The following is a 57,671-nucleotide window of genomic DNA, read 5'->3' on the forward strand; positions in this document are numbered from 1 at the left end:
GCGCTGGCCCGCGCGCAGCTCGACGACGCGCTCGCCGCGCTCGCCCCGTACCGTCCGGCCGTGGTCCGCGCCCGGGTCGACCGGCGGGCGGCACTGCCGGGCTGGCGCAGCCTGACGGTCCGCGCCGGCGACGACCGGACACGGGCCGATCACCGAACACGAACGGAGAGCTGAATGAGGACGATCGCCGTGACCGGAGCCAGTGGCTTCTGCGGCTCCCATGTCGCCGCCCTCGCCGCGGCGCGCGGCGCGAAGGTCCTGTGCGTGGGGCGCCGCCCGGGGCCGGTGGGCCGGCACATTCCGTGGGACGCCGGGACCTCCGTACCGGAGCTCGCGGGCGCCGACCTCGTCGTGCACTGTGCGGCCGCCGTCGGTGACCCGGTCCCCGGCTCACCGGCCGAGGCCACGATGCGTGCCGTGAACGTCGACGGCACCGCCCGGTTGCTGGAGGCGGCCGCGGGCCGACCGGTGGTCTGGGTGAGCAGCGCGAGTGTGTACGCCCCCGGCCCTGGCCGGGCCAGGATCACCGAGGACCATCCGGTGCGCGGGCAGTTGAACGCCTACGGCCGTACGAAGGCGGCGGGCGAGGCGCTCGCGCTCGCCGCCGGGGCGGTGGTGCTGCGCCCCCGGGCGGTCTACGGGCCGGGCGATCCGCATCTGGTGCCCCGGCTCCTGGGGCGTGTCCGCGGCGGCCTGTTGCTGCTGCCGGGCCGCGACGTGCGGCTGAGCCTGACCGCCGTGGAGAACCTCGCGGACGCCTGCTTGGCCGCAGCCGACTGGCCGCCGGGTGCGTACAACATCGCCGACCCGGTTGCCTACCGCCGTGACGAGGCGGTACGGACGGTGCTGCGGGCGCACGGCGTACGGGCCCGGCTCGGCCACCTCCCTCTGCCGCTGGCGCGCTCCGCCGCCGCGACGGCGGAGGCGCTGTCCCGTCTGCGGCCCCGTGCCGAGCCACCGCTGACCCGGTACGCCGTCGACCAGCTGGCCCACACCGTCGTCCTGGACGTGTCCAAGGCCGAGGCCCAGGGCTGGACGGCCCACCGCACCCTCGCCGACTACGCGGCGGCCGGTGACGCGCTGCGGCCGCTCCGGCGCGCATAGTCCCGGGCCGCACGGGCAGGCGCGAGGCAGCGGCCCGCCGGAAGGAGCGCGCCATGCCGACGGAGGCGACCAGCGCTGCGATCAGTGGTGCGTCGTACTGGATGCAGGGCACCCCCTCCCGCGACCACGCCCCCCTCGACGGCGATCTCACGACCGACGTCATCGTCATCGGCGGCGGCATCGCGGGGCTGTGCGCCGCGCACGCACTCGTCCGGGCCGGCCGTGAGGTCGTCCTGCTCGAAGCCGACCGCATCGCCCGCGGGGTGAGCGGGCACACCACGGGGAAGCTCGCCTCGCTGCACGGCCTCCTCTACGCCGGGCTCCGCGACGCACACGGACCCGACGCGGCCGCGCGGTACGCCCGCGCCCAGCAGGAGGCGCTGGAGCAGGTGGTCGCGCTGTGCGCCGAGACCGGTGTCGACGCCGAGCTGGAGCGGGCTGCGGCCTTCACCTATGTCGTGGACGAGCGCCGGGTGGAGGAGGTGCGCGCTGAATGCGCGGCCGCGCGCGAGGCGGGACTCGACGCCGCCCTGGTGACCGGGACGGACCTGCCCTTCCCGGTGGCCGCTGCTGTACGCGTGGACGGCCAACTGCTGTTCCATCCCCGGAAGTTCCTCCTCGGTCTCGCCGATGACCTCGTCGCACGCGGGGGCACGATCCACGAACACACCCGCGTCGCCACGCTGCGCGAGCACGCGGACTGCCGGCTGACGACCGAGAGCGGCTCGACGGTGCGGGCCCGGGACGTCGTCATCGCCACGAACTTCCCGCTCACCACCCACACGTCGCTCCTCACCAGGCTGACGGTGCGCCGCGAACTGGTGGTCGCCGCCCCGGTGGACACCGCCGCGGTGCCCCGGGGCATGTACCTCACCCCGGAGGACCGCACCCGATCGGTACGGACCGCCCCCTACGACGACGGCCACCGGCTGCTGATCGTCACCGGCGAGGCCTTCGAGCCGGGAGCGGGCCACGCACGGGAACGGCTCGAACGGCTCACCGCGTGGGCCGCCAGGTGGTTCCCGGGGTTCGGCGACGCGCGGACCGTCTTCCGGTGGGCGGCGCAGGACGTGATGTCCGCCGACCGTATTCCGTACGTCGGCCATGAGCATCCGGACACCCAGCACGTCTACATCGCCACCGGGTTCGGCGGCTGGGGCATGAGCAACGGGGTGATGGCGGGCCGCCTGCTCGCCGCGCATGTGACCGGCGCGCCGCGTCCCGACTGGACCGAACTCTTCGACCCGCGCCGCCATCTGCCGCTGCGTGACATTCCCGACGTGGTGAGGTCCCAGGCGTCGGTGGCGCGCCACTATCTCGCCCGGCGTCCGCCGCGGTGCACGCACATGGGCTGCGAACTCGGCTTCAACGACGCCGAGAACACCTGGGAGTGTCCCTGTCACGGCTCGCGCTTCGCGGTCGACGGCAGGGTCCTGCAGGGACCGGCCACGCGCCCCCTGGAGGAGCCGGAGCGAGCAGGGGCCGACGGCGGACGTTCGGCCCACGACGCAGAACGGAGGCAACCCGAATGAACGATGTGCCCACGCAGCTGGCATCCGAGGGACCGGAGCCCGAGGGTCCGGGCCCCGTCCCGACGGAGCCCGATCCCGTACCCCGAGACCCGCGGCCCGCCGACACCCCCGAGCCCGCCGACACTCCCGAGCCGGGCACCGCTCCCGAGTCCGAGCCGGAGCCGAACGCCGACAGCCCGCCGGGCAGCACACCGGGCAGCCCGCCCGGGGAGGAGCCGGTGGCCGAACCACCGGACTAGGGCGGGTCGCGCCCGCCCCCACCACCCCCGGCTACACGCCGTGACGATTCGAGATGCGAAGACGTGGCCGCGCTGCTTCTCTGGAGGAGGTCTCACCCCTCCCCCAGTGACAAGGAGTGACCATGAGCATGTCCGATGAAACCCGTGGCCGGGCCCAGCAGATGCGCGACAAGGCGCAGCAGCTGCAGGAAGCGGCCGAGCGCGCGTCGGATCCGCAGGAGCGTCAGCGCCTGCAGGAGAAGGCACGCAAGCTGCGGGAGCAGAGCGAGCAGCAGAGCGGTATGGCCGGCGGAGGCATGTACCCGCCCGAGTGACGTGACGCCTCGCTCATGTACGGCCGGCCTCCCCGCTCACGGGGGAGGCCGGCGTTGCGTTGCGCGGGCCCGTCCGGTCAGCGGCGCAGCGGCCCCTCGCAGGTGAACGTGGACGTTCCGGCGCGGGCTTTGGACCACATCTGGACGGGGCCGAAGGAGCAGTTCATGTCGTTGAAGTTGTTCCCGCCGGTCAGGCTGCGGTCGAGGACGAAGTAGTCGACGGTCTCGGACATGTCCTTGAACACCCGGTCGGGGTCGGTCGAGTCGGTGAGGTTGGCGGTGATCCGGCCGGTGCAGACGAAGCGCGGCAGCAGCGGGTCGCCGTTGCCGGTGCAGGTGGGGGTGTTGCTCGTGGCGGCGGCGAAGGCGCCGCGGATCTGAGCCGGTGTGGCGTGCCGCAGGGTGGCGGTGGGCTGGTGGGTGGTGTTGGGCACGAAGAGGTCGTCCACCTGGGCGATCTGCCGGTCGAGGAAGGCGTCGTAGCCGCGCTGGGTGCCCGGGTCCTTGCCGATCAGATCGCGCCAGGTGTCGTAGCCCCGGACGTCCCCGGCCCGGAGGTAGCCGTACATGGCCCGCAGATGGGCCGGGCGCTCGGTCCACAGGTACTCGAAGAAGGTTCCCGCGTAGCTGTAGAAGCGGAAGCCGTCCCCGTCGTAGGTGGCGTGCAGGATCTGGTCGACGGTCATGCGCGGGCCGCCGGAGGCGGTGTCCCGGATGACGCTCTGCACCAGGGACTTGCGCACGGCGATCCCGTCGTCGCGGGTGGCGCCGTCGAAGAACTCCGCGGTGCCCTCGTCCATGGCGGTGGTGCGGTCGTTCTCGTACCAGGGGCCCTCGCCGAAGAAGCCGGGGACGGCGTACCGGCCGTTGAGGTAGTGGACGTACTCGTGACGGAAGAGCTCTTCGAGGGTGAGGCTGGAGTCCTGGGGGACGCGCCGCTGGTACGTGTAGAAGGTCGCGCCGCGCTCGATGTAGATTCCGCCGTTCTCGGTGCCCATGCCGGTGAGCAGGGGGTGGTACGTCTCGTAGTCCTGGCGTGAGGCGTAGAGCACGATGGTGAGGACGGTGTTGGGGTCTCCGGCGAGCGGCTGCTCGGTGCCGAGGACGCGGTGGAACTGCGCCTTGACCTGCTTGCTCGCGTAGTAGAGCTGGTCGACGGTGGCCCGGTCGAGCCCTGTGCGGACCTTGATCGCCCCGTTGTCGTAGGTGTACGTGTGGGGGAAGATCCGCGCCTCGATGTCGGCCTTGCAGACCCCGTAGGGGGCGCAGGCGTCGTAGTGGTTGAGCCAGTTGACGAGGGAGGCCCACGGGGCGCTACCGGTGCCGAAGTCGCGTTCGACCGGGCTGAGCAGGGCGCCGAGGTCGGTGACGACGGCTGGGCGCAGGCCCTCGATCTGGCCGAACCGGCCGTACTCGGAGAGGGCGTCGCGCACGGCCCAGGCGTTGGCGGTGCTCTTGAGGTGCTTGTGGCCGGAGAAGGCCTTGAAGGCGGCCCGGTAGGCGGGGTCCTGGGCGACCGCGGTGTGGAAGGCGGTGTCCTGGTTGCCGGGGTAGACGCCGAGGTAGTTCACGGAGAGGGCGGCGAGGGCGGCGCCACCCCAGCCGGGGTCGCCTGCGGTCTGCGGGTGGTCGGCGTCCATCCGGGCGAGAACCTGGGTGATCAGGCGGAGTTGGTGGTGTCGCAGGCCAGGGGCGCTGCCCGTGTAGAGGGCTTCGCGGAGGGTCTGGGCGTTCTGCGGGGTGACGTCGAAGGTGCGCGGGGCCGCGGCGTAGGCGCTGGTCGCCTTGCGTATCGCCTCGACAGTGGGGGCGTCGGTGATGTCTATCTCCGGGCGGCCGAAGTCGTGGTAGGCGACCGCGTGGAGGTAGGTGAACATCTCCAGGAGGTGGGTGGAGTTGACGCCGTCGTGGCCTGCGGCGAGCCCCGCGATCCGGGTGGCGACGGCTTGGACGTGGGCGTCCGACATCACGGGGGCGAGGCGGGCGTCCCAGGTCCAGATGAGTCCGCGCAGGCATCCGTCGGCCTGGACGGCGGGGTCGGCGAGGAAGTCGGCGAGCTGGGTGGGGGTGAGCTTGGTGATGCCGTCGAGGGTGCAGGGGACACCGGCGAGGGTGGTGGTGGCCGCCGTGGAGCGGGCTCGGTCGCCGGTGATCGGGGTGCTCTGCGGGCCGGGGACACGTCCGGCGGTGACACCGCGGGGTGCGGCGGCGGGGCCGCTCTTGGCGGCCGGGGCCTCGGCGAGGCGCTCGACCTCGTCGCGTGGGTTCGCGGCGTACGGGAGGGGAGCGGGCGCGCCGGTGCGCTGCGGAGCGAAGGTGGCCGGTACCGCGCCGGGGGCCACGGCCTGGGCGGAGGGCGCCAGGGGCGCGGCGAGGGTGGCAGCGAGCGCTGCGGCGAGAAGGGTCGTGCGCACGGCTCTGTGCTGGGACACGAAGTCTCCTGGTATGGGGGGTGGATGAGGGGCCGGGTCGTTCCGATCGACCTCGCCCCAGGGTCGAACTGCCCGTGCGAGGAGGCTTGTTGAGCCGACCCCGTCGAGGGATGCTGCGTAACATAGCAATGTGAAATTGCACTGAGAAGCCTTCTGCGCCATCGGTTTCCGCGCCTTGCCACCCCTCTCCCCCTTCGGAGTCCTCATGACCGAGGTGTTCGCACACCCGCACACCAGCAGCCACGACCTGCCCGTTTCCCCGGAGCTCGCCGCGTTCATGGCGAGTGGCTGGGCGCCCTCGCCACTGCCGGACGGCGTCCGCGTCCCCGGCTCCGGCCTCACCCCCGCACGGCGCGCCCGGCTGTCCGCCCGCTTCCCCGGGGAGCGGCTGATCGTCCCGGCCGGCGAGTTGCGCGTGCGCTCCAACGACTGCGACCACCGCTTCCGCCCGCACAGCGCGTACGCATGGCTCACCGGCCTGACCGGTGAGGACCAGGCCGGTCACGTCCTGGTCCTCGAGCCGGACGGGACGCGGGGACACGAGGCCGTGCTCTTCCTGCGACCGCGCTCGGCGCGTGACGGGGGCGAGGAGTTCTACCGCGACCGCCGCTACGGCGAGTTCTGGGTGGGGCGCCGCCCCGACCTCGCCGAGGCCGAGCGTCTGACCGGGATCCGCTGCGTCCACCTCGACGACTTCCGGCGGCTCCCGCCCGGGCGGAACGCGGCGACCGACTCCGGACTCGCCTCGGTCCTCAGTGAGTTGCGGCTGGTCAAGGACGCCTGGGAGGTCTCGCAGCTGCAGTCGGCGGTGGATCACACCGTGGCGGGTTTCGAGGACGTGGTGCGGGCGCTTCCCCGCGCGCTGGCCCACCCGCGAGGAGAGCGGTGGATCGAGGGCGTCTTCGACCTGCGGGCCCGCGCCGAGGGCAACGGGACCGGGTACGAGACGATCGCGGCGTCCGGGGCGCACGCCTGTGTCCTGCACTGGACGCGTAACGACGGCCGGCTCGACCGGGACGACCTGCTGCTCCTGGACGCCGGCGTGGAGACGGACACCCTCTACACCGCCGACATCACCCGCACCCTGCCGCTCTCCGGCCGCTTCTCCCCCGTCGGGCGCCAGGTGTACGAGCTGGTCCTGGCCGCCCAGGAAGCGGGCATCGCGGCCCTGCGGCCCGGCGCCTCCTTCCGGGACTTCCACCGGGCGTGCATGGGCGTCATCGCCGAGGGGCTCGCGGAGTGGGGCGTCCTGAAGAGCCGCCGGGGCGATCTGCACCGGCGCTACACGCTCTGCGGCAGCGGGCACATGCTCGGGCTGGACGTGCACGACTGCGCGCAGGCCAGGGCCGACACCTATGTCGACGGGGTTCTGGCGGAGGGCCACGTCCTGACGGTCGAGCCGGGGCTGTACTTCCAGCCGGACGACGAGACCCTGCCTCCCGAACTGCGCGGGATCGGGGTGCGGATCGAGGACGACTTCGTGATCACCGGGGAGGGGGCCCGGCTGATGTCCGGGGCGCTTCCGCGTACTCCGGAGGCGATCGAGTCCTGGATGGGCGCCCTGCTGGACGGGTGACCTGCGGGACGGGTGGCCTGCAGGGGTCGGTCAGGGCTCCCTGGAGTCCGCCAGGGTGTGGGACGGCATCGGCGACCGTCCGCGGCGGCACGACCCTGGGGAGGGGAAGTCGTCTTCCGACGTGGGCTGTTGGGACCCTTGGCAAGCACAGTGGCATGTGAAATATTACCGACGTGCCCACGAGACACCCCTCAGCGGCGTCCGACGTCATCGTCGTCGGCGCCGGAATGATCGGCGCGGCCTGCGCCTACTACGCCGCACGCGCGGGCCTCTCCGTCACCGTCCTCGACCGCGGTCCCGTCGCGGGCGGGACGACCGGGGCCGGCGAGGGCAACCTCCTGGTCTCCGACAAGGAGGCGGGGCCGGAACTCGACCTCGCTCTCCTGTCGAACCGCTTGTGGCTCGAACTCCCCCTGCCCCTACGGACGGAGGCCGAGTTCGAGCCCAAGGGCGGACTGGTGGTCGCCTCGGACGAGACGCGCCTCGACGCCCTGCGCCGGTTCGCGAAGGGCCAGCAGGCCTCGGGCGTCGACACCCGCGAGATCCCCGGCGACCGGCTCCACGATCTGGAGCCGCACCTCGCCGAGGGTCTCGCCGGCGCCTTCCACTACCCGCAGGACGCACAGGTGCAGCCGGCCCTCGCGGCCTCGCATCTGCTGCGCGCCTCGGGTGCCGAACTCCGCCTCGGCGAGGAGGTCACCGCGCTGCTCACCGGGGCCGACGGGGAAGTGCGCGGCGTGCGCACGGCCACCGGCCTCCGCCTGCACGCGCCCAGAGTCGTGAACGCCGCCGGAAGCTGGGGCGGCGCGCTCGCCCGGCTCGCGGGCACGGAGCTTCCGGTCCTCCCCCGCCGCGGCTTCGTCCTGGTCACCGAGCCCCTGCCCCACCTGGTACGCCACAAGGTGTACGCGGCGGACTACGTCGCCGACGTCGCCAGCGACTCGGCCGCGCTCCAGACCTCCGCCGTGGTCGAAGGCACCCCGGCGGGGCCCGTACTGATCGGTGCCAGCCGGGAGCGGGTCGGCTTCGACCGTACGCCCTCGACCGAGGCCCTGCGCCGCCTCGCGGTCGGAGCCGCGCGACTGTTCCCCGTCCTCGCCGACGTGCGGGTGATGCGGACCTACGCCGGCTTTCGCCCGTACCTGCCGGACCACCTCCCCGCGATCGGCCCCGATCCGCGCGCTCCAGGGCTCCTCCACGCCTGCGGACACGAAGGCGCCGGCATCGGGCTGGCTCCGGCCACCGGCCTGCTGATCTCCCGGTTCCTGACCGGGGCCGCGCCCGGCCTGGACACCCGGCCCTTCCGGCCGGAGCGGTTCTCACCGGAGTTCCTCGGGGAGACGGCGTGATCAGGAACGCCCCGTACACCGTTCGCCTCCGGCTGGGAGAGAGCATGCCGCACCGCTTCAGGAAGTCCACGGACCGCCGCCCGCCTCGTACACCGCGCTCGCTCGTCGACGCGCGGCCCGGCCGGGCCGTCGCGTTCACCTTCGACGGGCGGCCCCTCACCGCCCTGCCGGGGCAGTCGCTCGCCGCCGCGCTGTGGGCGGCGGGCATCACCGCCTGGCGCACCACCCGCGACGGCGGCCGGCCGCGTGGGGCGTTCTGCGGGATCGGCCAGTGCTTCGACTGCCTGATCACCGTCAACGGCCGCCCCAACAGACGCGCCTGTCTCGTCCCGGCCGCTCCCGGAGACATCGTCACCACGCAGGAGGGACACGGCCGTGCCGACCTCGACGCCCGCTAGCGGCTCCCGCGCCCCTGGCACATCGGGCTCGTACGACCTCGTGGTCGTCGGCGCCGGTCCGGCCGGGCTCGCGGGCGCGGTGGCCGCCGCCGAGCACGGTCTCTCGGTGGCACTGCTCGACGGCGATGCCCAGCTCGGCGGCCAGTTCTACCGGCATCCCGCTCCCGGCCTGGGAGCCGAACGACCCGAGGCGCTGCATCACGACTGGACGGCGTTCGACGCCCTGCGCCGTCGCTGGAAGGCATGCGGCGGCACCCATCTGCCGCGGCACCACGTGTGGACCGTGGCGAGCGAGCGGGCCGCCACGCCGGGGGCGGGCACGGACGGCGCCTCCTGGGTGGTGCACGCGGTGACCGGCTCGGACGGGGGCGGTGAGCGGCCCGTCGAGGTCCGTGGGCGGGCCGTCCTCCTGGCGACCGGCGCGGCCGAGCGCCACCTCCCCTTCCCCGGCTGGACGCTGCCCGGGGTGATCGGGGCGGGCGGCGCCCAGGCGATGCTGAAGTCGGGGCTCGTGCTGCCCGGCGGGCGGGTCGTCGTCGCGGGCAGCGGGCCCCTGCTGCTCGCCGTGGCCTCCTCACTCGTCGCGGCCGGGTCCCGGGTGCCCGCCCTGGTCGAGGCGGCGGGGTATCTCGGCTACGCGCGGCGCCCGGACGTCCTGGCCGCCGGACCGGGCAAGATGGCGGAGGCGGCCGGGCACGTGACGCGCTTGCTGCGCCACGGGACGCGGCCGTTTCCACGGCACGCGGTGGTTCGCGCCCACGGCACGGAGCGGGTGGAGGCGGTGACCGTGGCCCGCCTGGACGGCGAGTGGCGGCCGGTGCCCGGCACCGAGCGCCGGATCCCCTGCGACGCGGTGGCCGTCGGCCACGGTCTCGTGCCCCGGATCGACCTGGCCACGGCGCTCGGCTGCGCCACCCGCCGCACGGTGGACGGCGCGGTGGCCCTCGCCCTCGACGCGCGCCAGCGGACCTCCGTTCCCGGTCTGTGGTCGGCGGGCGAGACGGCCGGTGTCGGCGGCGCCCTGCTCGCCCTGACCGAGGGCGAGTTGGCGGGCACGGCGGTGGCGATGCGGCTGCGTGGCGCCTCGGTCGCGGGTCCCTCCGCCCGGATCCCGTCGCTGCTGCGCACCCGGACGCGGCTACGGGCCTTCGCCTCGTTGATGGCCACCGCGCACAGGCCGGGCGACGGCTGGCGCGCGTGGCTCGACGACGACACGGAGGTCTGCCGTTGCGAGGAGGTCACCGCCGGGCGGATCAGGGAGGCCGTGGAGAGCCTGGGGGCCGGCGACGCCCGCACCGTGAAGCTGCTGACCCGGGCGGGCATGGGCTGGTGCCAGGGTCGGGTCTGCGGGCCGGCGGTCGCCTGTCTGGCCGGTGGCGCGTCCGGCGCGCGGCGGCAGGCACCGCTGCCCTCCTCGCCCGAACGCCGCCCGCTGGCCGTTCCCGTGCCCCTGAGCGCCCTGGCCGCCCTCGCACCGCCCGGCGAACAGACCGTCGCGCCGCCGGGCGAACAGACCGTCGCCCCGGTCGCCGAGCCGGGCGGGGGCGGGGACTGACCGCGTACCGCTGCCCCGCAGAGGAACACCCGGCGCACCCGTTTCTGACACTTCCTCAGTAACATGTCACACCTCACTCATGAAGGGCCTCACATGACCGCCACCGCTCCCCCCTCCCACCGGACCGCCGGCCGTCCCTGGCGCGGCATCATGGTCGCCACCGCACTCCCCTTCCGGGACCACGACCTCTCCGTCGACTACGACGCCTATGCCGAGCACGTCCGATGGCTGCTCGACAACGGCTGCGACGGTGTGGTTCCCAACGGCTCGCTCGGCGAGTACCAGACGCTGACCGCCGAGGAACGCGCGCGCGTCGTCCTTACGGCGGTCGAGGCGGCGGGCGACGGAGCGCGGGTGATGCCCGGGGTCGCTGCCTACGGAAGCGCCGAGTCGCGCCGCTGGGCCGAGCAGGCCGCCGAGGCGGGCTGCGGTTCGGTCCTCCTGCTACCGCCGAACGCCTACCGCGCCGACGCGTCCGCCGTCCGCGCCCACTACGCCGAGGTCGCCGCCGCCGGCGTACCGGTCGTCGCGTACAACAATCCGTACGACACCAAGGTGGATCTCACCCCCGCGCTCCTCGCCGAGCTGCACGGCGACGGCCACATCGTGGCGGTGAAGGAGTTCAGCGGGGACGTGCGCAGGGCGTACGAGATCGCCGAACTCGCCCCGGAACTGGACCTGCTGATCGGCGCGGACGACGTCCTGCTCGAACTGGCCGTGGCGGGCGCGGTGGGCTGGGTCGCCGGCTATCCGAACGCCTTCCCCGCCTCCTGCGCGGACCTGTACCGGGCCGCGGTCTCCGGCGATCTCGACCGGGCCCTGCCCCTCTACCGCGGGCTGCACCCCCTCCTGCGCTGGGACTCCAAGACGGAGTTCGTCCAGTCCATCAAGCTGTCCATGGACATCGCCGGCCGCCGCGGCGGCCCCTGCCGCCCGCCGCGTTCGCCGCTCGGCGGGGCCGTCGAGGCCGAGGTCCGGGCCGCCACCGAGAAGGCCGTCGCCGACGGCCGGCACTGAGAGGAGCCCCCGCCGTGCGCACCCGTCATGTGTTCCACGCCGTCGATTCGCACACCGAGGGCATGCCCACCCGCGTCGTCACCGGCGGTGTGGGGGTGATCCCCGGGGCCACCATGGCCGAACGCCGTCTGCACGTCATCGAGCACATGGACCACGTCCGCACCCTGCTGATGTACGAGCCCCGCGGCCACGCCTCCATGAGCGGGGCGATCCTCCAGCCGCCGACCCGGCCGGACGCGGACTTCGGCGTCCTGTTCATCGAGGTGTCCGGTCTGCTGCCGATGTGCGGGCACGGCACGATCGGAGTGGCGACCGTCCTGGTGGAGACCGGGATGGTCCCGGTGACCGAACCGGTCACCACGGTCCGGCTCGACACCCCCGCCGGGCTCGTACGGGTCGAGGTGCGGGTCGAGGACGGTGCCGCCAAGGCGGTGACCCTCACCAACGTCCCCTCGTTCTGCGCCGCCCTCGACCGGGAGGTGAAGGTACCGGGGTACGGCACGGTCCCCTACGACCTCGCCTTCGGCGGCAACTTCTACGCCTTCGTCGAACTGGACGCCCTCGGGCTGCCGTTCGACCGGGACCGCAAGGACGACCTGCTCAAGGCCGGCCTCGCGATCATGGAGGCGATCAACGCCGACGACCGTCCGGCCCACCCGGTCCGGCCGGAGATCGGCGGCGTCAAGCACGTCCATCTCACCGCGCCCGGCTCGGACGCGCGCCACTCACGGCACGCCATGGCCATCCACCCCGGCTGGTTCGACCGGTCCCCGTGCGGCACCGGAACATCGGCGCGGATGGCTCAACTCCACGCGCGGGGACGGCTTCCACTGCACCAGGACTTCGTCAACGAGTCCTTCATCGGCACCCGCTTCACCGGCCGGCTGGTCGGCGAGACCGAGGTGGGCGGAGTCCCGGCCGTGGTGCCGACCATCACCGGGCGGGCATGGATCACCGGTACGGCGCAGTACTTCCTCGACCCGGACGACCCGTTCCCCGGCGGCTTCCTGCTGTGACGGCGTCCCTTGTCCGTCACCTGTCCCCGTCCCCTGTCCGTCCCCGGCCCTGTCTCCCGTCGTGAAAACGTGAAATTGTACGCTGGTGCGGCCGCGCCTTCCCGCGACAGCCGGGCGGCGTGACGAGCGGAAGTCGGAGAACGGCACATGGGCCACCTGAAGCAGAGTCATCTCATCACCACCCGCGAGCGGCTGCGCGACCAGGTGGCCCACGCCCTGCGGGCCGCTCTGATCTCCGGCGAGCTGAAGCCCGGCGAGGTGTACTCTGCGCCGGGCCTCGCCGAGGACTTCGGGATCTCCGCGACCCCGGTACGGGAGGCCATGCTCGACCTCGCCCGCGAGGGCCTGGTCGAGCCGGTGCGCAACAAGGGCTTCCGGGTCACCGAGGTCGACGAGCGCGATCTGGACCAGTACACGGACATCCGTCTGCTCATCGAGGTGCCGACGGTGGGCCGGGTCACGCTCACGGCGGACCGCGAGGACCTGCGGGCGCTGCGCCCGATCGCCGAGGAGATCGTGGAGGCGGCCCGCGCCCACGACCTCATCGGCTATCTGGAGTCCGACCGGCGCTTCCACCTCACCCTGCTCGGCCTCTCCGGCAACCAGCGCCTGGTCGAGACCGTCGGCGATCTCCGTAAGCGCTCCCGGCTCTACGGCCTGACCGCGCTGGACGAGCGGGGAGAGCTGCTGCCGTCCGCCGAGGAGCACCTGGAACTCCTCGACTTCATGCTGGCCGGCGACGCGATGGGCGCCGAGGCCTGCATGGTCCGCCATCTGAGCCATGTCCGTTCCCTGTGGGCTCGGGACGACTCCGGAACGGGACCTGACGGCGCGGGTGCCAGGACCGGAATGGGTTCCAGGAGCGGCATGGGCGCGAGGAGCGGCGCGGTGGGCAGGCCGCGTAGCGCGAGCTGATCGGCGGGCGCAGCGACTCCGGATCGCGGGGGCGACGACCGTCGTACGACATCGGACCACGGGGGCGACGACGGTCGTACGACATCGGACCGCGGGGGCGTCTTCGGGCGGGTCAGTCGTCGAGCGAGGTCTCGGCCCACACCGTCTTGCCCTGGTCGGCCCAGCGCACGCCCCATCGTTCGGACAGCTCCCCCGAGAGGAAGAGACCGCGGCCGCCCTCGTCTCCGGCGCGGGCGTGGCGCAGGTGCGGGGCTGTGGAGCCGGCGTCGAAGATCTCGCAGGTCAGGGTCTGATCGGACCGGTTGCGGATCAGTCGGAGGCGGATCGGTGGTGTGCCGTACCGGATCGCGTTCGTCACCAGCTCACTGACGATGAGCTCGGCGGTGAAGGCCGACTCCCCCATGCCCCACTGCGCGAGGCGGTGGGTGGTGTGGCGGCGCGCCCTCGAGACGGAGCTCAGTTCGGGCGTGATGTCCCACGACGCCACATCGCTCGGATCGAGCGCCCGGGTGCGGGCGACGAGCACGGCGGCCTGGTCCAGGGGCAGTTCGTCGAGCCGTACTTCGTTCAGTCGCACTTCCCGGAGCCTGGGTTGCTCGTCGCCGGGGAGGCCCGCGGCGGAAGGGCCGGGGGCACGGCTCAGCTGGTCGCGCAGCCGCACCCACGCCGTGGCGTCCTCGGCCAGGTGGCCCGACAGCAGGACCACCGTGCTGTCGGGCGGCAGCGGGAACTCGTCCGCCGTGAACGGCGGTCCCTCCTCGCCCAGCGCGGTGGACTCCTCCAGGGGGGATGTCCGCCAGGACCCGTCGGGGAGACCGACGAGGAGGCTCTGGTGGCCGGCGCGGGCCATCGCGCAGGTCTCCGTGACCGGGTCGTGGACGGCGTACACGCACTGGGCCGTCAGGCGCCCCTCCTCACCGAAGGTGGTGCGTTCCTCGTTGAGGCGGTGGGTCGTGTCGTCCAGTCGGGCGAGGAGTTCGTGCGGGTCGAGGTCGAGCGCCGACAAGGCGTGGACGGCCGCCCGGAGTTGCACCATGGCCGCGGTCGTGTCCGGGCCCCGGCCGTCCACCTGGCCGACGGTGAGGGCGACCCGGGCGCCCGCCAACGGGATGACGTCGAACCAGGCGCCCCTGCCGCGGCCGGTGGGCAGGTATCGATGCGTAGTGTCCAGGGCGGCGGGCCGTCCGTCGCTCCGGTCGCCGCGTGCGCGCCGGAGCAGGTTGCCCTGCAGGGCGAGCGCCACCGCGTGCGCGTGTTCGTAGCGTCGGGCGTTGTCGACGCACACGGCGGTGTGGGCGGCGAGGCCCTTCGCCAGCTGCATGTCGTCGTCCTCGAAGGGGTCCGTCCGACGGGGCCGGGCGAAGCAGGCGACGCCCAGGAGGACTCCCCGGACGGCGAGGGGCACGACGAGGGCGGGGCCCGTCGTGCCGGAGGGTACGACCTGAGGGGCGAGCCGGCCCGCCGGGCCGCCGAACGCGTCCGGGTCGAGAACGGCGCCCACCGCCGGGACGTCCCTTGAGTTCTCCGGCCACACGGCGGCGCACCGCACCTTCGGGTCGCGCTCGGGGTGCACCTCCGAGTCCGGCCCGCGGAGCACCGCGTCGGTGAGGGCGACCGCCGTGACGTCGGCGAGCGTGGGCACGGCGGCCCGGGCGAGTTCCTGGGCGCATGTCAGGGGGTCGAGGCTGCGTCCGACGCGCTCGTGGGCGCGGTGCAGCACGGCGAGGCGCTGGTGGGCGCGCTCGCGGGCGGTGACGTCGACGGTGGCGGCGACCAGGCCGAGCGGGCGGCCGGTTTCGTCCTCCAGCCGGAACATGGAGGCGGAGAAGACGTGCTCGCGTCGCGGATCGGCGAGCGGGTAGCCCTGGAGCTGCTTGTTGAGGACGGGAACGCCCGTCGTCAGAACGCCCTGGGCCATGCGCTCGATCGTCGCGGGGCCGTAGCGGGCGTAGACCTCGGTGAGCGGGCGGCCGACGATCCGCTCCTCCGGGATGCCCCGCATGCCGACGGCGACCGAGTTGACGCGCAGGACGCGCAGCTCCGGGTCGAGCACGTGCAGTCCCACCGGGGACTGGGTGAACACGGCCTCCAGGACGCCGGAGCGCATTCCTCCGGGCAACGGTCCCGCCGCCCACAGGCCCCAGCGGCCGGGGCCGTCCTCGTCCCGTACCGGTCCGACGGTCACTCCCTCCCTCAACCCCTGGGCGTCGACCCAGGCGAGGAGGTCCGTCACCGGGCGGCCGATGATGCGGGCGCGTTCCACGCCCAGCAGCCGCTCGGCCGTGCGGCTCCAGCGCAGGACCGTGCCCCGCTCGTCGAGGACGGCGAGGGGTCCGCGGCCGCCTGACGCTGCGCGCGCGGCGGGTCCGCCGGGTCCCGCGTGCTCTCCACGCTGTGTCATCGGGCCTCGCAGTCGGCGTCGGCGGACACCTGCTTCGACGCAGCCTAGCCTCGCCCCTGCGCCCGGGCATCCCGGCCGGCCGAGGACCGGCCGTACGGCGGACGGCCTGCGGCAGCGCGGCCGTCCGGGCTCAATGGGGCCCGGCGCCGGTGCCGATGCCGATGCCGATGCCGGTGCCGTTTGCCTGCACGGGTGCCGGCACCGGTTCGATGAGGGGCGCCCGTTCGATGACCGGCGCCGGTACGGGCGCGGTCGAGGGCGTGTCGGCCGGGAGGCCGTGGTGGCGGGCGGCCTTGGGAGTGGTGGACCACCATCTGCGGCAGCAGCGGTTGAGGGCCGACTGTTCGGAGAGGGCGAGGAGCGCCGCGATCTGACCGAAGGGGAGATCGGTGGCGGTGAGGTAGCGACGGGCGGCGCGGCGGCGCTCCTCGTCGAGGAGGGTGGCGAAGTTCGTGCCTTCTTCCCTGAGCCTGCGCTGGACCGTGCGGGGGTGGAGGTTCAGCAGGTCGGCGATGTTCGTGAGCTCCGGTGTCGAGGTGCCCAGTGACTGGCGCACGGCCGCGCGGACCCGGGTCGTGAGGTCGGGGCGGCCGCTCGGGGTGTGCTCGGCGAGATAGGCGAGGGCCAGGTCGCGCAGATGGGTGTCGCTGCCGGAGAGTGAGCGGTCGGCGAAGGTGTGCGGCACGCGGAGCAGGGCCGCCGGCCGGCCGGTCCGTACGGAAACGCCGTAGAAACGCTCGTACGTGGCCAGGGGCGCCACCGGGACGTGCGGCAGCTCCACGGTCCGCAGCCCGTAGGGGCCCGCAAGAAACGTGACCGAGCGGTGGATGAAACCGAGGCTCAGGTCCATCGCCTGCGGCGGGAACTCCCGCCCGGGCGCGGCGCCGAGGCCGAGGGCGACGATCCCCGGTGTTCGGTACGGATCGGGTTCCAGGCCGAGCCGCATCGATTCGGTGTGCACGAAGAGGTAGCGGACGGTGCAGTCGAGCGCGTCACCGAGGGTGGCCGAGTTCTGGATGGCGAGCGCCAGGGCGCCGAGCATGCCGAGGTCCTGACGGGCGGCCATGCGCAGCCCGAGGTCGGGGCAGTCGAGTTCCGCGGCGGCGAGTTCCAGCACCGTGGCCATGGCCTCGTCGTCGACCAGCAGGTCGTCGGCGTCGAGGGCATCGACGGGCAGATCCACCCGTCGTACGAACGCCTCGGCGTCGCCGCCGAGCTCCGCGACGGTGGCGCGGAAGCCCCGCAGCCCGGCCGATCTGATCACTGCCATGTCGCCCAGGGTCAAGAATCTGTCGTGCCGAGTCAATTCTTGTCCCGTGTTGCTTCCGACACTGGAACCATGACGACGAGCACCAGTACGCCGCCTCTGCCCGAGCACATCGACGTCGTGGTCGTCGGCGCCGGCCTGTCCGGAGTGGGCGCGGGCCACCGACTTCGCACCGAGCGTCCCGACCGCGACTTCGTGATTCTGGAGGCGCGGCAGAGCATGGGTGGGACATGGGATCTGTTCCGCTACCCGGGCGTGCGGTCCGACTCGGACATGTTCACCCTGGGCTACCCCTTCAAACCGTGGCGGGACTCGAAGGTGCTCGCCGACGGGGCGTCCATCCTCGGCTACATCAAGGAGACCGCCGCCGAGTTCGGCATCGACCGGCACATCCACTACGGCACTCGGGTGGTGGCTGCCGACTGGTCCTCCGCGACCGCCCGGTGGACGCTCACCCTGGACCGCACCGACGGGGGCGGCGCCGTCACGCGTCAGACCCTGACCTGCGACTTCCTGTACGCGTGCGCCGGTTACTACGACTACGAGCGCGGCCACGCCCCCGACTTCCCGGGGCTCGACTCGTTCGCGGGGAGGGTGGTCCACCCCCAGTTCTGGCCGGCCGACCTCGACCACACGGGCCGTCGTGTCGTCGTCATCGGCAGCGGCGCGACAGCGGTCACGCTCGTCCCGGCGATGGCCGGCCGGGCGGCGCACGTCACGATGGTGCAGCGCACGCCCACCTGGATCAGCTCGCTGCCCTCACGTGACGTGGTGGCCGACGCGGTGCGCGCGCTGCTGCCCGCGAAGGCGGCCCACCGGGCGGTGCGTACGAAGAACATTCTCTTCGCCATCGGCGTGTACCAGTTCTGCCGCCGCGCCCCGAAGCTCGCCCGGCGTCTGCTCAGCGGGCGCAATCAGCGCGTCCTGCGGGACAAGGAGCTGATCCGCGAGCATCTGACGCCGTCGTACGACCCCTGGGACCAGCGGCTGTGCGCCGTGCCTGACGCCGACCTCTTCCGCTCCCTGAAGAAGGGCGAGGCGGAGATCGTCACCGATCACATCGACCGCTTCGTTCCGGAGGGCATCCGGCTGGCGTCGGGCCGCGTCCTGGAGGCCGATGTCGTGGTCACGGCCACCGGTCTGCGGCTCCTCGCGTTCGGCGGCATCGAGCCGAGGGTCGACGGCAGGCCGGTGGAGCTGTCGGACCAGTTCGTCTGGCAGGGCACGATGCTCACCGAAGTCCCCAACTTCGCCTTCTGTATCGGCTACACCAATGCATCCTGGACCCTGCGCGCCGACCTGACGTCACGGCTCGTCTGCAAGGTGCTCAACCACATGGCGGTCAAGGGCTATGCGGCCGTCGTCCCGAAGCCGAACGGCCCGCTGCGCGAGCGTCCGCTGCTCGACCTGGCCTCGGGGTACGTCCGCCGCTCCATCGACGCCTTTCCGCGCCAGGGCGACCGGAGGCCCTGGAAGGTCCGCCAGAACTACGTCCTGGACGCCGCGACGACGATGCGGACGAACCTGGACCGCACTCTGGCGCCGACCCCGCTGACGGCGGTGGTCGGCGCACGCGAGGCGCGCTCACTCGCCCGGTGAGGGACGCAACCGTCCGACGGGGGCCGGAACGGATACACGCATTGGTTCGGTGTCACACCAATCGTGAACCCCGCATCGCTGGCAATCCGTTGTTCTTCGTCTGTTGACCCAAGAATTACTGCACGCATGTATACCTTTGGGCTCGCCTCCCCCATCCTGTCCTCGGTGTGCCGCTGGGGCACGCAGTGACGCGAGAGGCGGGGCATGACTCCCATCAGCCGCAGGGGATTCGTAGGAATCGGAGCAGGACTCGTGGCCGGGGCCGCCCTGCCGGCCGGCACGGCGTCGGCCGCCGCCGCGGCGGCCACGGGCACCATCACCGACGTCGAGCACGTCGTGATCCTCATGCAGGAGAACCGCAGCTTCGACCACTACTTCGGCAGGCTGCGCGGCGTCCGCGGCTTCGGCGACCGGGCGGCGGGCAACATCCCGGGCGGCTGGGGGACGTTCAACCAGCCCAACTGGGGCGGCCGTCAGTACCCGTGGAAGCTGAGCGCCACGCCACCCGCCGGCGGGGTCGACGGCGAGACGCTCGCCCAGTGCAATGGCGACCTTCCGCACAGCTGGACCTCGCAGCACGCGGCCTGGAACAAGGGCCGCATGGACAACTGGGTCACGGGCGTCGGCAACACCCGTACCCTCGGCTATCTCGACCGGAGCGACATCCCCTTCCACTACGCGCTCGCCGACCACTACACCGTCTGCGACGCCTACTTCTGCTCGACGCTGAGCGCGACAGGACCCAACCGCACCTTTCTGTGGAGCGGGCGGATCGACGCCTCCAGCAAGGACGGCGGCGACGAGTCCGGGCTCACCTGGGAGACGTACGCGGAGGCGCTCCAGCGCGCCGGCGTGAGCTGGAAGGTCTACCAGAACGCCCAGGACAACTACGGCGACAACGGCCTCGCGTACTTCAAGCGGTTCACCGACGCGCGCCCCGGAGACCCGTTGTACGACCGCGGGATGAGCTCGGTCCCCAAGGTCACCGGCTCGACCCCCGACGACATCGCCGCCGCGATCCGTGCCGACGTCGTCGCCGGGACGCTGCCGCAGGTCTCCTGGGTCGTGGCCAGCGAGGCCTTCTCCGAGCACCCGTACGCCCCGCCCGGCGACGGCGCGCACTTCGTGGACCTCGTCTACCGCGCCCTGGCCGCGAATCCGGAGGTCTTCGACACGACGGTCCTGTTCCTCAACTACGACGAGAACGACGGGTTCTTCGACCACGTCCCGCCCCCCGTCGCGCCGCCGGGGACCCCGGGCGAATACATCGACGGAGTGCCGATCGGCCTCGGCTTCCGCGTTCCGATGATTGTCATGTCCCCGTGGACCCGGGGTGGCTGGGTGAGTTCGGAGGTCTTCGACCACACCTCCGTACTGCGCTTCATGGAGACCTGGACGGCGGCCCTCGGCACCCCCGCCACCTGCCCGAACATCAGCGCCTGGCGGCGCAGGGTGACCGGCGACCTGACCGGCGTCTTCGATTTCGCGCGCCCCGTCCACGGCGTCCCCTCGGGGCTGCCGTCCACGGCCAAGGTCATCGGCCAGTCCACCTGCGGCCCGCTGCCCAACCCCGTCCCGCAGGACAATGCACTGCCCGCACAGGAGTCCGGAACCCGACCGGCTCGCGCCGTGCCGTACCAGGTCAACGGCAACCTCGACCGGTTCGAGTTCGGCGCGAGCGGCAAGATCCTCGCCTGGTTCTCGATGACGAACCAGGGCGCCCAGGCCAAGCGCGCGGCGCATTTCACGATCCACCCGCACCAGTACCGCGACACGGCGGCCTGGCAGTACACCGTCGACCCGGGCAGCACGTCCACGGACTACTTCAACATCGGCACGGGCTCGGGTTCCGGCAAGTACGACATCTCGATGATGGGCCCCAACCGCTTCCTGCGCCGCTTCATCGGCGACGCGTCCAAGGCGGGGAAGGCCGTGGAGGTCGCGGCCCGCTACGCCACCGAGCCGGGTACAGGAAAGACCGCGGTCTACTTCCGGATGACCAACTCCTCCGCCTCTCCGGTGACCTTCACCATCCGTTCGAACGCCTACCGCACCGACGGGCCGTGGACGTACACGGTCGCCGGGAACTCCTCCCGCGAGGACTTCTTCAACGCGGTGGCCTACCAGGACGGCTGGTACGACTTCACGATCCTCGCCGACATCGACGGCAGCTGGTCACGCCGCTACACCGGCCACATCGAGACGGGCGCCCCGAGCGTCACCGGCTGACCACGGCACGCGGCGCGGACAGAACCGCTGTCACGCTGCCGAGCGGTGCGGGGTGCCATGGCCGGGTCCGGCGACAGGCACCCCGCACCCCTCGCCCCGCGCCCGTGCCCCCACAACAAATCGGACCATCACTGAGCGAATCGGACAGAAGTACCGCTTCTATTCTTTCTCTCCCAATAGCCCCCTCAGGGGAATTTCCCGTCATGCCCGATATTCCTCGCCGGTGACATGAATCACCACAGGGAAATCCGCGGCCCTCCTGCCCGCGCATGCCCTTGCATCACAAGGAAGTTCGGGACGGCAGAAAGCGGACCGGAAATCACACGCACGCGCCGCACCTTGTTTCCGTCGCCATTTCTCGCCTACGGTCACCTCCACTCGGACGGATCGCCGAATCCTGCCACCGTCCGAACACCCGACCATTTCACCCGTCGGCAGGAGCGGGGGACCCAGGTATTTCGCCGGTCCGGAATTCCGGAGCGGCTCGGGGTGAAGCCGCACGTGTGCGGCCGGGCATCTCCAGCCCGAACCCGACAGCTCACCCCGCAGGCGCCGGAGAGGAATCCCACATGCCTGCACACGGTAAGCACCGGCGCCCCAAGACTCGCTCGATCAGCCGCGGTCTCGCCCTCGCGAGCACGGGCGGCGCCGCGCTCGCCCTGCCTCTGGTCGCCACGGCCGCCGCCCACGCCACGCCCGCGTCGGCCCCCGCGACCGTCACCGAGAAGGCCGTCGTCAATACGGCGGAAAAGATCAAGAAGGCAATTCCCGCCGCACAGGGTTCGGCGCGCACGACCTACACGGTCGTTTCCGGCGACTCACTTTCCGCGATCGCTCAGGAACAGCGTGTGCAAGGCGGCTGGAAGGCTCTGTACCGGGCCAATCGAAGCGTCGTCGGTGACAACCCGTCACTTATCCACCCGGGTCTCGAACTGACGATTCGCCCGCAGTCCGCCACGCCTCCGAAGTCGAAGGCGAAGACGAAGTCGTCGACGAACACGGGCACCACCGACCGGGCCAGCCGCTCACAGCAGCGAAGCTCCGCCCCGGCCCAGGCCGCCCCCACCCAGGCCCGTCCGGCCGCTGCTCCCGCTTCCGCCCCGGCGGCGCCCGCGGCCGCGAAGAGCTACACCAACGACCTCGACGGCTGGATCCGGGAGTCGCTGGACGTCATGGCGCAGTACGGCATCCCGGGCTCGTACGACGGGATCCACCGCAACATCATGCGCGAGTCGTCCGGCAACCCGCAGGCCATCAACCTCTGGGACTCCAACGCCGTCAAGGGCACCCCCTCGAAGGGTCTCCTCCAGGTCATCGAGCCGACGTTCCTCGCCTATCACGTGCCCGGCACGTCGATGGACCTCTTCGACCCGGTCGCCAACATCACCGCCGCGTGCAACTACGCCGCGGACCGGTACGGCTCCATCGACAACGTCAACGGGCCCTACTGACGCAGACGGCGCCACAACCCCCCGTTGCCACGGCCTCCTGCCGTGTGCGCGGTCGCCGCGGCCCTCATGCCTTTGTGCGCGTTCGTCGTCTCCTGCGAGGAGCCGTGGTGCTCAGGACCGCGGCCCCTCGCCGGGAGGCCGCGCCACCTCGCCGTACGCCGCGTGGTTGCGGTCCAGGCAGGCGATGACCTCCTCGTCCGCGGTCTGCGAGAAGTCCGCGTAGAACTGGCCGATCGCGTAGAAGAACTCCGGCTCGCGCACCGCGACCGCCTCGTCCACCTCCCCGCCGAGCCGGGCCAGCCAGTTGTGGGGCGCGACAGGCACGGCGAGCACGATCCGCCCGGCGCCTCGCGCCCGGACCACCCGGCAGGCGGCGAGCGCCGTCGCCCCCGTCGCCAGGCCGTCGTCCACGACCACGGCCGTTCGGCCGTCGAGCGGTGCCGGTTGCCGCGCCCCGCGGTAGCGCCGGGCGCGCTCCCGCAGCAACGCCCGCTCCCTTTCCTCGACGGCCGCGACATCGCGGTCGGAGACTCCGGTCTCGTTCAGGACCCGGTCGTTGAGCACCCGCACGCCGTCCTCGCCGATGGCGCCCATGGCCAACTCGGGCTGGAAGGGCACCCCGAGCTTGCGTACGAGACAGATGTCCAAGGGAGCCTCGAGCGCGTCGGCGACCTGTTCGGCCACCGGTACGCCTCCGCGCGGAAGGCCGAGGACCACGACGTCCCGGTCCTTGAGGTGCTCCAGGCGGGCGGCGAGCTGCCGCCCGGCGTCCGTGCGATCGGTGAAGTACATACCCGCTCGTCTCCCTCCTCCGCGGAGGGCACGCCGCCGGGCCCGGGCCGCCCTTCCCGCTAGGCGGGCGAGGCGACGAGGGTTCCGTCCTCGCCCAGGTCCACGTGCGCGCCGTAGGGCCGGCTGGTCCGGCCGAGAACGTCGTGCAGCCACCGCGCGTCCCGGCGGGAGGCGTGCTCCAGCCTCATGCGCCGGGCACGCAGGGGAATCATGCGCACCTCCTGGAGTGTGCCGTCCTCGGGCGTCACCGTGGGGAGGTGGAGCAGGCGCAGGTCGTCGCGGTACTGCTCGTACCCCGTGATGCCCTCGTAGTCGTTGATCAGGTCGCCGCAGCCGTACAGCACGAGTCTGCCCCGGTACACCTCCAGGGGCCGCGGGTGGTGCGAGGAGTGTCCGTGCACGAGGTCGGCGCCGCTGTCGATCAGGGCATGGGCGAAGTCGACGTCGGCGCGGGAGAGGGCGTAGCCCCAGTTCGAACCCCAGTGGATCGACACCACGACGATGTCGCCCGGCTTCTTGTCCCGTACCCGGGCGATGAGGCGGGCGGCCGTGGTGTCGGTCGGCGAGGCGGCGAAGTGGACTCCGCCGCGCCGCGCTGTGGCCGCCCACTCGTGCGGGATGCCGCTGGAAGCCATCCCGAGGGCGTGCACGACGACCCGCGCGCCGCCGGAAAGGTCCACGACCGCGGGCCGCTCCGCCTCCACCGCGGTCCGGCCCGCTCCCGCCGTACGCATGCGTGTGGCCCCGCCCGTGTCCAAGCCCTCCAACGAGGCGAGGGTGTCGTCGAGGCCCCGGCGGCCGTGGTCCAGGACGTGGTTGTTGGCGAGGACACAGACGTCGGGACGCGCGGCCGTGAGGCTCGGCAGGTTGTCCGGGTGCATCCGGTAGTGGACGGCCTTGCCGGGCGCGAACTCGTCGTTCGTGGTCACGGCCGTCTCCAGATTGGCGATCCGGACATCGGGCGCGGCGGCGTCGAGAGCGCCGAGCGCGACGCCCCAGGGGTAGGCGAAGTCCACGCGTCGGGGAATGGGGCCGCTGGCCGCCTCCGCGAGGGCCACATAGGACCGTGCATCGTGCACATAACGCTCGCGCAGGGCCGGATCGCCGGGGTGGGGAAGGATCTGGTCCACCCCGCGGCCGAGCATCACGTCTCCGCAGAGGAACAGTCGAACCACGTCACCGCCCATACACCCAGGGTAATGCGGCCCGCAAAGGCCGTAATCCGGACACCTGATGCCTCCGGGCTCGGGGGGACCGGTCCCGGCCGTTCCAGGCGTGGACGAGCTCCTCGGCGGGGCGTCTCAGCTCGCCGGGGGTGTCGCCCTTGTGGTGGTTGAGCCGGAACCACCCGCCGTGGCGGTCCGTGGCCCGGACCGTCAATGTCAGACCCTCCGGATACGTTGCCGGCATGACGGAATACGTACTCGCGGCAGGCACGTGGCTCGGATCGTGGGCGTGGGACGAGGTGGTGCCACCGTTGCGGGCGGCCGGGCACGGCGTCCACCCGGTGACGCTCTCCGGGCTCGCCGACAAGCAGGGCCTCGCGGCAGGGCAGCAGACGCATGTGCAGGACATCGTGGAGGTGGTCGAGCGCCTCGATCTGCGCGATGTCGTGCTGGTGGGGCACAGTTACGCGGGGATTCCGGTCGGTCAGGCCGCCGAACGGATCGGCGACCAGCTGAGCCGCGTCGTCTTCGTGGACTCCAATGTTCCGGCCGACGGTGAGTCGTTCGTGTCCGCCTGGCCCGACGGCCGGGCGATGGTGGAGGCCTCGATCGCCGCGAACGGCGGCTTCTGGGCTCCTCTCGCCGCGGCCGACTTCCAGGGCCAGGGTCTCGACGACGAGCAGATCGCCCGGATCGTGGACGGCGCGACCCCGCATCCGGGCGCCACGCTGACGGAGCCGGCCCAGCTGGCCAAGCCTCTCGGTGAGCTGCCGGTGACGTACATCAAGTGTCTTCTCGACGGCGACGAGCCCAACGCCGACGTGGCCGCGCTGCTGAAGAGCGAGCGCTGGCGGCTGGTCACGATGGAGACCGGACACTGGCCCATGTTCTCCCAGCCCCACGAGCTGGCCCGCATCCTCCTGGACGCGGCCGCCTCCGGTGCCTGACGCTTCCCCGGCGGGCCGCAGTGGAGCCTGGAGGGGGCTTCGAGGCGTCCCGTAGGCTCGGGCCATGGGTGACCTCCTGCCACTGTTGACGGTTGTCGGCGTCCTGGGCGCGGTCATGGGCTTCTTCGGTTGGGTGGCGTCCCATGTCCGCCGTCGTGGTCTCGCCGGCACCGCAGTCAGCGCCGCCCTGGCCTCCTACGACGAGGCGTTCCGGGTGACCGCTCACGTGTCCCACTACGAGCTGCGGGCGCAGGCGGAACGCCAGGTGCCGATCCCGTCGCCGGACGGACCATGGAAGCGCGGCCCTGGTGCGGGCGTTCCGCCGGTCACGCCGACCGGCCGGGCCCCGCGGACGCGTGTCCGCCGCCGGTGGTGGGCGCTTCGCCGGTGACCGGCGAAGCGCCTCGCCGCCGAGGGGCACAGAGGCACGGTGGCGCCCCGGGGCTCCCCCGTTCGTGTCCTCGCGGTACCGGCAGGGTCCGCGGTCCTGCGGGCGTCCGCCCGCGATGTCGGCGGGCGGACGACAGGCCTCTTCGGGCGCTAGAAGTTCCCGTAGTTGACCTGCCATGTCGGCAGGCCCATGCGGCGCCAGACGGCGACCACCCGGTCGCGGTCGTCGAGCGAGACACGGACCGCGTAGCGGTGGCGGACGTGGGCGTCGAAGAGTTCGGCCTTCACGATGTCGTCGCTGCGGCCGTCGTCCGATGACCGCATCCACAGCTCGTCGTACGGCACTTCGTGCCGGGCGAGCCACTCCTCCGTGATCCGCCGGTGGTCCTCACTGCGCCCCGACAGCAGCACGATCGTGTCGTTCTCGGCCGCGCGGAAGGCGCGCAGGGCCTGCCACACGGAGACGTTGAGCAGGTCGAGGTCGCAGCGGGTGAAGTCGTACGGTCCACGGTCGCCGCGCAGGGCGAGGGTGCCGTCGATGTCGCACATGACCGCCGAGGGCAGAGCCGGGTCGGCCACGTAGGGATCGGTCGCCGTCTGCGCGCCCAGCCACTCGGCGGTCAGCCGCCAGCCGCCCCGGGTGGCCTTGGCGTGCTTGTCGGCGAGTATGCGGATGATCTCCTCGCCGACGGACCGCTCACGCGCGGCGTCGCGCCGTACGCACTCCTCGACCGGAACCCCGGTGAAGTCGTGCACGACGAAGCTCGCGTCGAGGCCGGTGACGGCGGCCTTGAGGCGCTTGGGGATGTGCGGGGTCAGGTGCGTGTTGTCGACGACGACGTCGAAGCCTCCCTCGACGGCCGACCGGACGGCCGCGTCCTGGATGTCGAGGACGGTCCGCTCGTGGGCGTGCGAGCGGCCCCGCTCGGGCGCCGGGACGTCGAGCATGGTGCGCAGGTCGTCGAGGTTGACACGGCGCACGCGCCCCTCGCAGTCCGCCTGCAGCTGCCGGGCGGCGGTGGTCTTCCCCGAGGCGGGAAGTCCCGTCATGACGTGTACTACGGGCACGGGGTCAGTTCTCCACATCGGTCGTGAACGGGTCGGACGCCTCGGGGCGGACGGCGCGCCAGACGACGAGGTCGGTGGGACGCCCGTCGAGGCGCAGGAACATGGCCGCGCGGACGGTCTCGTCGGCAGGCAGCGCCTTGGCGGCCCGGGCGAAGGCGCCCCGGTCGTGGGCGAGATGAGCGATGCGCCGGTACGCCTCGTCGATGGCACGCTCGCGCGCCGCCGCCTCGCCCTCCAGGCGCGCGATCACTTCCCGCACCCATGCGTCGAACTCGTCCGGCACCTGCTCCAGGAGCGCGTCCAGCGGGCGTCCGCCGGCCGCCCGGATCCCGCCGAGCTCGGCGAGCGAGCAACCGAGGCCCTGCGCCAGCCGCTTCGCGGACATCCCGGCGAAGCGCTGAATGCCGTGGCTGCGCCAGATGTCCCGCTCGGTGACACCGGTCAGCACCTTGTGCAGACGTACGTACTCGGCCAGCTTCGCCTTCGCCCGGACGCCGGAGGCGTACCGCAGTACGAAGCCCTCGGCGTCGGTGCCGGTGGCGGTGTGGCCGCCGGGCAGCGTGTTCGACTCGGTCAGCGCGAGGAGTTCCGCCATCGGCATGGCGGGCCAGGTGCGTACGACCGAGCCGATCTCCGCCCAGTGCGCGGCGGCCTCGGCGAGCGGCAGCTCCGTACCGTCCTGTTCGAAGGCGGCGAGGAGCACCAGGTCCCGGCGGTCTCCGTAGTCGACGACGATACGATTCTGCGGGTAGAGGATCTCCGCGAGGTAGGTGACCCCGGGGATCAGCGAGCCGGTGTTCCTGGTGTCGAGCCGGCGCTGTGCCCAGGTCGCCTGGGCGCTGATGAAGGATCCCTTGGACGCGACCTGCCACCGGTCCGCGTAGTGGAAGACGACGGCGAGGCTGCCGTCGACCTTGTCGTAGACCTCGAAGGGCTCGTCCGGAAGAGCGGGCGCGTACGGCTGACCGGCCTCGTGCTCGCCGACGTTGAAGAACTTCGGCAGCGGCAGCGCGACGATCCTCCCGGTCGTGTCGTCCGCGACGAGCCCACGGCAGCGGGTCGTGACCTGATTCCAGATCCGCTCGTACTGGCACGCCCGCGTGTAGGTGTAGATCGACAGCGGCAGCTCGGGGTGTGCCTTGCGGGTGACGTGTCCGGCGTCGAGCGCCGCCGCGAGTTCCTGCGGCGGCAGCAGCTCCTGGAGAGTCAGGTACGCCTGGCTCATGGGTTCCTCCTGGTCCTTGGTGACTCATTGTCACCTGCGGGAGGTCGGGGAGGACAACGCTTTTCCCGCCGCCCGGTCGATGCGGGGTGGGGGCCGGGGCGGGGACCTTAGGGGCGCGCGCCGCGCCGACTGCGGCCGTACCGCCGTCAGCTGGAGGCGGGAACGCTCAACGAGCGCACCAGAGCGGCCAGTTCCTGTGCGAAAAGCTTGTCGGGGCGGAGGGTCTGGGACCGGAGGTGGCCGTATACCTCCAGTGAGACCAGTCCGTGCAGATGGCCCCAGATCCGCAGGGCCAGCGCGACACCGGCAGGCGGGAGGTCGGGGAAGGCGGGCCGGACCTTGTCGAGCAGGCCGCTGTCGAAGTCGGACCAGTCGAACGCGCTGTCCGCGTAGAGCTCCTGGGCGTACGGCCAGGCCGCGTCGGCGAGGCCGGCCAGACCGGTGCAGACGCGGCGGGCGGCCTCGGGGGCGGCTCCGCCCTCGGGCGCGCGGTAGCCGGGCACGGGATCTCCGTAGACGAGCCGGAAGCCCTCGGGGTGGTCGAGCGCCCAGCCGCGGAACGCCTCGGCCCAGGCGTGGATCCGGGCCGCCGGGCCCGCGGTGGCGGCGGTGCGCCAGGCGGTGTCGACGGCGTCGGCCAGGGCCGTGTAGACGTCGTCGATCAGCGCGGTGACCAGGTCGTCGCGGGTGGCGAAGTACCCGTAGAGGGCGTTGGCGGTCATGCCCATCTCGCGGGCGATGGCCCGCAGAGTGATCGCGTCGGGCCCGCCCGAGGCCATCAACTCCAGCGCGACACGCTTGATCTCGGCCGTCGTCTCGATCCGCAGCCGCTCGCGGCGCCCGCCGGGAATTCCTCGTGTGCTCACCACGGCGGCCACTGTACAGCGTCACGCTACTGCTCCCCGTGTAGTAACTTCACGGCGTATAGTTTCTGGACGCCATAAATCGACTGTCGGGATAGGGGAGAACCATGCACATCGGAGTCATCGGGGCCACCGGGACCATAGGGAGCCGCGTCGTCACCGAGGCCCTCGACCGGGGCCATCGGGTCACCGCGCTCAGCCGCGACGCCGCTCCCCGGGCCGCCGCCGAGACGCGGGCGGGCATCGTCTGGCGCAGCGTCGACGTCCTCGACGCCGCGAGCATCGCCTCGGTCCTTCCCGGCCTCGACGTGGTCATCAGCGGCTTCCAGCCGGGCAACGCGGCGACCGACCTCGCCGACACCGTGCGCCGTTCCATCGCCGATCCGACCCTGTACGCGACCGCCGCCCGGGCCCTGCTCAAGGCGCTGGAGACGCGCCCCCGTACCCGTCTGATCGTGATCGGCGGCGCGGGAAGCCTGGAGGTCGCACCCGGAGTCGTACGAGCCGACTCCGAGGAGCTCCTCCACGAGACCCTCGATCTGGTCGGCCTGCCCCGGGAGTACGCGGGGGCCGTGCGCGGTCATCGCGACGCGCTGAACGTCCTGCGCACGTCCAACCGGCTCTGGACATACTTCAGTCCGGCGGAGGACATCGCCCCCGGCGAGCGCACGGGGCGCTTCCGCGTCGGCGGCGACCAGCCGGTCCTCGACGCCGACGGCCTCAGCCGCATCTCCGCCGAGGACGCGGCGGTGGCCCTGCTCGACGAGGCGGAGCTGCCGCGGTTCGTCCAGCGGCGCTTCACGGTGGGCTACTGACTTCGCGGGCACGCGGCCCACTTGAGAGCTCGTCACGGGCGGGTCGGCGCACCGTGGCACGCGGAGGGGCCTGCCGCGGATGCGCGACAGGCCCGTCCTTCTCGTGGCCGAGGCGGGATTCGACGGGGGACGCCTGGGAGCCGTACCGGCTCATCGACCCTGAAGGGCAGCGCATCGAACCGGTCGCGATCTACTTCAAGGACCTGCTCACCGCAGACAGCCCTGCCACCACGCTGTACTCGTACGGCAACGGCCTTCTCCGGTGGTGGCGATTCCTTCTCTGCACTTGGCAAGTCGGGCTCCTCTGTGTTGCGGATGGCGCAGGTGTGCGACGATCGCGCAATGCTGCGCAGCCTCGAGATCGTTGCGGTTCTGTCGGGACTGGAGGAGGTTCATCGTGATCGCTTGTTCTGGGAGCGCACGATCGAGCTGAATTTGGATTGCTTTGTCTGCGAGCGCGTGGGCCGGACGACAGTGCTGACGTGGGGGGCCGAGCGCGCTGTCTGCATGAGCGGCGGAGACGAACACCACTTCACGGCAGCACGGATCGCGGCGTTCGATGTGACGAGCCAGGAGGACCGGCTCGTATTGAAGTCCGTGGTGGACTTCTGGTGGGCGCCGTTCCAGGATGCCAAGCGAGGTGGGCGAGCGACGCCGTCGAGTTCCTGGGTTCGCCTGCACTACGGCTACTACTGCCCGCATAAGGAAGCATCGGCCAAGGGTTCGATCCAGACGAACGTGCGGCGTCCCGGCTCCGTGTATTGCGGCGAGTGCGAGACGGTGATCGCAGCCGATGCAGAAGTTCCGTCGATTCGGCTGCTGGTGTGAGCCCTTGGTAGGGCTTCTCTGCACCGAGTCAAGTGGTGTGCTCGTCAGTCCTTGACCGGTTCGTGGGCGAGAGCCAGTCGTCTGTGTCGCGGTGGCGGCCGAGTCCGACTGCGGCGAACTCGTCGACGTGATTGCCCTTGGCAGCGCCGAGTCGCCGAAGCACCTGAGAGATCGGCGTGCCGGTCGTCGGCGACGGCTCCCCTTCGCCCGAGCGATGAAGACCGCGCGGTCACTTCCGAGGAATGGAAGGAGTTCCTGGACCACTTCGAGCGGCGCAAGCTGGCACTGGGATCTTGCGGACGAGCCTTCGGAACCGACTGCATCCCCGAGCACGCTTGTGTTCGCTGCCCGGTCCTCATCGTGGATCCCAACGAAAGAGGGCGACTGGTCGAAATCCGTGACAACCTGAATGACTGGATCACCGAGGCCGAAAGGGAAGCATGGCTCGGCGAGGTCGACGGTCTCTCAGTGAGCCGGGACGCCGCAGAATAGAAGATCACGCAGCTTGACGCGAGACAGAAGAAGAAGGATTCACCGGTGTCCATGGGGATTCCGAGCATCAGCCAGATGGCCGTCCGGGTCAGCTCCGCTGCCGTTTCTCCCGAGTGACCTATCGCGACCCCCGGGCGACTCCTCGATGACGAGCAGCTTGAGGTTGAAGTCGCGGAACTGGCTCATGGGACATGAGTACCACGGAGGTACGACACGGGTCCTCCGCCCGGCCCCCCGGCCGGGCGGAGGAAGGCGGCGGACCGGGCCGTCCCGCCAGCCGGGCGCGGCCCCGTTCAGGCCGCCGTGGCGGTCAGCCTGAAGTGCATGCCGTGGCAGACGTGGAGGCGGCCCAGCTCGAAGGCAGCCACCAGGGTGGCCGGCGTTTTGATCTGCGGGTCAGGCAATAGTTTCCTCGTCAGTGTCGATGGTCGGTGCCGACGATCACAGAGCGCCGTGACCGGTGCGTCGCTCGGGCATGTGGGGACGGGCGCCCGCAGGGGGCGCCGACCGGTTCTCCGTCCACTGTCGGGACGGGGCTCCGGCCGGCCGGAGCCCCGTCGGGGGGGGTCAGCTGGTGGGGAAATTGTCGGTGCTGCTGATCCGGCTCTTGATCAGTGACCCCGACTCCGTGAGCACGCCGCTGCTGCTGTAGTCGGTGCCGTTGCAGGTGCCGGGGCGCAGTGCCGCGCTGGACTCGGGTGCGTCGGAGTAGGTCCAGTTCGCGTAGCCGATCTTCAGCTGATCGAGCAGGTCCAGCCAGGCCGTGGTGCTCGCCCGGTCCATCGTTCCACCGCCCGTGGCACTCACCGTGCCGAACTCCGTGACAAAGAGCGGCAGTTGCGAAGCCGCCCGGCTCACCGTGGCGCGATAGTTGTCCTTGTGGCTCGCGGCGTAGAAGTGGAACGCGTACATGATGTTGGTGGCCTTGACGGGGTTGTTGACGATCTCGCTCTCGTTGGAGCCGTCCGAGACGCCCAGCGAGGACCAGCCGCGGGTGCCGACGATGATGACGGCGTCCGGGTCGGCGGCCCGGATCACCGGGATGACCTGCTCGGCGTAGTTCTTGATCGCCGTCCAGCTCACGCCGTTGGGCTCATTGGCGATCTCGTAGATCACGTTCTTCTTGTCGGCGTTACGGGCCGCGACGGACGCGAAGAACGTCTTCGCGCGGTCGAGGTTGTAGTTCGGGTCGCCCGGCGTCAGGGTGTGGAAGTCGATCACCGCGTACATGCCCCTGGCCTCGGCCATGTCGACGAGGCTGTTCACGCGGCTGGTGAAGCCGGCCGGGTCGGTCTCGTAACCGCTCTCCTGCACGTACATGGCGATGCGCAGCAGGTCCGACTTCCAGTCCTTCGCCAGCGCGTCCACGGACGCGGCGTTGTAGCACTTGCTGAACCACTGGATGCCGTGCGTGCTCATGCCCCGCAGCTGGATGGGGCGGTTGTACTGGTTGCAGAGGTTGACGCCGCAGACGTGGAGCTTTCCGTTGACGTCCACGGGGGTGCCGGTGCCCGGGCCGGGTGTGGGCTCCCCGCCTCCCGGCGGGGGCTCTTCGACGGTGCCCGTGCAGGCGACGCCGTTGAGCGTGAACGCCGTCGGCTTCGGGTTGGCGCCCGTGAAGGAGCCCACGAATCCCAGGTCGGTCGAGGCGCCGGTGCCCAGCGCGCGGTTCCAGTCGACGTTGGTGGCGGTGACCGTCGAAGCGGACTGCGACCAGGTGGCGTTCCAGCCCTGGACGACCTTCTGCCCGGCGTCGGGCATGGTGATCTTGAGTGTCCACCCGTTGACGGGTTCTCCCAGGTTGGTGATCTTCACCCCGCCCTGGAAGCCGCCCTGCCACTGGCTGGTGACGGTGTAGTCGACCTTGCAGCCGGCGGCGGCCGCCGCCGGGGGGCTCGACAGGGCCATGAGTCCGAGGGCTGTCGCGCTGGTCGCGATCAAGGCCAAGAGGCGTTTCACAGTGTTCCTCCTCGTGCGGGTCGGAAGGAGTCGTGGGCGGCGTTCCCGTGGGCCGCCGGTGCGCCCTGGTCGGCCACGAAGGAGGCCATCCAGGTCAGGGCGGAGTTCCAGTTGATCGTCAGCTCGTTGGTCGACCAGGACTGGATGTCGTCGATGTAGCAGAACTGCCCGGTGCAGCCCTGCAGTCTGCTCTGTGCGAGCGGGTCCTGAATGCTCGAGTTCGGGCCGCCGGCCAGCGAGCCGGAGGGCGGCGGAGGCAGCTTCGGGTCGAGCTGGCGGGCGTACCAGCGGCTGTGCTGGTTCTGCGCGCTGACCTCGCCGTAACCCGTGACGTACGAGATGTTCAGGGCGTTGCGGCCCAGGATGAAGTCCATGCTCTGGACGGCCCCGTCGCGGTACTTGGCACCGCCGGTGATGTCGTAGGCGGTGGCCAGGACGACCGCGTTGTTGAGGATCTGGTGGGTGGATCCCCAGTCGTAGGTGTGGCCCTCCGGGGCGTACGGCATGCCGTACGGGTGGGCCTTGAGGGTGGCCAGGTAGCGGTCGGCTCCCTCGCGTACGGACTGGCGGACCTTGTCGCGGCCGGGCAGCCGGTTCGGGACGGTGGCCAGGTCGAGCCGGGCGGGGACGGCCGTGCGCGCCCAGTCGAAGCTGATCGGCCCGAAGATGTCGGCGGTGTGGACCGGGGAGTTGAGAATGTGATCCCGGAACTCCCTCCCGCCCGTGGTCAGGTACAGCTCGGTGGCCGCCCAGTAGAACTCGTCGCTGACGTCACGGTCGGCGTAGGTGCCGCCGCCGATGCCGTCGCTCTCGGAGGCCAGGACGTCGGGGTGCGCGAGGGCCGAGGCCCATGCCGTGCGGGCGGCGGCGAGCGCGGTGGCGGCGAACCGGGGGTCGTACGGCTTGTACAGGCGGGCCGCCTGGGCGGCGGTCGCCGCGAGGTTCAGGGTGGCCGCGGTGGTCGGTGGGTGCAGTTCGCGCTTCTGCGGGTCGTCGGCGGGCATCAGCGGCAGCCCGGTCCACTGCTCGTCGTGGATCTTGTGGTGGGCCATGCCGGCGAGCGGTTCGCCCTCCGGTACCTGCATCTTGAGCAGGAACTCCAGCTCCCAGCGGGCCTCGTCGAGGATGTCCGGGACCTTGTTGCCGCTCTCGGGGATGTTCAGCGTGCCGTCACCCAGCTTTTCGGCCTGTCCGGTCCGGGCGTGCCGGGCGCGCTCGTAGGTGCTGAGGAGCTGCCAGACGGAGATGCCGCCGTTGACGACGTACTTGCCGTGGTCGCCGGCGTCGTACCAGCCGCCGGTGGCGTCGAGTGTGTAGTCGCAGACGCCCGGCTGGCAGGGCACGTTCCCGTCGCCCTGGTTGGGGGCGATGTCGACGTGACCGGCCTCGCGGCCGTATCCGGGCCGCAGGTCGTCGCGGATCTCCACCCCGCTGCGCTGGGTGTAGTAGAACTTCGCGGCGTCCAGGCGGAGTCTGTCGTAGGCGGCGGTGCCGATGTCGAAGGGCCGGCTCGTCTCGCCGTCGGCGACCAGGGTGAGGCCCGCCCCGGCGCCGCGGTGGACACCGAAGTCGATCGAGTGGACGTTCTGCCCGGAGGAGGGGTCCACGCCGCGCGGCACGCTCCAGCCGCGTGCGACGACGGTGCCGGACGCGTTCTTCAGCTGCCAGGGCAGCCGCTCGGTCGCGTCGGTGACGAGCGTGGCGTTTTTCGGCCCGCGGGGCAGGTAGGCGACCTGGTTGACCCGGACCCGGGGGCCGGTGTCGGGTCTGTACTCCTCCGGTGGCACCCCGCCGAGCAGCGACACGTCGTCGAGGCAGAAGCGCCAGGGGTCGGCGCCGCCGCCGAGCTGGAAGGCGACCTGGCCCTGCGGCGTGTCGACCGGCGAGGTGAAGGTGTAGGTGTACGTGTTGCCGGAGACGCTCACCTGCGGGGTGACCTCGTGGTACGCGTCGTACGGTGCCACTTGCAGCCCCACGACGGCGCGGACGGAGTTGCCTTCAGGGGCGCCGGTCGCACTGAAGCGGAACCGGTACGACTCTCCCTTGACGAGCGTGAGGTCGTTCTGGCCGACGGCGGCGTCCCAGCGGTTCGCCGTGCCCCCGGGCACGTCGGCGCAGAGTCTGCCGTCGGCCGGCCCGACGGTGACGTTGTTCGTCCACCACGAGTCGGTGCCGGTGTCGAAGGTGCCGTTCCTGACCTGCTCCACCTCGTCCGCCCCTGCCGGGCCGGCGGGCACCGCGGTGAGCCCCGCCGCCAGCAGGGCCGTCAGAGACAGCAGGGCGGTTCTGCGTTTGTTCACGTCTCGGCTCCTCACAGGAGACAGGGAGCGACTCAGGAATGGGAGCGCTCCCATCGGGCGGGGGTCATACTTGTGGCTGGAGTGCCGAGCCGTCAACGACCCGGACAGGACCCGCTGCACGGGGATGCGCGAGCAACTCGTCTCCCCGGCATGTGCGTCGGGGTCGCCAGGGGTCCCCGCGAGCGCCGTTCTCCCTGCCGAGGAGGGGCGGATTCCGCTCGGCCCGCCCTTCCGTGGCCCCCGCCCGCGGAGGCGTACCGGCCGACCGCGGAGGCGTACCGGCCGATCGCGGAGATGTAGCGGTCGAGCGCGCGACGGGCCGTAAGATCGGGTGCTCTTGGGGGTGTCAATATGCTGAAACGCAGTTCGGGCACACCGACGCTGGAGGAAGTGGCCGCCCTCGCGGGAGTGGGGCGGGGCACGGTCTCCCGAGTGATCAACAAAGCGTCAGGTGTCAGGGAGTCCACCCGCCGTGCCGTGCAGCGTGCCATCGACGAACTGGGCTACGTGCCCAACATGGCGGCACGTTCCCTGGCCGGGCGACCCGCCGGCGCTGTCGCGCTGGTGATGACGAAGACGGACTGGCGACTGTTCGGAGAGCCGTTCTTCTCGGAGGTCGTGCGAGCGGTCGGGGACGCCCTGTCCGAGGCGGGCCTGCAGCTGTTGCTCACCCTCGTCCGCACGGACGACGAGCGGCAGCGGCTCGTGGAGTACGTGCGCGGAGGCCGGGTCGACGGGGTGCTGCTGATGTCGGTGCGGGCCGAGGACGTCCTGCCCGACATGCTCGCCGACGCGGGGCTGCCCACGGTGCTGCTGGGCAGGCGCTCGGGTGACGAGCGGGTGACCTACGTGGACACGGACAACGTCGGCGGCGCGCGCGCCGCGGTCGTCCACCTGGTCGAGGGCGGGCGGAAGGCCATCGCCGCGATCACCGGACCGCCCGATATGTACGTCGCCCGGTGCAGACTGCGGGGCTACCAGGAGGCGCTCGCTGATGCCGGGCTCCACGAGGTGCCGTCGCTGGTCGCGGAGGGCGATTTCACCGAGGCCAGCGGGCGGCGGGCGATGGCCGAGCTCATCGATCGGCACCCCGAGGTCGACGCCGTATTCGCCGCGTCCGACAGCATGGCCGCCGGAGCGCTGACCGCCCTGCTCGCGGCGGGGCGGAGGGTGCCGGAGGACGTCGCGGTGGTCGGCTTCGACGACTTCGAGCTGGCCGAGCAGACGGAGCCCCCGCTGACCACCGTCCGTCAGCCGATGGAGGAGATCGGCCGGACGATGGTACGGCTGCTGCTGGAGGAGATGGAGCAGCCGGAGGTGGCCTGGCGTCATGTGATCCTGCGAACCCGGCTGATGGTGCGCGGATCGGCCTGAGGGCCTTCGGGCAGCGCCCCGGCCGGTCGGGCCACCGGTCGTCCCTGCCTTGGCCGAACGGCGCGACGGCTCGCAGGTGTCCCGCCGGGTAGCGGGGGAGGGCGCCGCCCGGGGCGGCCCTGTAGGTCCACGCGGGCGGCACCTCTGAAGGCGGACGGGCTGAGGTGGTTTCGGGAGCGCTCCCAAAACCGCCCCGCCTCGACGGAGTTGCGATCGGAACTCGCTCTGGTTTGTGACCTGCCCCTTTGAATTCCCTTCGACGCGTTCGACGCCGATGGCTTGTCAGGGACACCGCGACACTCCTACAGTCCCCTCCGAACCCAGTGAGTGGGAGCGCTCCCAGGGCGGGAGTTCGGGAGCGCTCCCGAGTTCTTGATCGTTCAGCGCTGTACCGAGAGGGGGCGCGGCCCGGCCCCGCCCCAGCCCCGTCCGGCCCACACCCGGAAAGGCCTCGCCATGAGCCCGAGCCTCTTATCGCTGTCCTTCCGGCCCGCGACCCTCGCCGCCCTGTGCGCCGCCGTCCTGTGCGCCGCCGTCCTCGCCGTGACCGGCCTGACCCGCCTGTCCGGCGCCGCACCGCACGTCGCACCGCACGTCGACCCGCACGGCGACCCGCACGTCGACCCGCACGGCGAACCGCACGTAGAACCGCTGTCCGCCGTGGCCCTGCCGCATCAGGACCCGTCCCTCCCGGTGGCGGGGCGGGTCGACGACCTGCCGGCGCGGATGACGCTCGACGACGAACTCGGGCAGATGGCCCAGGCCGAGAAGGGCTCCCTCGTCCCGTCGTCGGACCTCGCCACCTACCGCATCGGATCGGTGCTCTCCGGCGGCGACTCCATGGTCAGCCCGAACACCGCCCGGACCTGGGCGGACACGTACGACTCCTTGCAGCGGACAGCGAGCATGAGGACCGACCCGACCAGATCCGCTTCCTGATGGTCGGCCAGGCCGGATGGTCCCACCCGACACGCCGGTCGCCGGTGCGGACGCCTACCCGGAAGTGGCTTCTCCGCCGGCTCGCTGGGTGCAGGACGGGACACGGGCGACATCCAGGTCTGTCTGGCTAAGTCGGGCTGGTCGGCCTTCGGCGAGGTCGGCGACCACAGCCGTACGACCGCGTCTTCCCGCACCGACGCTCCGGCGATCACCGGCCGTGCGGGCACCGCACGCCGCCCGCCTGATCCGCACCTCCCCACCCGAGCCCCCCTGCCCGATCCGGCGGACCGCTCCCCGGGCGGGCAGGGGTCCCGATGACCGGAAAGCGAGCCGCAAGGAGGCAAGCAAGGCCCCGAACCACTCCCACACAGGCACAGGAGACACCCATGGCTCGACGCAAGAAGCGACTGCTCTCGCTGGCGGCGGTCTTCGCGACCCTACTCGGCGGAATCGGTCTGGCCCTGCTGGGTCACAGCAGCGCCCAGGCGCACGGCGTCACGATGATGCCCGGATCGCGCACCTACCTCTGCTACCTCGACGCCAAGACCAGCACCGGCTCGATGGATCCGACCAACCCGGCCTGCCGGGCGGCGCTCGACGAGAGCGGCGCCTCGTCGCTCTACAACTGGTTCGCCGTGCTCGACTCCAACGCGGGCGGACGCGGCCCCGGTTACGTTCCGGACGGAAAGCTGTGCAGCGCCGGCGACCGGTCGCCGTACAACTTCACCGGATACAACGCAGCCCGTGCGGACTGGCCCCGAACGCACCTGACGTCCGGGAAGGCGATCCAGGTCAAGCACAGCAACTGGGCCGCGCACCCGGGCTCCTTCCGGGTCTACGTTTCCAAGCCCGGATACTCGCCGAGCACCGAACTGGGCTGGGACGACCTGGAGTTGATCCAGACCGTCACCAACCCGCCGCAGACCGGCTCTCCCGGCACGGACGGTGGCCACTACTACTGGAACCTGAACCTGCCCTCGGGCCGCTCGGGCGACGCGGTGATGTTCATCCAGTGGGTGCGCTCGGACAGCCAGGAGAACTTCTTCTCCTGCTCCGACATCGTCTTCGACGGCGGCAACGGCGAGGTCACCGGTATCCGCGGCTCGGGCGGCACGCCGACCCCGACCCCGACTCCCACTCCCACCCCGACTCCCACCCCGACTCCCACCCCGACTCCCACCCCGACCGATCCGCACACCGGGTGCATGGCCGTCTACAAGGTGACCAACGCCTGGAACGGTGGCTTCCAGGGCTCCGTCGAGGTGATGAACCACGCCACGACGGCACGTGACGGCTGGGCCGTGAAGTGGAAGCCCGGCGCCGGCACGAAACTCAACAGTGTCTGGAACGGAGCTCTGACTACCGGATCCGACGGCACGCTCACCGTCGCGAACCTCGACTACAACCGGACCATCCCGCCGGACGGCAGCGTCACGTTCGGCTTCACGGCGACCTCGACCGGCAACGACTTCCCGGCCGGCTCGATCGGCTGCGTCACCCCGTAGCCGCTGAAGGAGGGAGCGCCGCTTCCCGCCACGCACGGGAGGCGGCGCTGCCCCGCACAGCGGCGAGGCACCCGGGAATGGCGAGATCATCGCGGCCGGCGGGAGTACCGCCGCCGCGACCCTCGGCACAACCGGTGCCAACGGCCTCGCCGGTCCGTCCGGCCCCGGCGACGGCAGGCGTCCACGAGCCCCGGCCGCCCGCGGACGGGTCGTCCCGGACGGGTCAGTCGGCCGTCCTGAGGCTGCGCACCGTGTGGGGTGCGGTGTAAGAGGTCCTAACAAAGGTGTTGGACGTGTCGGTGGGTGGATGAGGCAGGTGGCGAGGCCGAGGAAGGCTTCGTGGATGTCGTCGCGTCGTGCTCACCGGACGCGCAGGCGGCGAAAACCACAAGGGCCACGAGGAACAGGCCTCCAAGGGCGTCGACAAGGCTGGTGACTCGCTCCCACGTCCTTCTCGGAGCGCAGCTGGACCTCCAGGTCGCCCGTGCCGTGATGGCCCAGCCCCGTCACGTCCCGGGTGAAGCCCGGTACGAGCTCGACCGTGGCCGGCTGGACCTTGAGGTACACCAGCAGCTTGTCCTGCCGTCCAGTGAGCGTTTTCAGCGTGGCCACTGATCGGGTGAGGGGGGCGGGGTGAGGGCGGGGTCCGCAACGGGCAGGGCTCCCGTGCCGTTGAGGAAGGTGTTCGATGCCTCAACCCACCGGCACAGGAGCCCTGTTGGTTCCCTATCCTGCCGCACTCGACCTGCCCCACGCCCTGGTCGAGTGGGTCACGATGCTCATCGTCACCCGTGACGGTGACCGGCCGTGCAAACTCCCGCCGCACCAGCGAGCGCTGGTCGCTCTTGTGTACCTGCGCCGCCACGACACCCTCGCCCGCATCGCGGCCGGATTCGGGATATCCGTCGGCACCGCCCACGCCTACGTCACGGCCGTCACCGGCCTGCTCGCCGGCCGCGCCCCCGGCCTGCTGAAGACTCTGCGCGAACACGATCCCGACTTCGTCCTGCTCGACGGCACCCTCGCCGAGTGCGACCGCGCCGGCGACAGCCGCGCCGACTACTCCGCCAAGCACCGCCGCCACGGCGTGAACATCCAGGTCGTCACCGATCCGGACGGGCAGGTGCTGTGGATCTCACCCGCCTCGCCGGGCCGCACCCACGACCTGACCGCCGCACGCATCCACAAGATCATCCGAATCTGCGAACGCCAGGGCGTCCCGATCCTTGCCGACCGCGCCTACACCGGCGCCGGGCCCTGGGTCACCACCGGCCTCAGACGGCCACCGGGCGGCGAACTCACCCCCACCCAACGCACCGTGAACCGCGCCCTGGCCCAGGCCCGAGCGCCCGTCGAGCGTGGCATGGCACGGCTGAAGTCCTGGCAAATCTTCCGCAGATCCCGCATCAGCCCCAACCGGATGACCGTCATCACCAAGGCCGTCCTCACCCTGGAGAGGCAACGGTGAAAACGCTCACTGCTTCAAGCCGGCCTCCGATCCGCGACGCTGAGCGAATCGAAGCACGGAGGAGGCTCAAGTCCATCGATATGCACACCTTGGCACAACTGCCGTGCAGGGGAGCCAGAAGGGGACTCTTAGTTCAGAGAAGACCTCTGGGTTTGAGCCCAGCGAGCTGCCTAACTGCTCCACCCGGCGAGTTCCTACGGTACGGGTGGCCCGGTTCGCGGGCCGGCGAATTTTCACGGCGGTCGGGGCGCGGTGAGGGGCGGGACCGGGGTCGGGGGCGCGGTGCGGGTCGGGGGCGCGGTGCGGGTCTGGGGCGCCGTGCGGGTCTGGGGCGGGGTCGGCCGATCGGTTGACCCCTTGGTCCACCGGACGGCGCTCCACCGGCATCCGATGGGGCGACCCGGGCGGGGTCGCGCCGGGCGCAGGGTGGGGGAAAGGGTTCTGCGGCTCCCGTCGACACGCCGTCGACACTCGGTCGGGGCGCACGACTCGGCCTCATCGTGAAGGGACGACTCCATGCACGCCAAGGACCGGCTTCCGCTGCGGCAGCCCACCGCGGGGCGGGGCAACTCCCGATGAGCCCGAGCAACGGAACCTCCACGGACCCCTCGGGCCCGACGAGCACCGCGATCCCGCGGTACGCGCGCCGTTCCGGGCGCGTCGGGCGCACCCTCGTGTCGGGCGCCGTCGCAGCGCTGCTGCTCGCCGGCTGCGCGCAGGGCGACGGCTCCGCTCCGGAATCCCCCTCCGCCACCGGGTCCCCCGCCCCCGCCCCCTCGGCCACCACCGCGACCACGGCCGCCGGCACGCTCCTCGTCGCCGACTTCGGGTCCGACACCGTCACCTTCGTCGACCCGCGGCGCGGCCCGCTCGGCTCCGTCGAGGTGGGAACGGCGCCGTACGGTCTGGCCGTCGGCGCCGACGGGCCGGCCTGGGTGGCCACGGCCGAAGGGGTGGCCGTCGTCGACACCCGCACGCGCGAGCGGCTCGCGCTCATCCCGTACGAGACCGGCACCGGCCCCGTCAGCACCGGGGAGTACCGGGGCGGCGGCATGGGCATCGCGCTCTCGCCGGACGGCGAGCGGGTCTACGTCGGTGTCAACGTGCCAGGTGGCAACGGCGTGTTGGAGGTCATCGACACGGAGAGCCGTGAGGTGACCGGCACAGTGCCCGTCGGGCGGCGGCCCTTCGACGTCGACGTGTCGCGCGACGGCTCCGAGGTGTACACGACGAACCACGACTCCTTCGACGTCACGGTCGTCGCCACGGACTCGCTCGCCGCGCGCCGCGTCGAGGTCGCCCCGCACGGCACCGAAGGCGGCCTCGGATCCTGGCTCAAACCGCACTACACCGTCGTGCGTCCCTCGGACGGCAAGCTGTTGCTTCCCTTCGAGGGCGAGCGGCTGGTGGTGGTCGATCCGCGGTCGGGCCGCTCGGAGATCCTGCCGATGACCGCCGACACCCACCAGCACGGCGCCGTGATCACGCCCGACGGCACACTCCTCGTCGTCGGCACGGGCCCCATCGACCCCGCCGAGGACGAGGGGCCCTCGCTCACGGTCCGTACGTCCGACGGTGCCGAGCGGGTGTATCCGCTGGCCGGCGCCCACGAGGACGTGGCCGTGTCGAGGGACGGGCGGACCGCATACGTCACCGGCGGTTTCACCCGTGACGGCTACTGGAACGGCATCACCGTCGTCGATCTCCCGACCGGTGACACCCGCCGCCTCGCCGCGGGTGATCGGCCGCTCGGCATCGCGGTCCTCTCGCCGGACCGGACCGCATAGGCCTTCGCAGGAACTGGATCTCCCTCTCCGACGTCCCACCATCAGCGCCCATGGTCCGGCGCACAGATCCGGCGCACAGGTCGTCGGCGGCCGGAAGGGAGCAAGGCGTGGGCGAGGGGGAGGGTGGCTCCGGGGCGTCCCGGCGGCGAGGCTTGGTCACCGGAGTGGTCGGGGCCCTGGTCGTCGCCGTCGGCTGTCTGCTCCTGTCGCACCGCGTGTGGCCCCCTCTGCCGGGGAACCCGGTGGGGCTCCTGGAGACCTTCCTCCCCTGGCTCGGACTGGTGGTGCCCGCCGGGCTCATCGTGGCCGTGGTGCGCCGGTCGGCGCCCCTCACGGTGGCGTGCCTGGTGGTGGCCGTCGTCTGGGCGGGGACCTTCCGGGAGGTGCTCCTGCCGTCCGCGCCCGCCTCCCCCACGCCGTACGGGATGACCGTCGTCCAGCACAACGTGAGCGACGAGAACACCAGCCCGTCCCGCGTCGCACGGGTCCTTCTCGGCGCCGATCCCGATGTCGTGGCGCTGGAGGAGCTGACGCCGACGACCCTGCCCGCCTACCGCATCGAGCTGGGCCGGACCCATCCCCATCACGCCACCGTGGGAACGGTCGGGCTGTGGTCGAAGCACCCGCTGACGGACGTCGCTCGCGTCGATCTGAGACCACGGGCGGTCGGCAGCGGATGGGAGCGCGGCCTGCGAGCGGTCGTACGCGGCCCGCAGGGCGAGGTGACGACGTACGTGGCGCACCTGCCGTCGGTCCGGGTACGGCCGGCCCAGGGGTACGCCACGGGGTGGCGGGACGAGAGCGCCACGCTGCTCGGGCGCGCGCTGGAGAACGAGCCGGCCGGTGCGGTGCTGGTCCTCGGGGACCTCAACGGCACCGTCGACGACCGAGGTCTGGATCCCGTCCTGTCCCAGGTGCGCGGCGACCGCGAGGAATGGGCCTTCAGCTGGCCCGCCGGGTTCCCCCTGGCCCGCATCGACCACGTCCTCGCGCGCGGCGCGGAGGTCACCAGGACGTGGACGCTGCCGGAGACGGGCAGCGACCACCTGCCGGTGGCCGCGCACGTCCGGTTCTGATCCCGGCTCCGGCTCATGCCTTCGGGTGCGCCCGGGTGGCCCGGCCGGGCGGGCGTACCGAGGCTGAAGGGGCACGCCCCGCCCCCCCGCCCCCCATACACCGCCCCCTCCCCCTCCCCCGCCAGGAGACGGCCGATGCCCGAGACCGCCTACCGCTACGACGACCTGCGCGCCCTGTACCTCAACTGCACGCTCAAGCGCTCCCCGGACGTCAGCAACACCGAGGGGCTGATCGAGCGCAGCAGGGCCGTGATGGAGGGTCAGGGCGTGCGGACCTCGCTGGTGCGGGCCGTCGACCACGACATCGCCACCGGGGTGTGGCCGGACATGACCGAGCACGGGTGGGAGTCGGACGCGTGGCCCGCGCTCTACGAAGAGGTGATGGCGGCCGACATCCTGGTGTTGTGCGGTCCGATCTGGCTCGGGGACAACAGCTCGGTGATGAAGAGGGTGATCGAGCGGCTGTACGCGTGCTCCAGTCTCCTCAACAGCCGAGGACAGTACGCCTATTACGGCCGGGCCGGGGGCTGTCTGATCACCGGGAACGAGGACGGGGTCAAGCACTGCTCGATGAACGTGCTGTACAGCCTGCAGCACCTCGGCTATGTGATCCCGCCGCAGGCGGACGCGGGCTGGATCGGCGAGGCCGGGCCGGGCCCGTCGTATCTCGACCCGGGCTCGGGAGGCCCCGAGAACGACTTCACCAACCGCAACACGTCGTTCATGGCGTGGAATCTGATGCATCTGGCGGCGATGCTCAAGCGGGCCGGCGGCGTACCGGCGTACGGGAATCAGCGCTCGGCCTGGGACGCGGGCTGCCGGGCGGACTTCCCCAACCCCGAGCACCGCTGACCCCCCAACCTCCCTCCCGTTTTGGATTGTCGGACGATCATCCCTACGATCCGGCAGATGATCACGAGAAAACGGCTGGCGACCGGAGCATGCGCACTGCTCGCCGCCCTGGCCGCCGGGCTCTTCCCCACCGGCGCGGCCGCCGACGAACCGGCGGCCAAGGAATCCCCCAAGGTCGAGCTGGTCCTCGACGTCAGCGGCTCGATGCGGGCACGGGACATCGACGGCCAGTCCCGGATGGCCGCCGCCAAGCAGGCGTTCAACGAGGTGCTGGACGCGGTGCCCGAGGAGGTGCAGCTCGGCATACGCACCCTCGGCGCCGACTATCCCGGGCAGGATCGGCAGAAGGGGTGCAAGGACACCCGACAGCTGTACCCGGTGGGGCCGCTCGACCGGACCGAGGCGAAGACCGCCGTCGCCACGCTGGCGCCCACCGGCTGGACCCCGATCGGCCCGGCCCTGCTGGGTGCGGCGGAGGACCTCAAGGGCGGTGACGCCACTCGCCGGATCGTGCTCATCACGGACGGGGAGGACACCTGTGCACCGCTCGACCCCTGCGAGGTGGCACGGGACATCGCCGCCCGCGGCATCCATCTCACGATCGACACGCTGGGCCTGGTGCCGAACGCCAAGATCCGGCAGCAGCTGACCTGTATCGCGGAGGCGACCGGCGGTACCTATACCTCCGTCCGCCACACCGAGGAACTCTCCAAGCGGGTACGGCAGTTGGTGGACCGCGCCGCGGACCCGGTCGTCACCCCGGTGGCCGCCAAGGGCACCGACCGGTGCGCCGACGCCCCGCAGCTGAAGACCGGCCTCTTCACCGACCGCGAGACCTTCGGCCAGCACCGCTGGTACCGGGTGGACGTACTGCCCGGACAGGAGTTGCGGGCATCGGTGAGCGTGTCGGCCGACCGCGCCGTCAACGACGACTACGGAGTCCTGCTGCGCGCGGTGACCGTGCACGGTCGTGAGATCGTCCGCGGCTCCGAGGCGGGTGACGGACGCACGGACGTGATCTCGACCGGGCTGCGCTACCCCAAGCCGCCGCTCGACGACGTCGACGGGGACGCGAAGCCGGCCGCGGAGACCGTCTGCCTCCAGGTCAGCAACTCCTTCTCCGCGCCGCCCGGCGTCAAGACGACTCCCGGCATGCCGATCGAGCTGGCCGTCGACCTCGTCGACTCGCCCGACGAGGCGTCCGACGTGGCCGCCTTCGGTCTCGGCCGCGGCTGGTGGCTGCTCGCCGTACTGGTACTGGCCGGTTTCGTGGGCGGTCTGCTGTGGGGCTGGCTGTCCCGCTGGCGCGTCGCCGTCTGGAGGACCAACTGATGCGTACCGTACGTGTGTTGACCACTGCTCTGCTGACGGGAGCCGGGCTGCTCGGCCCGGCCGTTCCCGCCCTCGCCGACACCCCGTCCCCGAGCGGCAGCACGAGCGCCACCGCGACCGCGGGGCCGACCGAGGCGGGCACCACCTTCCGTACCGCCGCCGCGTTCCGCCAGGGCCAGCAGGCCACCGCCGAGGCCTCGACGGGGGACTACCTCTACTGGGTCTTTCCCGCGGACACCGGGCAGCGCCCCACGGTGTCAGCCTCGGTCACCCTGCCCGAGTCCGCCGCCCGGCACGGCTCGTCGACCTGGCGGATCGACGTCTACGACGGCCTGCGCCGCCGTCAGCCCTGCATGTACGGGATGCAGTCGAGGACCGTGGCGAAGGAGGCGCCGGCCGTGGAGCTGTCCTGCACGCTGCGCACGGTCCGCCCCTGGGCCGACACCTGGGACAACGATCCCCTGCCGGGCAGCTATTACGTACGGCTGACGGTGACGGGACTTCCCGAGGAGGACCTCGGTCAGCCGTTCACGGCCCGGGTCGGCGCGGCCTCCGTCGAGAAGGGCGGCGCCTACGCGGGCGGCGGCTCGCTCGCGGCGCCGCTGGTGCCCGGTGCCACGACCGAGGACGTGGCGGAGGCCGCGGCCGGTGATTCGACCGGGGCCGGTGGCTCCACGCCGTCGGCGGTCGAGGCACGGGCGCCCGAGGACGGCTGGTCCTCCGGTTGGTGGTCCGACCGCTGGATCTGGACGGCGGTGGGCGGAGTGCTCGGCGCGCTGGCCGGGATCGGCGGTTACTCGCTGACCCGGGGCTCCGGACGCCCGTCCTCGGCGCCGCCGGCCGTCTGACCCCTGACGAGCGGCCACGACGTGTCACACCGTGACGGGTCGTGGCCGCTCGCGGTACCTCACGGCAGCAGCGGCCTGCCTTCGCGGGCGGCGTCGAAGTGGTCGGCGGTGAGGGCGTCTTCGCCGTGTTGGGCGACGAACGCGAGGACTCGGCCGAGGGGCGAGTCGGGCGGGGGCGGCTCCTCGCTCACCGTGCCGCCGAGCAGCATCGCGCCGAACGCGGCGCCGACGTCCTGAGGGTTGTTCATGTCCATGCGGGCACGATAGGCCGGGCGTCCCGCCCCCTCGGCCCCGGGGCCCGCGAGCGGGCTCGCCGCTCCCTCGCCCCATGCCTCACCCTCGCCTCATGCCTCACCCTCGCCTCATGCCTCACCCTCGCCTCATGCCTCGCCTCGCCCCTCTCCGCCCTCTCCTCCCTCGCCATGGTCTCGCCGTGCGGGAAATCCGTGGGTGCGGGCGGCCGTGACGACGATCAGCACCGGAAGCAGGAGCCCGAGCACGCTCCACGGCAGTGCGCCCGCCCCGAGGAGGTCGAGAAGGAGCCCTCCGGCCACCCCTCCGCCCGCCATGGCCGCGTTCCAGAGGCTGACCAGCATGGTCTGGGCGGTGTCCGCGGCCTCGCCGCCCGCGTCAGCCACGGCGGTCTGCAACAGCGTCGGCGCGCCTCCCCAGCCGAGCCCCCACAGCAGCGCCGCCCCGTACACCAGGACGCCGCTGTCGGCCGGAACGGCCAGGGCGCCGGCCGCGACGGCGAACAGGAGGGTGCCCGCGAGCATCAGGGCCCGCAGCCGGCGGTCGATGTGCAGGCCGGTGAACCAGATGCTGACCAGGGAGGCGGCGCCGAAGACCAGCAGCACGAACCCCGTGGAGTCGCCCATGCCCAGGTGGTCGAGGAAGGTGGCGACGTAGGTGTACAGGACGGTGTGGGCCAGGACGAGGACGACGGTGACGAACAGGACCGGTGCCACGCCGGGCTGGGCGAGGGCGCGCCGGACCGGCGTCCGGCCGCCCCTGGGCTCGCCGGGGTGTTCCGGGACGGTGAGCACGATCCAGGCGATCAGCACGAGGGCGAGGACGGTCATGAGGAGGAAGGTCACCTGCCAGCCCAGGGCGGCCCCGAGGAACGTCCCGGCGGGCACGCCCAGGGAGAGGGCGACCGGAACTCCCGTCATCGCGACGGCGATCGCCTTTCCCTGGAGGTGGACGGGTGCCAGGCGGCGGGCGTAGCCGGCGAGCAGGGCCCAGGCCAGGCCGGCGGCGACACCGGCGAGGAACCGGGCGGCCATGGTCAGCGGGTAGTGGGCCGAGACCGCGGTGACCGTGTTGGCCACGGCGAAGCCGGCGACGGCCGTCAGCAGCAGCCGCTTTCGTCGCCAGCCGGCTGTGGCGGCGGTCAGCGGGATCGCGGTGAGTGCGGTGCCGACGGCGTAGATGGTGACGGACTGGCCCATCGCCGCCTCGCCGACGCCGAGGTCGGCGCTCATCGCGGGCAGGACGCCTGCGGGAAGGGTCTCGGTCAGGCTCGTGATGAAGACCGCCGTGGCGAGGGCGAGGAGGGCGGGCAGGGGCAGCTTCCCGGCGGGTCGCCGGTTCTCACCGCCCGCGGCCTGCCCGGGGTGCGGGGCATGGAGGGTCGAACCGGCCTTCGGTACCGTGTGGTTGCTCATGCCACGTATGCTGAAACCTTCACATTGATGTGAAGGTCAAGCGACATCACGTGAGGTGGACCACATGCGCATCGGAGAGCTGTCGGAGCGCACCGGGACCCCGCGCAGACTGCTGCGCTACTACGAGGAGCAGGGGCTCATCGTCGCCGATCGCACCCCGAACGGCTACCGCTCCTACGACCGTTCGAACGTGGACCGGGTGCTGCAGATCCGGGGACTGCTCGACGCGGGACTGCCGACGCGGATCATCAAGCAGATCCTGCCCTGCCTCGACAAACCCCGGATCATCCACTTCTCCGACGCCACCCCGGAGATGCTCGCGACCCTGGAGAACGAGCGGGACCGGATGACGGAGCGCATCCGGTCCCTGACCCGCAACCGCGACGCGGTGTCCGAGTATCTCGACGCCGTGCGCGAGAAGTTGGCGGGAAGCCCGTCCGCCGACGGCTGACGTCAGCGCGCGGCGGGTCCGGTCCAGCCGGCCGGGACGTGGGCGAGACGGACGCGCTGGGGGTGGTCGCCGACGGCGACCGAGGCGACGGGGCGGCCGGTGGCGAAGTCGATCGCCGTCACGCGGTCCGCGCCGCTCTCCGAGATGACGCAGGCGCGGCCGTCGCCGCTGACCGTGGCCCAGTAGGGCTTGGCGGCCGCGACCAGCGGTCCCTCGCGCAGGGTCGTGCGGTCGACGACGGTCGCGTAGTCGTCCATCGTGGCGGCGACGCAGAGCCGCCTGCCGTCGGGGCTCATCGACATGCCGTGGTGGCGGGAGTCGTTGACCCAGGTGGTGCGGTCGGTGTCGGTGGCGGGGTTCTTGAGCAGTTCCTTGACGCGGGTGATGCGGTCGGTGGCCACGTCGTACTCGAGGAAGCCGTTGAAGAACGAGACCTGGAAGTAGAGCGTGGACTCGTCCGGGGTGAAGGCGACGGGCCGCACGGCGTCGGAGAGGTCCTTGCGGCCGAAGGCGTCGAGCCGCGCGCGCATGTCGATGACGCGTACCTGCTCGAAGGTGCGGGCGTCGACGACGGTGATACGGCGGTCACCCTTGGTCCAGTCGAGCCACGGTTCGTCGAGGGCGGTGGTGACCTCGCCGATGGACATGTTCCAGAGGTACCGGCCGTCGGCGGTGAAGACGTTCTCGTGCGGCTTGTCGCCGGTGGGGAAGGAGCCGACCTCCTTGCCCGTGGTGATGTCGAGGACGTGCACGGTGTTGGAGGTGGAGGCCGAGACCGCGACGCGGGTGCCGTCGGGCGAGACGGCCATGTGGTCGGCCCGGAAACCCGACACCGGGAAACGCCAGTTGATGCCGCCCGTCCGCAGGTCGATCGAGACGACGTCGGCGAAGCTGGGGCGTGAGACGACCATGGCAGAGCCGTCCGGCGTGGCGTACATGTCGTCGACGAACTGGTCGTGCCCCTCGCCGGGGCCCTGACGGATGCCGAGGAAGTACGCCAGCTTGACCGGGTTGAGCCCGATCTCCCACATGCGGGTCTCGCGGTCGGGGATGACGTTGACGCGGCCGATGCGGGCGAAGCCGCCGGTGGACTCGATGACGTCGGCGGTGCCGTCCCAGTTGTTGCCCACGAACATCACCTCCCGCAGGCCGGCCGGGCCCGGAGCCGCCGTCACGGTCCCTCCGCTGCCGAGGGCGAGCGCGAGGGCGGCGGTGAGGGAGCCGAGCAGGAGGCGACGCGCGCCACGCGTCCGGGGAGCAGACATCGTTGTTCCTTCCGGGAGACCGTTCGACACCAACTGCCCCTCCAGCAAGGGCAACTTACCCGACGGTAAGGAGTTGCCGCGCCGATCACAAGACTTCTGTACGGGGAGAAGTCGCGGACCTGACGACGCCACCCCACCCGCCGGGTCCGTGCCCGGCGGGTGGGGTGGCGCGGCCCTCTCCCGGGCCGTGGTCAGTGGCGCCGGGCGCTCAGCGGCGGGCCGCCAGGGCGGGCTCGGCCGCCGCGTCCCCGATCGGGGCGGCCGCGATCGGGGACGCGGACACTGCCGTCCCGGTCGCCGCGGTCCCGGACGCCGCGGTCCCGGACGCCGCGCCGGAACGGCGCTCCAGAGCCGCCGAGAGCACGGCCAGGACCAGGGCGGACCCGGCGAGCAGAGCGCCCACCCAGTTGGGGGCGGTGAAGCCGAGACCCGCCGCGATGACCATGCCGCCGAGCCAGGCGGCGAGGGCGTTGCCCAGGTTGAAGGCGCCGATGTTCACCGCGGAGGCCAGGGTCGGGGCGCCGTGCGCCTGGTCCAGGACCCGCTTCTGCAGCGGGGGCACGGTGGCGAAGCCGAGCGCTCCGATGAGGGCGACGGTGACCGCGGCCGGCACCTTGTGGTGCGCGGTGACGGTGAACAGGCCGAGTACGAGGGCGAGGGCGCCGAGGGACACGTACAGCATCGGCATCAGCCGACGGTCGGCGTACCTGCCGCCGATCAGGTTGCCGACGACCATCCCGAGGCCGAAGAGGACGAGCAGCCAGGTCACGGAGGACTCCGCGTAGCCGGCGACCTCGGTCATCATCGGGGTGATGTAGGTGATCGCGGCGAAGACGCCGCCGAAGCCGAGCACGGTCATCGCCATGGCGAGCAGCACCTGGGTGTTCTTGAACGCGGCCAGCTCACGGCGCAGGCGCACGCCTTCGGGCTGGGGCAGGTCGGGGACGAGCCTGGCGATGCCGAGCAGTCCGACGACGCCGAGCGCGGCCACGACGAGGAAGGTGACGCGCCAGCCGATGGCCTGGCCGATCAGGGTACCGCCGGGGACGCCGACGACGTTGGCGACCGTGAGGCCGGTGAACATCATGGCGATGGCCCCGGCCTTCTTCTCGGGCGCCACGAGCTCCGCCGCGACCACCGAGCCGATCCCGAAGAACGCGCCGTGCGCGAGCGAGGCCACGACGCGGCCGGCGAGCATCACGCCGAGCGTCGGCGCGAGCGCCGAGAGGACGTTGCCGACGACGAAGAGCGCCATCAGCAGCATGAGCATCTTCTTGCGGGAGATCTTGGTGCCCAGGACGGTCATCAGCGGCGCACCGATGACGACCCCCAGGGCATAGCCGGTCACCAGGAGTCCGGCGGCGGGGATCGACACCCCGTAGTCGGCCGCGACCTGGGGCAGCAGCCCCATGATCACGAACTCAGTGGTGCCGATGCCGAAGGCGCCGATCGCGAGGGCGAGGAGGGCGAGAGGCATGGGAAGTGCACCTTCTCCGTACGAGTGGGGGTAGCCGCGCCCACCTCGTCATTGCGGGAGCGCTTTACTTGCGTCCACGATAATTGCGTATGCATTTAATTGCAAGCGCTGGCTAATGTGGGGTGGGAGCGGGCCTCCCGGCTCGGGCGGAAGCCGACCGGACGCGGACGCTCCAGCGGCCACCGTTCCGGTCGAGGACGAGGGGCAGGCCGAAGCAGGTGCCCACCCGGTCTTCCGTGAGGACGTCACCCACTCGCCCCCGCGCGAGGACCCTGCCCTCCCGCAGCAGAAGGGCATGGCTCGTCCCGGCGGGCAGCTCCTCCAGGTGGTGGGTCACCAGGACCGTCGCCAGCCGGGGGTGGTCGGCGGCGAGCGCCCCCAGCGCCTCGAGGAGCCGCTCGCGGCCGGGGAGGTCCAGCCCGGTGGCCGGTTCGTCGAGCAGCAGGAGCCGCGGCTCGGGCATGAGCGCGCGGGCGATCAGCGCGCGGCCCCGCTCCCCCTGGGAAAGGCTCGGCCACCGGGACTCGCGGCGCCCGGCGAGCCCCAGGGTCGTGATCAGCCGGTCGGCGCGCGCTTCCTGCTCGGGACCGGGCCGCCACCGGGGAAGCCGCTCGACGGTGTTGGTGAGGCCGGTGAGGACGACATCGCGCAAGCAGAGGGCGGAGCGCAGCGGATGGCGCGGGTCGACATGGCCCACGTGCGCGCGCAGCTCCCGCAGATCGACCCGGCCGAGGCGGCGCCCGAGAACCTCCACCGTCCCGTGGGTCGGGTGGCCCTGCGCGCCCAGGATCCTCAACAGGGAGGTCTTTCCCGAACCGTTGGCGCCGAGCAGCGCCCAGTGTTCGCCCGGGCGGACGGTGAGCGAGATCCCGTCGAGGATGCGGGCGCCCTCACGGACCACCTCGACGCCGTCGGCGCGCAGGACGACCTCCACGCGCCCGGCCCGCAGGACGGACCCGGCATGCGGGACGGACCCGGTGCGCGGGACCGGCCCGGTGTCCGGGAGGGGCCCGGTGTGCCCGACGGGCCCGGTGTGCCGGACGGGCCCGCTCATCGGGCGTGGGACCGGTTCACGGCGGACAGGACTGCACGTACCGAGGCGGTGAGCACCGACGTGTCACGCCCGGCGCCCCAGACGGTGCGGCCGTCGACCCGGCATTCGGCGTAGGCGACGGCCTCACCGCCCGCTCCCACGCCGGTGGAGTGCTCGCTGAAGTCGAGGACGTCGACCGTGATCCCGATTCCCGCGAGGGCGTCGACGAAGGCGGAGAGCGGCCCGTTGCCGTGCCCCTCGCAGTCCCCGGTCCGCTCCCCCACCCGCAGGGTGCAGACGAAACGGTGCCCCGACGCCGGATCGTGACCCGTGGTCCAGCTTTCGAGGGAGACATGCCCCTCGCCTCGGCCCGGCGCGAGATAGGCCGCGTCGAACAGCGCGTACAGGTCCCCCGCCGTCGCCTCCCGTCCGCTGTCGTCCGTGGCCCGCTGGACGATGCGGGAGAAGTCGCGGCGCAGGCGCTCCGGCAGGTCGAGGCCGTGCCGGGTGCGCAGCAGGTACGCCGTTCCTCCCTTGCCGGACTGGGAGTTGACCCGGATCACGGCTGCGTAGCTGCGGCCGATGTCGGCGGGGTCGATGGGCAGGTACGGCACGTTCCACGGGGCCTGCTCCGGTGGGACTTCGGCGTCCGCGGCCGACTTCGCGTGCTGGGCGAGACCCTTGCTGATGGCGTCCTGGTGGGTGCCGGAGAAGGCGGTGTGGACGAGGTCGCCCGCATAAGGGTGCCGGGGGTGGACGGGGAGCCGGTTGCAGTGCTCGACGACCTCGCGGACCGCGTCGATGTCGGAGAGGTCGAGCATGGGGTCGACGCCCTGGGCGTAGAGATTGAGGGCCAGGGTCACCAGGTCGACGTTGCCGGTGCGCTCGCCGTTCCCGAACAGACAGCCCTCGACGCGCTGCGCTCCCGCCAGGACGGCGAGTTCGGCGCAGGCGACGCCGGTCCCGCGGTCGTTGTGCGGGTGCACGGAGAGGATGACGCTCTCCCGGCGGGCGAGATGGCGGTGCATGTACTCGATCTGGTCGGCATACACGTTCGGCGTGGAGATCTCGACGGTGGCGGGCAGATTGTGCGTGACGGGCCGGTCGGGGCAGGCGTCCCAGAGGGCGGTGAGCCCGTCGCAGACCTCCAGGACGAAGTCCGGCTCGGTGAGGTTGAAGGTCTCGGGGGCGAACTGGAAACGGATGTGCGCGTCCGGCCGCGCGTCCGCGAGCCGCGCCATGAGCGTGGCGGCCGCGCGCACGGTCGCGTGCACCTCGGCGCGGTCACGGCCGAGGACGGTGTCGCGCCAGACCGGCGAGGTGGGGATGTAGAGGTGCACGACCGCGCGGGGCAGCCCCTCGATCGAGGCGAAGGTGCGCTCGATCAGTTCACGCCTGGCGGGGGTGAAGACGACGGGGGTGACGTCGTCGGGGACGGCTCCGGAGGCGACGAGGCCGGCCAGATGCCGGACGAAGTCGAAGTCGGCCCGGCTGGCCGAGGGGTAGCCGACCTCGATCTCCTTGAATCCGGTCCGTACGAGCAGGTCGAAGAAGCGGCGCTTACGGCTCGTGTCCATCGGCTCGGCCAGCGCCTGGTTGCCGTCACGCAGATCGACGGGGACCCACAACGGGGCGCGTTCGAGGCGGGCGGAGGGCCAACGGCGGTCGAGAGCGGGGACCTCGACCCGGTCCTGGTAGGGGCGGTAGCGGTGGTGGGGCATCGGGCCGGGGCGCTGGGGATTCCAGGCGTACGTTCCGATGGTGGCGTCCTTGGTCACGGCGCGGGTGTCCTTCGCTGGATCCTGGTGACCGGCAGCACGGCGCCCCGCGGCGGGGTGCCGGTCGGATCAGGCCCCGCCGCGGCACCCGAGAAGGAGGAGACCGCGGAAGATCACGCGCCACACCTTAGTCACTCCTCAGCTCCTCAGACAAGTACTCCTCAGACAAGTTCACCGGATACGTTTGCCCCGGGGCGTCCTACCGGCGCGCCCGCCCGTACGTTCCCGCGCCCCGGAGAACCGGAGAATCAGGTGACACCCATGCCACTCGGAGCCCTCCGCCCCAGCCCTCTGGTCGAGCAGGCCGCGGAGCGGCTGCGGGCGCAGATCGCCGAGGGCCACTGGCCGGTGGGCACGAAGCTGCCCGGGGAGACGACGCTCGCCAAAGAGCTCGGCGTGGGGCGCTCCACGGTCCGCGAGGCGGTGCGCGCGCTCGCGGGGGCCGGACTCGTGCAGCCTCGACAGGGCGCCGGGGTGTTCGTCACGGCGACCCGGCCGGTGGAGGACTGGCCGGCCCGCCTGCGAAGCGCGGCCGTCACCGACGTCTACGAGGTCCGCATGCTGGTGGAGGTACAAGCGGCGCACCTGGCCGCCCGGCGACGCACCGACGCGGACATCGCGGCGATGCGCGCGGCGCTGGCAGGCCGCAGGGCTGCCGCCCGGGGCGACGACGCGGAGTTCGTGGACGCCGACATCGCACTCCACGCGGCGGTCGTGGCGGCGGCGGGCAACCCCGTACTGAGCGACCTCTTCGGGCAGTTCACCCCGGCGCTGCGGCAGGGCCTGATCGACCTCCTGGACCTCCTCGGCGTACGGGAGTCGGACCCGGGCCACGGCGACGCGTCGCACGCTGCCCTGGTCCGGGCGGTGGAGGCGGGCGAAGCGGAGGAGGCGGCACGCCTCGCCCGGGCCGAGCTGGAAGGGACGCTGGCCCTGCTCCACTCCCCCACCTCCGCGCGCCACGACAACCGCTGACGGTCAGGGCATGCGGCGGGCTCCCGCCACGATCGCCTCGCGGATGCGGTTGTAGGTCCCGCAGCGGCAGATGTTGCGGATCTCGTCGAGGTCGGCCTCCTCGATCTCCCGCCCCTCCTCGCGGGCCCGGCGGACCTTGGCCACGGCCGTCATGATCTGGCCGGGCTGGCAGTAACCGCACTGGGCGACGTCGAGGTCGAGCCAGGCCTCCTGCATCGGATGGAGCTCCTGGCCCACGGTCGCGGGCAGGCCCTCGATGGTGGTGATCTCGTCGGTGGGGGCGATGTCCTTGACCGGGACGGAACAGGGGTTGAACGCCTTGCCGTTGATGTGGCTGGTGCACGCCTGGCAGACGCCGAGCCCGCAGCCGTACTTCGGCCCGGTGACGCCCAGGACGTCCCTGAGCACCCACAGGAGCCGGACGTCGTCCTCGACGTCCGTCGTGACGGCCTTGCCGTTGAGGATGAAGGTGTGTTGCGGCACGGGGGCTCCAGGTCTCCTAGAAGGCGCGGTCGAGACCGTCGACCGGCGAGGCGGGGATGGGCGGGGTGGTGGGCAGCGGCTCGAATCCGAGCGGCTCGGCGTGATTGACGGGGAACGTCGTCGGCATCGTGCCGGTGGCCCGGCCGAACGCGCAGGCGACGGCGGCCATCGCGCCGGCGACGGCCAGCTCCCCCGCACCGCCCGGCCTGTCCGAGGCGGGAGGCATGACGACGATCTCGAGCTCGGGCGGGGTGTTCCACTGCCGCGTGTAGAAGTAGTTGTCCCAACTCCCCTCCAGGAAGTGGCCGTTCCGTAGGTGGAGGCCGGAGGTGAGGGTGACGGCGATACCGTCGATGATGCCGCCCATCATCTGCGCCCGAAGCCCGCGCGGGTTCACGGCGAGGCCGACGTCGACCGCGCAGACCACCTTGGTGACGCGCGGTCCGGTGTACGCGTCGCGGATCTTCCGGCCGGTGGTCTCGGGGCGGCAGTCGATCTCGGCGAGGACGGCGACGAACGCGTGGTACTCGGGGTGGACGGCGATCCCCTGCGCGGTGCCGGCCGGCATGGTCCGGCCCCACTCCCCCACCTCGGCGACCCTCTCCAGAACGGCCCGCGCGCGCTCGTCCTTGAGGTGCTGACGGCGGAACGCGTAGGCGTCCTTGCCCATCCTCCTGGCCAGTTCGTCGACGACGAGCTCCTGCGCGCAGCGGACGTTGGGCGAGTAGATGTTGCGCATCGAGCCGGTGTTGAAGCCCTTGTCCGTCTCGCTGAGCAGCTGGGTCGTGGCACCGAAGTGGTACGGGCTCTGCTGGGTGAGCTGGAACATCGTCTCGGAGAAGGTGAGGTCGGCGACCGGAAGCCGGGCCGCCTCGGCGGTGATGATCTCGCCGACCCCGTGGCCGAAATCGGTGGCGACGGAGGTGTGGCGCTGTTCGTACGTCAGCACCTCGCCGAGGGTGTAGGTGGCCCGGACCCGGGAGGTCGACATGGGATGCGTACGACCCTGGCGGAAGTCGTCGGTCCGGTGCCACATCAGTTTCACGGCCTTGCCCATGGCCCGGGATATCTCGGCGGCCTCGCCGGCGGCGTCGTGGAAGAGCTTGCGGCCGAACGAGCCGCCACCCTCGGTGACATGGACCTTCACGGCGGTGAGCGGCAGACCGAGCTGGAGCGCGATCTCCTCCTGGGCGACGATCGGCGACTTCAGGCTCGCCCAGATCTCGGCCGAGTCCTCCCGTACGTCCGCGATCGCGCAGTTGGTCTCCAGCGCGCTGTTGCTGGCGAAGTGGAAGGTGAAGCGGGCGTCCACGGCCTTGGTCAGCAGGGGCAACGGGGATACGACAAGGGGAAGTTCGGCCGCTCGTAGCTTTCCGAGGACGGTCGCGTCCGACGCGCCCTCGGCGGTGCCGGGCCCCCAGGTGACGTCGAGGGCGCGGACGGCGTCGATGCACTGGCCGAAGGTGCGGCCGCGGACGGCGACGCCGGTGGAGATCCGTACGACGTCCGTGATGCCGGGCATGGCCCTGACCTCGTCCAGGTTCGCGACCGAACGGACCGTGCCGTTGATGGTCGGGGGCCGGCAGACCATCGTGGGCAGCGCGCCGGGCACCTGAACGTCCATGGCGAACTTCTTGCGTCCCGTCACGGCCTCCAGTGCGTCGACGCGGCGCTGCCCGGTGCCGATGACCCTGAACTCGGAAGGGTTCTTGAGAGTGACTCCGACCGCGGTGCCGGTGACGGAGGCCGCCTTCGCGGCGAGTTCGCCGTAGGTGAGGCTGCTGCCCGTCACCGAGGAGACGATCGCACCGGCCTTCGCGGTCAGCGAGCCGACGGCCTCGCCGAGCTCCAGCGCGGCAGCCCGCAGCAGCCGTTCCCGGGCGACGGCAGCGGCCACCCGGATCGGGGTGAAGGTGGAGATGGTGGTGTTGGAGCCCCCGGTCAGCTGGTTGAACAGCAGCTCCGGCCTGGCGTCGGCGAGCGTGACCCGGATCTTCTCCAGCGGGAGGTCGAGCTCCTCGGCGATGAGCATCGCGCTGGAGGTCGTGATGCCCTGACCGACCTCGGCCCGCGGCAGGGCGAAGGAGGCGGTGCCGTCGGCTTCGATCCGGATGGTGATCAG

Annotated in this window: 45 protein-coding genes, 3 pseudogenes and 1 riboswitch (1 of these 49 running past the window's edge); of the genes and pseudogenes, 29 read left to right on the top strand and 19 right to left on the bottom strand. The window is 71.8% G+C overall.

The genetic code is table 11. The features are described 5' to 3' along the window. Positions 1–174: 174 nt before the first annotated feature. From J7E93_RS24545 to J7E93_RS24560, 4 genes are all read left to right on the top strand, one after another. Positions 175–1,104, top strand: a complete 930-nt coding sequence (locus J7E93_RS24545) for an NAD(P)-dependent oxidoreductase (protein WP_215072106.1) — start codon at positions 175–177, stop codon at positions 1,102–1,104. Positions 1,105–1,157: 53 nt separating this feature from the next. Further along, entirely contained in the window at positions 1,158–2,636 is a 1,479-nt protein-coding gene (locus J7E93_RS24550) for an FAD-dependent oxidoreductase (RefSeq protein WP_215072107.1), read from the top strand. Beyond that, positions 2,633–2,875, top strand: coding sequence for a hypothetical protein (locus tag J7E93_RS24555; RefSeq protein WP_215072108.1), 243 nt, complete (start codon positions 2,633–2,635; stop codon positions 2,873–2,875). Before J7E93_RS24550 ends, J7E93_RS24555 begins: the two co-directional genes overlap by 4 nt. Positions 2,876–2,997: 122 nt before the next feature. Continuing rightward, positions 2,998–3,189 carry a DUF6381 family protein gene (locus J7E93_RS24560; RefSeq protein WP_215072109.1) on the top strand — a complete coding sequence of 64 codons (192 nt, stop codon included), beginning with the start codon at positions 2,998–3,000 and terminating at the stop codon, positions 3,187–3,189. 77 nt (positions 3,190–3,266) lie between these two features. Here the strand turns inward: J7E93_RS24560 and J7E93_RS24565 are convergent, their stop codons facing one another. Further along, a complete protein-coding gene (locus J7E93_RS24565) occupies positions 3,267–5,621 on the bottom strand; it encodes a collagenase (RefSeq protein WP_215072110.1) in 2,355 nt (784 codons plus the stop codon). Positions 5,622–5,826: 205 nt separating this feature from the next. On the opposite strand from J7E93_RS24565, the gene J7E93_RS24570 reads away from it, so the two are divergent. The 7 genes from J7E93_RS24570 (at position 5,827) to J7E93_RS24600 (ending at position 13,447) form a co-directional block, all read left to right on the top strand. Beyond that, positions 5,827–7,197 (top strand): aminopeptidase P family protein, encoded by a 1,371-nt coding sequence (locus J7E93_RS24570; RefSeq protein ID WP_215072111.1) that lies wholly within the window; start codon positions 5,827–5,829, stop codon positions 7,195–7,197. Between the two features lie 173 nt (positions 7,198–7,370). Then, complete coding sequence (locus J7E93_RS24575; protein WP_215072112.1) at positions 7,371–8,546, top strand: FAD-binding oxidoreductase; 1,176 nt, start codon at positions 7,371–7,373, stop codon at positions 8,544–8,546. Between the two features lie 44 nt (positions 8,547–8,590). After that, positions 8,591–8,944 carry a (2Fe-2S)-binding protein gene (locus tag J7E93_RS24580; protein WP_215072113.1) on the top strand — a complete coding sequence of 118 codons (354 nt, stop codon included), beginning with the start codon at positions 8,591–8,593 and terminating at the stop codon, positions 8,942–8,944. Then, positions 8,922–10,499 carry an NAD(P)/FAD-dependent oxidoreductase gene (locus tag J7E93_RS24585; RefSeq protein WP_215072114.1) on the top strand — a complete coding sequence of 526 codons (1,578 nt, stop codon included), beginning with the start codon at positions 8,922–8,924 and terminating at the stop codon, positions 10,497–10,499. The genes J7E93_RS24580 and J7E93_RS24585 overlap by 23 nt, the downstream gene beginning before the upstream one ends. Before the next feature lie 93 nt (positions 10,500–10,592). Continuing rightward, positions 10,593–11,516 (top strand): dihydrodipicolinate synthase family protein, encoded by a 924-nt coding sequence (locus tag J7E93_RS24590; RefSeq protein WP_215072115.1) that lies wholly within the window; start codon positions 10,593–10,595, stop codon positions 11,514–11,516. 14 nt (positions 11,517–11,530) lie between these two features. Beyond that, positions 11,531–12,532, top strand: a complete 1,002-nt coding sequence (locus J7E93_RS24595) for a proline racemase family protein (RefSeq protein ID WP_215072116.1) — start codon at positions 11,531–11,533, stop codon at positions 12,530–12,532. A gap of 147 nt (positions 12,533–12,679) precedes the next feature. Further along, complete coding sequence (locus tag J7E93_RS24600; protein WP_215072117.1) at positions 12,680–13,447, top strand: GntR family transcriptional regulator; 768 nt, start codon at positions 12,680–12,682, stop codon at positions 13,445–13,447. A gap of 112 nt (positions 13,448–13,559) precedes the next feature. Here J7E93_RS24600 and J7E93_RS24605 read toward each other — a convergent pair whose 3' ends face one another. Together J7E93_RS24605 and J7E93_RS24610 are read right to left on the bottom strand one after the other, a co-directional pair. Further along, the gene (locus J7E93_RS24605; protein WP_215072118.1) at positions 13,560–15,848 is read right to left on the bottom strand and encodes a SpoIIE family protein phosphatase; all 2,289 of its coding nucleotides are present in this window, start codon (positions 15,846–15,848) and stop codon (positions 13,560–13,562) included. A 130-nt stretch (positions 15,849–15,978) separates the two neighbouring features. Next, the gene (locus tag J7E93_RS24610; RefSeq protein WP_215072119.1) at positions 15,979–17,118 is read right to left on the bottom strand and encodes an AraC family transcriptional regulator; all 1,140 of its coding nucleotides are present in this window, start codon (positions 17,116–17,118) and stop codon (positions 15,979–15,981) included. 69 nt (positions 17,119–17,187) lie between these two features. Between J7E93_RS24610 and J7E93_RS24615 the strand changes: the two genes are divergently transcribed. The 3 genes from J7E93_RS24615 to J7E93_RS24625 all read left to right on the top strand — a co-directional run bounded on the left by J7E93_RS24615 (position 17,188) and on the right by J7E93_RS24625 (position 22,394). Further along, the gene (locus J7E93_RS24615; RefSeq protein WP_251067028.1) at positions 17,188–18,714 is read left to right on the top strand and encodes an NAD(P)/FAD-dependent oxidoreductase; all 1,527 of its coding nucleotides are present in this window, start codon (positions 17,188–17,190) and stop codon (positions 18,712–18,714) included. 204 nt (positions 18,715–18,918) lie between these two features. After that, positions 18,919–20,943, top strand: a complete 2,025-nt coding sequence (locus J7E93_RS24620; RefSeq protein ID WP_215072120.1) for a phosphocholine-specific phospholipase C — start codon at positions 18,919–18,921, stop codon at positions 20,941–20,943. Between the two features lie 378 nt (positions 20,944–21,321). Next, positions 21,322–21,508: riboswitch (cyclic di-AMP (ydaO/yuaA leader) on the top strand. A gap of 4 nt (positions 21,509–21,512) precedes the next feature. After that, positions 21,513–22,394, top strand: coding sequence for a LysM peptidoglycan-binding domain-containing protein (locus J7E93_RS24625; protein ID WP_215072121.1), 882 nt, complete (start codon positions 21,513–21,515; stop codon positions 22,392–22,394). 159 nt (positions 22,395–22,553) lie between these two features. Here the strand turns inward: J7E93_RS24625 and J7E93_RS24630 are convergent. Then, positions 22,554–23,186, bottom strand: a pseudogene (locus J7E93_RS24630) (phosphoribosyltransferase); the annotation flags it as partial. Between the two features lie 59 nt (positions 23,187–23,245). Next, positions 23,246–24,373: a CapA family protein gene (locus J7E93_RS24635; protein ID WP_215072123.1), complete on the bottom strand. Its 1,128-nt coding sequence runs from the start codon at positions 24,371–24,373 to the stop codon at positions 23,246–23,248. 221 nt (positions 24,374–24,594) lie between these two features. Between J7E93_RS24635 and J7E93_RS24640 the strand changes: the two genes are divergently transcribed. Next, positions 24,595–25,299: an alpha/beta fold hydrolase gene (locus J7E93_RS24640; protein WP_215072124.1), complete on the top strand. Its 705-nt coding sequence runs from the start codon at positions 24,595–24,597 to the stop codon at positions 25,297–25,299. Positions 25,300–25,363: 64 nt separating this feature from the next. After that, a complete protein-coding gene (locus tag J7E93_RS24645) occupies positions 25,364–25,690 on the top strand; it encodes a hypothetical protein (protein ID WP_215072125.1) in 327 nt (108 codons plus the stop codon). 149 nt (positions 25,691–25,839) lie between these two features. On the opposite strand, the gene J7E93_RS24650 is transcribed toward J7E93_RS24645, so the two are convergent. The 3 genes from J7E93_RS24650 to J7E93_RS24660 form a co-directional block, all read right to left on the bottom strand. Beyond that, positions 25,840–26,739: an AAA family ATPase gene (locus J7E93_RS24650; RefSeq protein ID WP_251067029.1), complete on the bottom strand. Its 900-nt coding sequence runs from the start codon at positions 26,737–26,739 to the stop codon at positions 25,840–25,842. Between the two features lie 22 nt (positions 26,740–26,761). Further along, positions 26,762–27,982: a T4 RnlA family RNA ligase gene (locus J7E93_RS24655; protein ID WP_215072127.1), complete on the bottom strand. Its 1,221-nt coding sequence runs from the start codon at positions 27,980–27,982 to the stop codon at positions 26,762–26,764. A 146-nt stretch (positions 27,983–28,128) separates the two neighbouring features. Further along, positions 28,129–28,851 (bottom strand): TetR/AcrR family transcriptional regulator, encoded by a 723-nt coding sequence (locus tag J7E93_RS24660; protein WP_308368772.1) that lies wholly within the window; start codon positions 28,849–28,851, stop codon positions 28,129–28,131. Between the two features lie 101 nt (positions 28,852–28,952). On the opposite strand from J7E93_RS24660, the gene J7E93_RS24665 reads away from it, so the two are divergent. Beyond that, positions 28,953–29,660: an NAD(P)-dependent oxidoreductase gene (locus J7E93_RS24665; protein ID WP_215072128.1), complete on the top strand. Its 708-nt coding sequence runs from the start codon at positions 28,953–28,955 to the stop codon at positions 29,658–29,660. A gap of 342 nt (positions 29,661–30,002) precedes the next feature. Then, complete coding sequence (locus tag J7E93_RS24670; protein ID WP_215072129.1) at positions 30,003–30,488, top strand: hypothetical protein; 486 nt, start codon at positions 30,003–30,005, stop codon at positions 30,486–30,488. 1,059 nt (positions 30,489–31,547) lie between these two features. Here the strand turns inward: J7E93_RS24670 and J7E93_RS24675 are convergent. Further along, positions 31,548–32,939, bottom strand: coding sequence for a cellulase family glycosylhydrolase (locus J7E93_RS24675; protein ID WP_215072130.1), 1,392 nt, complete (start codon positions 32,937–32,939; stop codon positions 31,548–31,550). Positions 32,940–33,001: 62 nt separating this feature from the next. After that, positions 33,002–35,239: pseudogene (locus J7E93_RS24680) on the bottom strand (glycoside hydrolase family 9 protein); the annotation flags it as partial. A gap of 351 nt (positions 35,240–35,590) precedes the next feature. Between J7E93_RS24680 and J7E93_RS24685 the strand changes: the two are divergent. The 3 genes from J7E93_RS24685 to J7E93_RS24695 all read left to right on the top strand — a co-directional run bounded on the left by J7E93_RS24685 (position 35,591) and on the right by J7E93_RS24695 (position 39,057). Beyond that, positions 35,591–36,613, top strand: coding sequence for a LacI family DNA-binding transcriptional regulator (locus tag J7E93_RS24685; RefSeq protein ID WP_215072132.1), 1,023 nt, complete (start codon positions 35,591–35,593; stop codon positions 36,611–36,613). Positions 36,614–37,069: 456 nt separating this feature from the next. Next, the gene (locus J7E93_RS37370) at positions 37,070–37,552 is read left to right on the top strand and encodes a hypothetical protein (RefSeq protein ID WP_251067030.1); all 483 of its coding nucleotides are present in this window, start codon (positions 37,070–37,072) and stop codon (positions 37,550–37,552) included. Between the two features lie 386 nt (positions 37,553–37,938). Then, positions 37,939–39,057, top strand: a complete 1,119-nt coding sequence (locus tag J7E93_RS24695) for a lytic polysaccharide monooxygenase (RefSeq protein WP_215072133.1) — start codon at positions 37,939–37,941, stop codon at positions 39,055–39,057. 360 nt (positions 39,058–39,417) lie between these two features. On the opposite strand, the pseudogene J7E93_RS37375 reads toward J7E93_RS24695, so the two are convergent. Continuing rightward, a pseudogene (locus tag J7E93_RS37375) lies at positions 39,418–39,642 on the bottom strand (hypothetical protein); the annotation flags it as partial. A gap of 133 nt (positions 39,643–39,775) precedes the next feature. Between J7E93_RS37375 and J7E93_RS24700 the strand changes: the two are divergent. The 6 genes from J7E93_RS24700 (at position 39,776) to J7E93_RS24725 (ending at position 46,420) form a co-directional block, all read left to right on the top strand. After that, a complete protein-coding gene (locus J7E93_RS24700) occupies positions 39,776–40,525 on the top strand; it encodes a transposase family protein (RefSeq protein ID WP_215072163.1) in 750 nt (249 codons plus the stop codon). 575 nt (positions 40,526–41,100) lie between these two features. Then, positions 41,101–42,312 (top strand): YncE family protein, encoded by a 1,212-nt coding sequence (locus J7E93_RS24705; RefSeq protein ID WP_251067031.1) that lies wholly within the window; start codon positions 41,101–41,103, stop codon positions 42,310–42,312. Between the two features lie 107 nt (positions 42,313–42,419). Then, the gene (locus tag J7E93_RS24710; protein WP_308368773.1) at positions 42,420–43,388 is read left to right on the top strand and encodes an endonuclease/exonuclease/phosphatase family protein; all 969 of its coding nucleotides are present in this window, start codon (positions 42,420–42,422) and stop codon (positions 43,386–43,388) included. Positions 43,389–43,523: 135 nt separating this feature from the next. After that, positions 43,524–44,240, top strand: coding sequence for a flavodoxin family protein (locus J7E93_RS24715; protein WP_215072135.1), 717 nt, complete (start codon positions 43,524–43,526; stop codon positions 44,238–44,240). Between the two features lie 57 nt (positions 44,241–44,297). Next, positions 44,298–45,572 carry a VWA domain-containing protein gene (locus J7E93_RS24720; protein WP_215072136.1) on the top strand — a complete coding sequence of 425 codons (1,275 nt, stop codon included), beginning with the start codon at positions 44,298–44,300 and terminating at the stop codon, positions 45,570–45,572. After that, positions 45,572–46,420: a hypothetical protein gene (locus J7E93_RS24725; RefSeq protein ID WP_215072137.1), complete on the top strand. Its 849-nt coding sequence runs from the start codon at positions 45,572–45,574 to the stop codon at positions 46,418–46,420. Before J7E93_RS24720 ends, J7E93_RS24725 begins: the two co-directional genes overlap by 1 nt. Before the next feature lie 59 nt (positions 46,421–46,479). On the opposite strand, the gene J7E93_RS24730 is transcribed toward J7E93_RS24725, so the two are convergent. Next, complete coding sequence (locus tag J7E93_RS24730; protein ID WP_215072138.1) at positions 46,480–46,674, bottom strand: hypothetical protein; 195 nt, start codon at positions 46,672–46,674, stop codon at positions 46,480–46,482. A 126-nt stretch (positions 46,675–46,800) separates the two neighbouring features. After that, a complete protein-coding gene (locus tag J7E93_RS24735) occupies positions 46,801–48,087 on the bottom strand; it encodes an MFS transporter (RefSeq protein WP_215072139.1) in 1,287 nt (428 codons plus the stop codon). A 64-nt stretch (positions 48,088–48,151) separates the two neighbouring features. Between J7E93_RS24735 and J7E93_RS24740 the strand changes: the two genes are divergently transcribed. Continuing rightward, entirely contained in the window at positions 48,152–48,538 is a 387-nt protein-coding gene (locus J7E93_RS24740) for a MerR family transcriptional regulator (RefSeq protein WP_215072140.1), read from the top strand. A gap of 2 nt (positions 48,539–48,540) precedes the next feature. On the opposite strand, the gene J7E93_RS24745 is transcribed toward J7E93_RS24740, so the two are convergent. From J7E93_RS24745 to leuA, 4 genes are all read right to left on the bottom strand, one after another. Then, complete coding sequence (locus J7E93_RS24745; protein WP_215072141.1) at positions 48,541–49,803, bottom strand: YncE family protein; 1,263 nt, start codon at positions 49,801–49,803, stop codon at positions 48,541–48,543. 208 nt (positions 49,804–50,011) lie between these two features. Then, on the bottom strand, positions 50,012–51,280 hold the full coding sequence (locus J7E93_RS24750) for an MFS transporter (protein ID WP_215072142.1): 1,269 nt from the start codon (positions 51,278–51,280) through the stop codon (positions 50,012–50,014). 112 nt (positions 51,281–51,392) lie between these two features. After that, entirely contained in the window at positions 51,393–52,334 is a 942-nt protein-coding gene (locus J7E93_RS24755) for an ATP-binding cassette domain-containing protein (RefSeq protein WP_215072143.1), read from the bottom strand. Beyond that, a complete protein-coding gene (gene leuA / locus J7E93_RS24760; protein ID WP_215072165.1) occupies positions 52,331–54,034 on the bottom strand; it encodes a 2-isopropylmalate synthase in 1,704 nt (567 codons plus the stop codon). Before leuA ends, J7E93_RS24755 begins: the two co-directional genes overlap by 4 nt. Positions 54,035–54,352: 318 nt before the next feature. Between leuA and J7E93_RS24765 the strand changes: the two genes are divergently transcribed. Beyond that, entirely contained in the window at positions 54,353–55,066 is a 714-nt protein-coding gene (locus J7E93_RS24765; RefSeq protein WP_215072144.1) for a FadR/GntR family transcriptional regulator, read from the top strand. A gap of 3 nt (positions 55,067–55,069) precedes the next feature. Here the strand turns inward: J7E93_RS24765 and J7E93_RS24770 are convergent, their stop codons facing one another. Next, entirely contained in the window at positions 55,070–55,549 is a 480-nt protein-coding gene (locus J7E93_RS24770; protein ID WP_215072145.1) for a (2Fe-2S)-binding protein, read from the bottom strand. Between the two features lie 16 nt (positions 55,550–55,565). Continuing rightward, positions 55,566–57,671, bottom strand: the 3' portion of a protein-coding gene (locus tag J7E93_RS24775; protein ID WP_215072146.1) for a molybdopterin cofactor-binding domain-containing protein. The gene runs 321 nt beyond the window's last position; only the last 2,106 of its 2,427 coding nucleotides appear in the window; its start codon lies beyond the right edge, outside the window; the stop codon is at positions 55,566–55,568.

Origin of the sequence: Streptomyces sp. ISL-36 (genome assembly GCF_018614205.1) — a bacterium.
Taxonomy (GTDB): Bacteria; Actinomycetota; Actinomycetes; order Streptomycetales; family Streptomycetaceae; genus Streptomyces.

What these genes read in the sequence shown, in the direction of transcription:
- J7E93_RS24545 (WP_215072106.1), top strand. Translation starts at nt 175, where the DNA reads ATGAGGACGATCGCCGTGACCGGAGCCAGTGGCTTCTGCGGCTCCCAT.
- J7E93_RS24550 (WP_215072107.1), top strand. Translation starts at nt 1,158, where the DNA reads ATGCCGACGGAGGCGACCAGCGCTGCGATCAGTGGTGCGTCGTACTGG.
- J7E93_RS24555 (WP_215072108.1), top strand. Translation starts at nt 2,633, where the DNA reads ATGAACGATGTGCCCACGCAGCTGGCATCCGAGGGACCGGAGCCCGAG.
- J7E93_RS24560 (WP_215072109.1), top strand. Translation starts at nt 2,998, where the DNA reads ATGAGCATGTCCGATGAAACCCGTGGCCGGGCCCAGCAGATGCGCGAC.
- J7E93_RS24570 (WP_215072111.1), top strand. Translation starts at nt 5,827, where the DNA reads ATGACCGAGGTGTTCGCACACCCGCACACCAGCAGCCACGACCTGCCC.
- J7E93_RS24580 (WP_215072113.1), top strand. Translation starts at nt 8,591, where the DNA reads ATGCCGCACCGCTTCAGGAAGTCCACGGACCGCCGCCCGCCTCGTACA.
- J7E93_RS24590 (WP_215072115.1), top strand. Translation starts at nt 10,593, where the DNA reads ATGACCGCCACCGCTCCCCCCTCCCACCGGACCGCCGGCCGTCCCTGG.
- J7E93_RS24600 (WP_215072117.1), top strand. Translation starts at nt 12,680, where the DNA reads ATGGGCCACCTGAAGCAGAGTCATCTCATCACCACCCGCGAGCGGCTG.
- J7E93_RS24605 (WP_215072118.1), bottom strand. Translation starts at nt 15,848, where the DNA reads ATGACACAGCGTGGAGAGCACGCGGGACCCGGCGGACCCGCCGCGCGC.
- J7E93_RS24610 (WP_215072119.1), bottom strand. Translation starts at nt 17,118, where the DNA reads ATGGCAGTGATCAGATCGGCCGGGCTGCGGGGCTTCCGCGCCACCGTC.
- J7E93_RS24615 (WP_251067028.1), top strand. Translation starts at nt 17,188, where the DNA reads ATGACGACGAGCACCAGTACGCCGCCTCTGCCCGAGCACATCGACGTC.
- J7E93_RS24620 (WP_215072120.1), top strand. Translation starts at nt 18,919, where the DNA reads ATGACTCCCATCAGCCGCAGGGGATTCGTAGGAATCGGAGCAGGACTC.
- J7E93_RS24625 (WP_215072121.1), top strand. Translation starts at nt 21,513, where the DNA reads ATGCCTGCACACGGTAAGCACCGGCGCCCCAAGACTCGCTCGATCAGC.
- J7E93_RS24635 (WP_215072123.1), bottom strand. Translation starts at nt 24,373, where the DNA reads ATGGGCGGTGACGTGGTTCGACTGTTCCTCTGCGGAGACGTGATGCTC.
- J7E93_RS24640 (WP_215072124.1), top strand. Translation starts at nt 24,595, where the DNA reads ATGACGGAATACGTACTCGCGGCAGGCACGTGGCTCGGATCGTGGGCG.
- J7E93_RS24645 (WP_215072125.1), top strand. Translation starts at nt 25,364, where the DNA reads ATGGGTGACCTCCTGCCACTGTTGACGGTTGTCGGCGTCCTGGGCGCG.
- J7E93_RS24650 (WP_251067029.1), bottom strand. Translation starts at nt 26,739, where the DNA reads ATGACGGGACTTCCCGCCTCGGGGAAGACCACCGCCGCCCGGCAGCTG.
- J7E93_RS24655 (WP_215072127.1), bottom strand. Translation starts at nt 27,982, where the DNA reads ATGAGCCAGGCGTACCTGACTCTCCAGGAGCTGCTGCCGCCGCAGGAA.
- J7E93_RS24665 (WP_215072128.1), top strand. Translation starts at nt 28,953, where the DNA reads ATGCACATCGGAGTCATCGGGGCCACCGGGACCATAGGGAGCCGCGTC.
- J7E93_RS24670 (WP_215072129.1), top strand. Translation starts at nt 30,003, where the DNA reads ATGCTGCGCAGCCTCGAGATCGTTGCGGTTCTGTCGGGACTGGAGGAG.
- J7E93_RS24685 (WP_215072132.1), top strand. Translation starts at nt 35,591, where the DNA reads ATGCTGAAACGCAGTTCGGGCACACCGACGCTGGAGGAAGTGGCCGCC.
- J7E93_RS37370 (WP_251067030.1), top strand. Translation starts at nt 37,070, where the DNA reads ATGAGCCCGAGCCTCTTATCGCTGTCCTTCCGGCCCGCGACCCTCGCC.
- J7E93_RS24695 (WP_215072133.1), top strand. Translation starts at nt 37,939, where the DNA reads ATGGCTCGACGCAAGAAGCGACTGCTCTCGCTGGCGGCGGTCTTCGCG.
- J7E93_RS24705 (WP_251067031.1), top strand. Translation starts at nt 41,101, where the DNA reads ATGAGCCCGAGCAACGGAACCTCCACGGACCCCTCGGGCCCGACGAGC.
- J7E93_RS24715 (WP_215072135.1), top strand. Translation starts at nt 43,524, where the DNA reads ATGCCCGAGACCGCCTACCGCTACGACGACCTGCGCGCCCTGTACCTC.
- J7E93_RS24720 (WP_215072136.1), top strand. Translation starts at nt 44,298, where the DNA reads ATGATCACGAGAAAACGGCTGGCGACCGGAGCATGCGCACTGCTCGCC.
- J7E93_RS24725 (WP_215072137.1), top strand. Translation starts at nt 45,572, where the DNA reads ATGCGTACCGTACGTGTGTTGACCACTGCTCTGCTGACGGGAGCCGGG.
- J7E93_RS24730 (WP_215072138.1), bottom strand. Translation starts at nt 46,674, where the DNA reads ATGGACATGAACAACCCTCAGGACGTCGGCGCCGCGTTCGGCGCGATG.
- J7E93_RS24735 (WP_215072139.1), bottom strand. Translation starts at nt 48,087, where the DNA reads ATGAGCAACCACACGGTACCGAAGGCCGGTTCGACCCTCCATGCCCCG.
- J7E93_RS24740 (WP_215072140.1), top strand. Translation starts at nt 48,152, where the DNA reads ATGCGCATCGGAGAGCTGTCGGAGCGCACCGGGACCCCGCGCAGACTG.
- J7E93_RS24745 (WP_215072141.1), bottom strand. Translation starts at nt 49,803, where the DNA reads ATGTCTGCTCCCCGGACGCGTGGCGCGCGTCGCCTCCTGCTCGGCTCC.
- J7E93_RS24750 (WP_215072142.1), bottom strand. Translation starts at nt 51,280, where the DNA reads ATGCCTCTCGCCCTCCTCGCCCTCGCGATCGGCGCCTTCGGCATCGGC.
- J7E93_RS24755 (WP_215072143.1), bottom strand. Translation starts at nt 52,334, where the DNA reads ATGAGCGGGCCCGTCCGGCACACCGGGCCCGTCGGGCACACCGGGCCC.
- leuA (WP_215072165.1), bottom strand. Translation starts at nt 54,034, where the DNA reads ATGCCCCACCACCGCTACCGCCCCTACCAGGACCGGGTCGAGGTCCCC.
- J7E93_RS24765 (WP_215072144.1), top strand. Translation starts at nt 54,353, where the DNA reads ATGCCACTCGGAGCCCTCCGCCCCAGCCCTCTGGTCGAGCAGGCCGCG.